Source organism: Halarchaeum nitratireducens (genome assembly GCF_017874695.1).
Lineage (GTDB): Archaea > Halobacteriota > Halobacteria > Halobacteriales > Halobacteriaceae > Halarchaeum > Halarchaeum nitratireducens.
This window is the reverse complement of sequence record NZ_JAGIKY010000001.1, coordinates 171100-227869: the sequence shown is the minus strand read 5'-3', so window position 1 is coordinate 227869 and position 56770 is coordinate 171100. Positions and strand designations below refer to the sequence as shown.

The following is a 56770-nucleotide window of genomic DNA, read 5'->3' as shown; positions in this document are numbered from 1 at the left end:
TCGCCGGCCTCGTGAACGGGGTGGCGCTCACAGGACGAACTGGAGCAGGACGAAGACGGCAGCGAGCGAGGTGACGGTGGTGACGAAGACGTTCGCGGACGCGAGGCGGGTGTCGCCGCCGAGTTGCGTCGCGTAGATGAACGTCGAGATGGCGGTCGGCATGGCGAGCATGACGACGCCGGTGCGGACGGTGAGGGGATCGCTCGTGAGGAGCGTGAAGACGCCGAAGGCGAGGAGCGGCATACAGACGATCTTGAGGGCGACGACGGCACCGACCGTCGGAACGTCGACGCCATCGGCGTCGAAGGTGAGCGAGGCCGCGACGGAGAGGAGCGCGGCGGGGAGCGCGAGGTCCGCGAGCCACCCGAGCGCCGTCGCAGCGACGTCGGGAACGGGGAGGCCGAACGCGGCGAAGCCGAGGCCGACGACGAGCGTGACGATCACGGGGTTGCGTACGATGCCGAGGAGTTCGTCGCGGAGGTCGGCCTCGGCGTCGTTGATCGTCATGAGGACGAGGACGGTGAGCGGGATCTGGACGAGCGCGCCGACGCCGAGGAGGACGCTCGCCTTCCCGGCCGCGACCGATCCGAGCGTGATCGTGACGATCGGGAGCCCGAGGAAGCCGAAGTTGCTGTGGTACGATTGGACGATGGCGACGCTGCGTTTCGCGGGGTCGTCGAGGCGGCGGTGGACGAGCCACGCGATCGCGGCGACGGCGAGCTCGACGAGGACGAACGCGGCGATCATGCGCGGTGAGAAGACCGCGACGAGGTCCGTCGTCGCGGTCGAGGCGAAGACGAGCGCGGGGAGCGCGACGTAGAACGCAAAGCGCGTCAGGTAGTCCGCGCGCGTGGCCGTGAGGAGGCCGAGGCGGCGGGCGACGAGCCCGGCGCCGAGGAGGCCGAACATGTAGAGGAGGTTGGAGGCCAGCGACACACCGAAGGGGTCGTGTCGGGGATGCTTTCGCGTTTCGGATGCGGGCGAGATGGAAGAGTACGTACGTCGGGTACCGTGCCCGACCCGCGACCGATCGAAGCCGACCGATCGAGCCGGTCGTAATCGGTTTGGTCGCGGCCCCGCGTAGCCCGACGTGTGGGTCCCGACAGCGAGAGGTGGGCTGCGTGCCCCGGGCGGCGCTCTCCGATAGCGTCGGATCGCATCGGCTTCGAGCGGGATTGCTCCTCGGGCCCGTGCTCGTCCTCGTCTCCGTCTCCGTCTTCGGGCCCGTGCTCGTCGATCCGATCAGCGTGTGAGCAGACGATGACGACGCGTACACGTACGAAGCTACGGTCACCGCGATGCTCGTCGGTCTCTGGTCACTCAGGCGCGGGTGGAGACAGTACGACCGGGGGCGGGAGGAGCGGTGAGACGACGGGCGCGTCGGCGACGGCGGGAGGAGCGGTGTCGGTCAGTTCCCGGTGACGATGTCGGCGACGCGCTGTCGGTCGAAGAGCCGTTCGCCCTCGGGGATCGCTGGATAGGGCTCGCCGTCGGTGTAGCCCGGCCACTCGCCGAAGACGTCGGGGTAGAGCTGTTTCGCCGTCATCTCGATCTGGAAGAGGTTCATCAGCGGGCCCTGATAGCGCATCCCCTGCGCGTAGACACGATCGTTCTGCACGGCGGAGAGCTCCTTGCCGACCGGGTGGTCGCGGAGCTGCTCGCGGACGGTCGCCATGTCGTAGCGCGAGGTCATCCCCCAGAGGTGGAGGATGACGTCGGGGTCGGCGTCCGCCATCGTCTCGTAGCCGACGGAGCCCCAGAGGCCGTCCCACTCCGCGTCGCCGAAGGCATCGGTCGCGGCGAGCGGGCGGGTGTCCGCGAGCCAGAACCCGGGCCGATTGAGGTGGTACGTCCAGAACTGGCCGTCGCCGAGGGTGACGCGGACCGCCGTGGGGCGCTCTTCTCTCGGCGGGAGGTTCTCCTCGATGTGGGTGATGAGGTCGGCGTGAACGGCGTTCAGCCGCTCGAAGCGCCGGCGCTCTCGGAAGACCGAGGCGACGCGGCCGAAGATCTCCCAGAGCGTGTAGTACTCGTAGGCGTCGGCGTAGGCCTCGGGCGGCGCGCTGCGCGTGCCGCTGTAGAAGTTCCCGAAGAAGGGACCGACGTTCTCTACGACGTCGTCGACGTCGCTGCGACTCCAGTTCTTCTGCGTGCTCGCCCACGCGGGTCCGAGGAGGTGGACGTCGCTGTCGAGGTTGTAGAAGAACTCCTTCGTGAAGTTGTCGAACGGGTTCGGGAGGCCCTCCCAGTCGAAGGCGACGCCGTCGAGGTGCTCGTAGTAGTAGTTCATCGTCGTCCCGGACATCTCGGGGACGAACAGCGAGTTGACGGCGTCGCCGTGGCCGAGCGCGACGAGCATGTCCGCGTACTGCGGGTACATCGTGAAGGCGCTCTCCGGCACCTCGTCGAACGTCACCTCGCCGACGGGCGCGATGCTCGCGGTGTACGAGTCGGCCGCGCTCGTCCCCCCGGCCGTCGTGGAGCTCGACGTCTCGTCGGCGTCGTCGCTACTCCCGCCCGTACAGCCGGCGACGAGCGCGCTCCCGACGGCTCCCGCGCCAGCGAGATACGCGCGCCGCGTCGTGCGTGGCGTCCGGTCTACCATGATTTAGGCAACCCTAAACTGACGGTTAACGCTTGCGGGTTCGAGCTCGGGCGTCAGGCCGGCCCGAAGCTCTCGATCGCGGCCTCGGCGGGATCGCGATCCGCGGCCTCGAGGAGCGCCTTCGCCTCGGCGACGAAGTCGTCGAAGCCGAAGACGTAGACGGCGGGCGTGGGAACGGACGGGTGATCGGCGTCGAAGTCGGCGAGGTCGTCGAGGCTGTCGACGACGGCGACCGTCGCGCCGGCCTCGGCGAGCGCGTCGAGGCGCGCGCGGTGCGGTGGCGCGTCGCCCCGATAGACGACCGTCGCGTCGTGGCCGCTCTCGATCGCGCGTTCGGCGACGCCGACTGCGGGACCGATCCCGGGTCCGGCCGCGTAGACGGCGACGTCGCCCTCGCCGCGGTACTCGATGGTCCCGAGCGGGCCCTCGATCTCGATTTCGTCGCCCACCTCGCGTCGCGCGAGCCACGTGCCGAGCGACTCGTCCGGGGATTCGTCGACGGGGTAGCCGACGGTGATCTCGAACGTCTCGGCGACCGCCGGCGAGGAGATCGTGTAGTAGCCGGCGTCGTCACCGCCGGGGCGGCGCACGAGGACGAACTGACCGGGAGCGGCGTCGAACGACGCCGGAGCGTCGAGTTCGATGGCGACCGTCTGCGGGCCGACGTCGGCGACGGCCGCGACCGTGAGCGTTGGCATGGGCCGCGATACGTTCGAGCGCGGCATAAACGGCGCGTCTCGGGCGAGGGGGACCGATTCGGCGATGGCTAGTCGATCCAGACGTGCGTTTCGCGATCGGCGTTCGACGCGGTCGGCGTCGCCGGCACCCCGCCGCCGTACAGCAGGTAGACGACCCGCGTCCTCCCCGGACCGTCCGCGACGGCCGACGACCGGCGTCGCGTCGCGCCCGCCGGGACCGTGAGCGTCTCGCGGCGGACCTCGTCTCGCGCGAGCACGCGCGTCGCGTTCTCGGCGGCGACGCGTTGGCGCTGTACGACGAGCGTGTACGTCGCCGCCCCCGTCCCGTGGTTCGTGACGCCGACGCTCAGCGTCTCGTTCTCGCCCGGATAGCCGCCGGCGACCGCGTCGCCGTCCCCGGTCGTGAGCGAGAGCGACGCGCCGGCGGTCGCGGGCGTGAGCGCCGCGTGGGCGACGCTCGCGGCGGCGAGCAGTATCAGGACGACGAGCGCGGCGTCGAGCGCGCGCCGCGAGCGGTCGTCGGTCGCATCGGGCGACGCGACGGCGGTCCCCGGGGGGACACCGCTCTCGGACGGCGCCGAATCCGCGGAGCGACGGCGAGCGGCGGCGACGACCGCGAGGCACGTCACGGCGGTGAGCGCACCGGCGAGCGGGACGGGACCGAGGGCGAACGGGGAGAGCGAGACGCCGACGGCGCAGAGCGGCGTGACGACAGCGCTCGCGGCGACGGCGAGCGCGAGGCGGGTCGCCCCCGGGCGTTCGTCGTCAGCGAAGAGCGCGGCGACGATCGCGTACCCCGGCGCGAGGAGGGCGAGCGCGAGGCCGAGCGGGAGGCGAAGCGCGCCGCCGAGCGGCGAGAGGAGGACGCACGCGTCGGCGAGGAGCGTCAGCCCGATCGCGGCGGAGAGATCGCGGGGCGCGCGCGGCGCGGCGCGAGGCGGCATGCGTGTCCGTAGATCCGCCGCGCGCGCAAGTGCGTTGTGCTCCGCTTCAGTCGCCCTCGATCGTCCCGTCGCGGAGGACGTACCGGTCGTCGAAGCGCTCGACGAGGCGGGGGTCGTGGCTCACCACGAGCAGCGCGGTGTCGAAGTCGTCGCGCACTGCGTCGAGCGTCGACAGCACGGCGTCCGTCGTCTCGGGGTCGAGCTGGCCGGTCGGCTCGTCGGCGAGGACGGCGCTGGGTCGGTTGGCGAGCGCGCGGGCGATGGCGACGCGCTGGCGTTCGCCGCCGGAGAGCGCGGGCGGGTAGCGCGTCGCGAGGTCGGCGATGTCGAGGCGCGCGAAGAGGGTGTCGAGCCACGCCTCGTCGATCGCGCCCGCGTGCTCCTGGGGGACGCGCGCGTTCTCGTAGGCGGTGAGGTCGTCGATGAGCCGGAAGGACTGGAAGACGAAGCCGAGGTGGTCGCGCCTGAGGGCCGCGCGCTCGCGCTCGGAGAGGGCCGTCGCGTCCCGTCCGCGCACGCGGAGCGTCCCGGCGTCCGGCGTCGTCAGGAGGCCGAGCACCTCGAACAGCGTCGATTTGCCCGCGCCGCTCGCCCCGCGGACGAGCGTCCGCGCGTCCGCCGGGACGCGCAGCGAGAGCCCGTCGAGGACGGCGCGCTCGCCGCGCGTCAGCGTCAGATCGCGCGCGTCGAGCACGGGCGGCGCGTCACTCACGGCGCCACCCCGGCGCGACACGTCCCCGGTGCCCAGCGGACGACGACGCGATTCGGTCCCCCGTCGTAGACGACGCTTCCGTTCATCACCCACGACTCGTAGGTCGAGCGGGGTAGTCGGACCGGTCCGGTCGCCGTCGGCGCGCCGACGGTCGTCCACGAATCGCGAGCGACCGTCGGGCAGTCGGGCGGCGGGCCGTCGCCCCGGAGCCACGCCGTCACGGGCGCGCGGGCGACGTCCGCCGAGCGGTAGTTGTCGGCGACGAGCGCGACGTGGTCGTCGGCGGCCCACGTCCCGTCGAGGTGCGTCGTGGCGAACGTCGCGGCGTCGAACGTCTCGGGGTGAGTGATCGGCTCGAAGGGGTAGGCCTGCAGGCCGAGGAAGGGGAGGGGCGCGGAGGCGAGGAGCGCGACGACCGCGCAACAGGCGGCGACCCGGCCGAGGCGTGGGCGGCGATGGACGAGCGCGGCCAGCCCCGCGGCCGCGGCGACGAGCGCGCCGAGGTGGACGAACCCCGTCGCGCGGACGGCGAGGTCGAGATAGCGGGGCGTGCTCCCCGCGGTGAGGGCGAACCCGATCGCCGCGAGCGGCCCGAGGACGGTGGCGAGCGCGGCGATGCCGCGGTCACTGGCGAGCCGCGGCACGCCGATCGCGGCGGCGGCGAGGGGGGCGAAAAGCGGGAGCGTGAGACACAGGAGCAGCGGGGTGGTCGTCGCGCGAGCGGGATAGAGCGCGACAACGGCGTTCGCGGCGAGGACGGCGAGACCGCCCGCGAACACGGCGAGCGGGACGGCGCGCTGGACGCGCGCGGAGCTCGCGTCGAGCCAGCGGGCGAGGACGACGACGAGCGCGAGCCACGCGGCGAACAGCCCGAGCGAGGCGACGGCGGTGTCGGCCTTCGGGAGGTCGATCGCCTCGTAGTAGCCGACGGTGAGCGCCCAGAACCCGAGCGTGCCGATCGCCCCGCCGACGAGGCGGCAGCGAGTGGGCGAGCGCGCGACGGCGAGCGCGATCAGCGTCGTACAGACGAGGCCGGCGACGAGGGCGCTGAGGTTGTGCGCGACGGGCATCGTCGCGCCCGCGGCGACGGCGAGCGCGAGCCAGCGGCGACTCCCGGTGACGTGTGCGCGGCCGAGCGCGAGGACGAGAACGGCGAGAACCGCGAGCCCGTACACCTCGCCGCTGACCGACATCGTGCGAAAGAGGAAGGGGCCCTCGACGGCGAGCGCGAGGCCGGCGAACGCGGCCGCGGCGCGTCCGTGCGAGGCGGGGAGGTCGGCGGTGACGTCGCGGACGAAGACGACGGCGACGAGGGACGGGACGACGGCGAGACAGGCGACGACGGTTTGGGCGACGAACAGGGGCGCGACGCCGGTGAGCGCGCTCGCGGCGGCGAGCAGCGTCACGAAGAGGTACTGATCGGCCGCGGGGGCGGCGGCCGCCGTCGGATCGAGCGGGACGCCGCCGGCCGCGAGGAGACGTTCGGCGCTACTGGCGAAGACGAACGCGTCCGTGTTGTACGGCAGCGGCGAGACGTGGAGGCTGGCGAGGCGCGCGGCGATCCCGACGGCGACCACGGCGACGAGGAGCAGCGGATCGACGCGAGGGGGCCCGGCGCCCGCGTCGTCGCCGCTCATCGGCCACCTCCGAGGAGTCGAGACGGATCGAGGCGAGCGTCGCGCACGGCGAGCGCACCGGCGCCGACGAGCGCGAGCGCGAACGTCCCGAGAGCGACGGGGGCGACGGTCCAGAGGGGAACGCTCGGCGCGACGCGGACGCCGAAGGCGGTCAGCGCGCCGGCCCACGAGAGCGCGCGGAGCGTCAGCCACGCGAGGGCGAGACCGGCGACGGTCGCGGGGAGCGCGATCCGTGCGGCGTCGGCCAGCACCGTCCCGACGACCCAGCGCGGGTCGGCACCGATCGCGCGGTGGACGCCGAGGTCGCGCCGACGCGCCTGTACGGCGTCGGCGAACGTGGCGACGATGCTCCCGACGGTCATCAGGACGCCGAGTCCGAGGAGCGTCGCCAGCACGAGTCCGAGGTTCCCGAAGGCCCGTGAGAGGATCCCCGCGGTCCCGACACCGCCGGCGCTGCGACCGCTCGCTGCGAGCGCGCTAGCCAACCGCGCGTCGCCCGTCACGCGGTAGCTGGTGCTCGCCGTGGCGTTCCCGACGCGCGCCGCGACGTCGTAGGATCCGGGTGGCCGGCGCGCGATCGCCGCCGTCACGGTCCGTTCGGCGCCCGGGTCGAGCGCGACGGTCGTCGTCCGATCGACGCCCGGTCCCGTGATCGATGCCGAGCGTTCGAGCGGCGCCGGCCACGGGTTCGTGACCCGTAGGGCCGCACGCGGCGCGCCGAAGACGCTCACGCGCTCCGGGACGTGCAGTCGAACGCCGGGGCCGCGCACCGCCCCGTCGGCGACCCGGACCGTCCGCGTCGCTCGCCGATCGCCGGCCGACGCCCGCATCTCGTAGCGGCCGGGCGTCGCCGGGAGGCGGACGCGGGTCGCGCCGTCCGCGGTCGTCGCGTTCGCGTTCGACCCGATCGCCACGCGCGCGCCTTCGACGCGCTCGCCCGCGACCGTCCCGACGGCGACGTCGAGCGACGCGTTCGGCGGTCCGCGGGCCGGGAGCGGGGCGAGCGTGAGCGTCCCCGGCGCGACGACACGCACCCGTCTGGTGGCGCCCGCGACCCGCGCGGTGTGCGTCCCGGCTGCGTTCGCGGCGAAGTCGAACGAGGCGGTTCGGCGCTCGCCGGCGTCGAGCGCGACCGACCGGGTCTCGCGGGCGCCGTCGAAGGCCGCGCGGACCGTCCGCGTCGCCGCGTCGTCACCGACGTTGCGGAGCCGGACCCGGAGCGTGACCGTCTCGCCGCGCGCGACGCGATCGGGGGCGCTAACGCCGAGGACGGCGACCGTGCCGTTCGCGGCCCGCGCGCCGCCGAATCGGACGACGTTGGCCGCGCCGGCGGGAACCCCCTCCAAGTGCCGGGCGAGCGGGAGGGAGACGAGGAGGTGGTCGTCGGCCGCGCCGGGCGCGTCGTAGGTGCCGACGACATCGACGGTGCCGACGGCGGCCACCGTGCTCCCGCCAAGGGCGAGCGAATCGCCCGGGTCGACGCCGAGCGTCCGCGCGAGGTCGTCCCCGACGACCGCCTCGTCGCTCGCGGTCGGCGCGCGGCCGGCGACGAGGGTGGCGTCCGAGACCGCTCGATAGGCGTCGAAGTCGACGCCGCGGGCGGGAAACGCCCGTCCGTCGTGGGCGAGGAAGAGCAGGATCTCGGGGCTCGCGGCGACGCCCGAGTGCCGGAGTTCGTCCGCGTACGCGACCGGGACGTGGCTGTCAACGGGGTGGACGGACCCGGGTTCGGTGACGACGCCGCCCGCGCCCTCGCCGGTCGCGCCGAGGCTGCCGAGAACGCCGCCGAGCGCGGCGACGACGAGGACGAACGCGACGAAGACGGTGAGCGTCGCCGTCGTCGGCACGACGGCGCGCGCGGGCAGGAGCCGCGGCCCGCCGGGCCACCCCCGCGAGCCGGTGTCGGACTCGTCGAGCGGCGCCCCGCCGACGACGGGTCGAGCGGCGAGCGCGCCGGCGAGGCCGCCGACGCAGACGAGCGCGAGGAGGATCGCACCGACGAGGGCGGCGGCGCGCGTGTCGAGGGAGAGCGGGAGGCCGACCGGGAGGCCGAAGCGGACGGCGGCCGTCGCGGCCGCGTTCGGTGCGATCACGCCGATCCCGTAGCCGAGCGTCGCCCCCGCGAGCGTCAGCAGGGCGGCCCGGACCGCCACGAGTCGGCGGACGCGGCGCGCGGAGGCCCCCGTGGCGCGGAGCGCGACGAGCGTCGAGCGGCGCTCGCGGACGGTCATCCGCGTGACGCTGAACACGACGACACCCACGAGGACGGCGACGCCGGCGCAGACGACGCCGAGCGTTTCGAGGACGCCCGCCGTCCCCGCGAGGAAGAACGACAGCGCGCCGACGAGCGGCGCGCCGGGCTCCGGGACCGCCGATTCGGCGTCGCGGACGACGAGCGCGCGCTCGGCACCGAGCTCTCGCACCGTCGCGGCGTCGGTGACGAGCCAGCCGTCCGGGAAGGGGGCGTCGGCCGTGCGATCGACGCTCGCGCGCGACACCGTGGCGTCCGGGCCGGCGAGTTCGACCGTCGTCCCGACGGGCGATCCGGCGACGCCGTCCGGGGGATCGAGGCCGAGCGGGTTCGGCCGCGGAACGCCGACGACGGTGTGGGCGTCGCCGGCGACGCGCGCCGTGGTGAGGGGGAAGACCGCCGCGCCCGGGGGCGCGCCGTCGGGAACGTCGCTCGTGAGGACGACCGCGGCGTCGGCGCCGTGGTCGGCCGCCATCGCCGTCGCTTGCCCCGAGACGGCCAGGAGGACGAGGACCGCGCCGACGAGGAACGCCGCGGTCACGGCGACGACGAGGACGGCGAGGCGGTCGCGGAGCGACCACCGCGTCAGGAGCGCGCGCCGGTAGCTCACGGCGCCCGCGCACCTCGTCGCTCCGCGTCGTCGGTCATCACGCGGAGGTGGGCGATGGGACGGCGTAAGTGCCCGGGTTCGGGACGGACGCGAAGGGCTTTCGGTGCCGCTCGTCGTTGAGCGCGACGACGCCGGTCCGCGAGCCGGGCCGGTCTCGACTCACCATGGCCGCCGACAACGATCACCCGCGCGTCCTCCACGTGTGCAAGCACTACCACCCCGCGACGGGCGGCATCGAGAACGTCGTGCGGAGCCTCGTGACCGGGGTCGACGACGCCACCTTCCGCGTGCTCACGGCCCGCGATGGGCGGGGTCGGAGCCGGGTCGACACCGTCGACGGGACGCGCGTCGTCCGCGCGGGGAGCCTCGGGAGCGCGCTGTCGACGCCGCTCGCGCCGGCGTTCCCGCGCCACCTCCGCCGCGAGCGCCGGTGGGCCGACGTCGTCCACTACCACCTGCCGTTCCCCCTCGGACCCGTCAGCGCCCTGCTCGACCCGGGGGGGGAGACGCCGAGCGTCGTGACCTTCCACGACGACATCGTCGGGAAGGGCCCCGCCGTCTACCCGTACGCGCCGGTGTTGGGCCGCTTCCTCGACGCCGCGGACCGCTTGCTCGTCACCTCGCCCAACATGCGCGACGAGTGCGCGCGCGTCGCGCCGTACCGGGGCAAGACCGACGTGATCCCGCTCGGTATCGAGACGGGCGACGTCCCGCGCGAGGGCCGGCGTCCCGACGGACGGGAGCTCCTCTTCGTCGGCCGGCTCGTCCCGTTCAAGGGCGTCCGCCATCTCGTCGCGGCGATGACGCACCTCGACGACGCGACGCTCACCGTGGTCGGCGCGGGCCCGGAGCGGGAGGGGCTGGAAGCGCGGGCGGCGGCGTGCGGCGTCGCGGACCGGGTGACGTTCGCGGGCTACGTCTCCGAGGAGCGCCTCGAACGGCAGTACCGCGAGGCGGACGTCTTCGTCCTGCCGTCCGTCGGGGCGAACGAGTCGTTCGGCATCGTCCAACTCGAAGCGATGGCGCACGGCCTCCCCGTCGTCAACACGGCGCTCCCGACCGGCGTCCCGTACGTCAGCGTCGACGGCGAGACGGGGTACACCGTCGATCCCGGTGATCCGGCGGCCATCGCGGACGCCGCGGCCCGCCTGCTCGCCGACCCCGAGCGCTACGAGAGGTTCTCCGCGAACGCCCGCGAGCGCGTCCACGGAACGTTCGCGCGACGCGGGATGCTCGACGCCACGGCCGCGGTCTATCGGTCGCTGGCGGACGGCCGGGACGGCGAATGACGGAACGGAGGACGAGCGAGAGCCGGCCCGGGATCGGGAGACGCGGACGGACGAGGGCACGGGAGACGGGGGAGGGGCGGATCGGCGCTCAGCGCGGCGAGGCGAAGTCCCCGGCGACGGCCCGGTAGACGGCGTAGCACGCGAGCACGGCGAGTCCGAGAACGACGAGCGTGCCGCGGACGTCGACGGAGAGCCACGCGCGCTCGCCGACGAACGTGCCCGCGAGTCCCAATCCGGCGGTCCCGAGGAGGACGAGACCGCCGCCGAGCCACATGGCGATCCGGTCGGCGGAGCGTGTGTGTCCCGTCATGGTTCAGCCGAGGAGGGCGCGGAGTCGGGGGTGATTCTCGACGAGGGCGGTCCGTTCGAGGACGGCGTCGACGCCCCAGACGCGGCCGGCGCCGAAGGCGATCAGCTGGGCGAAGAGGACGATCCGCAGGAGCTCGCCGGTGACGTAGGTGCCGGCGTAGCCGACGGTCGAGAGGTAGAAGACGGCGGCGAGGAAGGCCCCGAAGAAGGCCGCGAGCCGGGTGAACGCCCCGATGAGGACGCCGAGGCCGATGAGCACTTCACCGACGGGGATGGCGACGTTCGTGGCCGCGAGCAGGAACGGGGTGTTGGCGGCCCACGCGAGGAAGCCGTGCAGCCACCCGGGCGCGGCGGTGGTGCCGGCGACCAGCCACTGGCTGGCCGCGAACGGCTTCGCGCCGGCGTCCCAGAGGAACGCGAACTTCGCCAGTCCGGCGTGGAGCATCCACCACCCGAGCAGCAGGCGCGTGAGGAGGATCACGTACCCCGTCCACGAGCCGGCGGAGACGGGGGGCGTCTTCGCTTCGGCCGTCGCTACCATCGTTCGCCCTCCGTCGCGGACGGAGCCGATCGTCGGTCTCGCTCTCGTCGCGTCTCTCCCCGACGGCGGTCGTTCGCACACGGATCACCTCCGTGCCCGTCGCGTCCGGTGACCATGCTTTTAGGCTAGCCTAAACACTAATAGTCGTTTGGATCTCGACGAACGAGAGAGAATTGCCGCGGGAGGGGCGATGCCGATCGCCGGTCAGGCCGAGCCGTTGGCGTCGGTGCCGTTCGCGCCCGAATCGGACGACTCGGTCACGAGGATGTCCCCGACCATCCCCATGTTGACGTGCGGTTCGCAGACGACGTGATAGCTCCCGGGGACCGTGAACTCGTGTTCGTACGTGTGGCCCTGCCCGTAGATCTCCGTGACGCCGTCCCAGTCGGACTCGGCGGGCTTCTCCTCGACGACGATGTTGTGGTTGCCCGTCTGCCAGACGAAGCGGACGGTCGTCCCCGTGTCGATCGTCAGCGTCTCGTCCGTCCCCGGCCGGAAGGCGTAGTCCACGAGATCGCACTGGACGGTGTCCGGCGGCAGCGACGTCGTCGACTCCGCGGTTCCACCGCCGCCGCTCCCCCCGCAGCCGGCGAGCGCCGACGTGACTACCGTGCCCGCGCTCGCGAGGTACGCGCGTCGGTCCATACGTGAACGGGAGGACGGCGCGTCGAAAAGCGTGCCGGTACGGCCGCCTCCCGACCCGCTTAACCGCCGCGGTCCGTCGACGTCGGCTCCGAACCGCAGCTATATACTCGGGTCGCGCATATGCCGACCAACTGGCGATGCTGGTCGTGATCGTCTCCGTCGGCCTCCTCTACGCCGTCCTCGCGCGCCAGCGATCGCGCCGCTATCGACGCGCCGGCGCCGTCGCGCTCGCCGGCCACGTCTTCGTCGCCGTCGTCGTCCTCCCCGCCGTCCCCTACGACTGGGACGTCCCGCTCTTTCACGTCAACGCCCTGCGTATCCTCGCGGGCGGCGCGACCGACCCGTTCTCCGCCGTCGACGCCTTCGCGACCGTGCAGGCGCTCGTCTACGCCGTGTTCGGGACCGATACGACGGCGCTCGCGGTCGTCAACGGCCTGTTCGCCGTCCTCACGCCGCTCCCGCTGTGCGCGCTCGCCGACCGGCTCTATCCCGACCGGGAGGGCACCGACGGCCTCCGACTGCTCGCCCTCTTCTGTCCGCTCCCGTTCCTCTTCGCCAGCCTCCCGATGCGGGACGCGCTCTCCACCCTCCTCGCGGTCGCGCTCCTCGCCGTCGTCGTCCGCGCGGCGACGGAGCGCGCGCCGTTCGTCGCGCTCCTCGCCCCGCCGCTCTGGGGCGCGCTCTTCCTCCTCCGCGAGGAGCTCGCGCTTCTCGCGCTTCTCGCGGCGTGCGCCGCGGGGCTCGTCGTCGCCGCCGAACGGACCGCGGGCGTCCGCTCCCTCCGCGCGCTCCTCCCGCTGACGGTGCCCGTCGGCCTCGTCGGCGTCGCGCTGTTCGCGCTCGTCTTCCCCGTCGACGCGCTCGACGCGCGACTGCAGTACCGCGCGACCGGGAGCGCCGCCTACCTCGGCCACGTGACGTACGACACGTGGCTGGACGTCCTCCTCGCCGCACCGGTCCGCGCGCTCTACTTCCAGTTCGCCCCGTTCCCGCTCCACGTCGGCTCGGCGTTCGACCTGCTCGCGGCCGCGTCGCTCCCGCTCGTCGTCGCGCTCGCCGTCGCGGCGTACTGGTGTCTCACCCGCTACGAGACCGACCCCGCGGCGGCGCTCGCGCTGCTCGTCTTCTACGGCGGCGGCGTCGTCGGCTACGGGCTGATCGACGCGAACTACGGGACGACGGTGAGACACCGCGCGGTCTTCGTCTTCCTCCTCGGCGTCTTCGCCGCGCCGGCCCTCCAGCGGTGGCACGGCTCACTCCGGCGGCGGGTCGAGGTGGCGCTGAACGACGAGCGCGACGAGCGCGGCGACGAGGAGAAAGCTGAGGAACTTGATCGCCGCGCCGAGCGACGACGCGAGCACGGAGACGACGCTGGCGAGCGCGAACGACGCGAGTGCGCCGAGTAGGACGCGTTCGTCCGTGCACAGCGCGTAGACCGCGCTCTCTGCGGTCCAGCGCCGGAGCGTCCGCAGGGCGCGGTAGGTGGCCGACTCCCGGATCGCCGCCAGCAGGCGCACACCGGCGTCTCGCACGTCGGGGGCAAAACCGTCCACGGTTCTCACCCGACGCAAACCCGTTCGAGCAACGCCTCAACCCGGTCGGTGACGCGCGCCCACGTGTAGCCGGCGTCGAGGGCGTGTGCGCGACACGCCGCGCTCGCCCTCGCTCGCGCGCCGTCGTCCGTCCGGTGCCACGCCGCGAGCGCCTCCGCGAGCGCCGCCGAATCGCCCGGCGGGACGAGACAGCGCGCGGGGATCGCGGGCTCCGATTCGAGCGGCCCGAGTATCTCGGGCGTCGCGCCCGCCGTCGTCCCGACCACCGGCGTTCCCGCCGCGAGCGCCTCAACCGTGGCGAGACCGAACCCCTCGTGAGCGAGCGTCGGGAGGACGAACGCGTCGGCGCGCGCGTACGTCGCGGGGAGGCGTTCCTCGGGGACGTAGCCCGCGAACGTCACCCGGTCCGCCACCCCCCGCGCCGCCGCCCGCGCTTCCAGCCCCTCCCGCTCCGGGCCGTCGCCGCCGATCGTCAGCCCGACGTCCGCGCCCGACGCGACGACCGTCGCGAACGCGTCGACGAGCGTGTGGAGTCCCATCCGCGGCGTGAGGCGGCGGACCGTGAGGAACTCCGTGCGGTGCCGGTCGGCGACCCGGTTTTTCTCCGCCGTCGAGGGCTCGCTGCCGGCCGCGTGCGGCGCGAACCGCTCGGCGTCCGCGCCGCCCGGGAGCACCGTGATCGGCGGGGCGTCAGGGTGGGCGGCCGCGACGCGCTCGCGCATGAACTCGCTCAGGACGACCGTCGCGTCGCTCCGCGCGAGCGTCCGGCCCTCGATCCGGGCACGCAGAGTCCGGTTCGCCCACTGCCACGGGCGTTCGAGCCCCGACGCGTCGGGCGCGCGCTCGTCGTACTCGGTCGCCCAGAGGCCGTGGACCGTGTAGGTCCGCGGGACGGCGTCGGGGAGCGCCAGATCGACGCCGAGCGAACTCAGCGCGCCGTGGAAGCAGGCGACGTCGATCGACGCGTCGCGTTCGATCCCGCGCACCCGCCGTTCGACTGCGCGCAGCGTCCACGGGAGTCGCGGGACCGACGCCCGATAGCGGCGGACGTCCATTCCGGCGACCGTCTCGCGCGCCGGGGCGTCGCCGCGCCGCCGCGTGAGCACGGACACCCGGTGGCCGCGCGCGGCGAGCCGGCGGCCGACCTCGTAGTTGTACCGGCCGGACCCGGTGGCCTCGGGCTCCGGGAAGAGGTTGTTCGTCGCGGCGAGCACGTGCATACCCGACGGCACACCGGGCGCGCGGGTGAGCCTTTCGCTCGGATCGGGCCGCGGCGGACGTCGCGCGTCGCGCGACGAAAGACTGATTCGCGCGTCCGCCCGAACCCGGGGTATGGACGCCCGTTCGCGCCTGTCGCGTGCGCTCGGTACCCCGCGGCTCTTCTTGCGTCACGCGAACCGGCTCTACCACCGCCGCTGTGGCCTGCGGAGCCACGACACCGACGGCGACGACCCCTTCGACGCGGAGTGGGACACGCTCGTGCTCCTCGACGGCTGTCGCTACGACACGTTCGCGCGACGCGCCGACCTCCCGGGGACGCTCGAACGCCGACGCTCGCCCGCGGCCTCGACGGTCGAGTTCCTCCGCGCGACCGTCGACGGCCGGGACCTCCGCGATACGGTGTACGTCACCGCGAACCCCCAGCTCCGCCAGCACGACGACGTCGACGCGAGCTTCCACGCCGTCGTCGACGTCTGGCGCGAGGACGGCTGGGACGACGAGACCGGCACGGTGCTCCCGGAGACGATGACGGCCTCCGCCCGAGAGGCCGCCCGCGACTACCCCGAAAAGCGCCTCGTCGTCCACTACATGCAACCCCACTACCCCTTCGTCGAGGCCGACACGACGGTCGATAAGGGCCACCTCGACGGTTCGATCGACGGCGAGAACGTCTGGAATCGCCTCCTCGCGGGCGATGCGGACGTCGACCCCGAGGTGGTCAGGGACCTCTACGCGGAGAACCTCGATCGCGCGCTCCCGCACGTCGCCGCGCTCCTCGACGACCTCGGCGGCCGGACGGTCGTCACCGCCGATCACGGCAACATGCTCGGCGAGCGCGCGTTCCCCATCCCGTACCGCGAGTGGGGCCACCCGCGCGGGCTCTACACGGACGAACTCGTCACCGTCCCGTGGCTCGTCGTCGAGCGCGGCGAGCGACGGACGATCACGCGGGGCGAGTCGGACCGGGCCGGGCGCGGCGACGACGCCGTCGTGCGAGAGCGCCTGCGCGATCTCGGCTACGCCGAATGACTCTCGACCTCGGGTTCCTCCATCCGACGTATCCGGCGAGCGAGGGCACGGGCGCGTCGCACAGCGCCACCCGGATCGTCGCCGAGGTGGCGGCGCGCGGCCACGACGTGACCGTCTACTGTCGCGAGACGCCCGGGGACGACGCGACCGCGCCCGCCGGCGCGACGCTGCGCTCGCTCGATCGCTCGGGCTACCCCTACCACACCGGGCAGCAGTTCGACCGCGCGCTCCGCGACGCCCGCGCCGACCTCGCCGCCCACGACGTGGTCCACAGCTACGTCATGAACGCCCTCCCGGCGCTCGGCGGCCTCGCGCACGAGACGGACACCGCGACCGTCCTGACGCTGAACGCCTACGGCGCCGTCTGTCCGAAGAACGACCTCCGGTACATGGACCGCGAGCCCTGCGCGTCGAACGGCCTGGCGAAGTGCGCGGCGTGCGCGCTCGCCACGAGCCCCGGCCACGACGAGTACGGCGCGCCGTACCGCGCCGCGAGCCGCCTCGGCTATCTCGACCTCGTCCGCCGAGGCGAGCGCGTCGCCGACGCGGTCGACGCCTACCACGCACTCTCGGGGCACATCGAGGCGACGTACGGCGAGTTCGGCTTCCCCACCGAGCGCTTCGCGATCGTCCCGAACCTCCTCGACGAGCGCTTCGACCGCCCCCACGAGAGCGGCTTCGAGCCGCCCTACGACCTCCTCTACGTCGGCTCGCTCGACGAGCACAAGGGCGTCGACCGCCTCGTCCCCGCGCTCGCCCGACTGAACGCCGACTCGGATGACGACTACCGGCTGACCGTGGTCGGGGACGGGGGCCTGCGATCCGACGTCGAGGCGCGGGCGGCCGACGCGGGACTCGCCGACGCCGTGACGTGCACCGGCTGGATGGCGAACGACGACCTCCCCGGGGTCTTCGCGCGCCACGACTGCTTTCTCTACCCCGGTCGGTGGGACGAGCCGTTCGGCCGGGTGTTCCTCGAAGCCCTCGGGACCGGAACGCCGGTGGTGGCCACGGACGTCGGGAGCGTCGCGGACATCGTCGGCGCGGGGGGACGCGTCGTCGAGGGCGGCGTCGACGCGCTCGCCGCGGGGGTGCGGGACCTCGCCGACGACGGGTTCGAGCGCGCGTCGCGGGCGGCGCGCGAGCGCGTCGACGACTACCGACCCGCGACGGTCGTCCCGCAGTTCATCGCGCTCTACGAGCGGGCGCGCGAACGCGCTCGACGGTGAGCAGACGTGCGCACGCGATGAGCGACGCTATCCGCGGCGTTGTGCGCCGTAGAGGTCGGCGTAGACGCCGCCTGCCTCGACGAGCTCCGCGTGTCGGCCGGATTCGACGACGCGGCCGTCCGCGAGCGCGTAGATGCGATCGGCGGTGCGGACGGTCGAGAGGCGGTGGGCGACGGTGAAGACGACGTAGTCGCGCTCCATCGACTCGATGGCGCGCTGGACGTCGCGTTCGAGCCGGGAGTCGAGATCGCTCGTCGCCTCGTCGAGCACGAGCACGTCCGCGTCGGCGAGGAGCGCGCGCGCGAGCGCGACGCGCTGTTTCTGCCCGCCAGAGAGGCGAACGCCGTCGTCACCGAGGCGCGTCCCGTAGCCGTTCGGGAGGTCGTCGAGGAACTCGTCGACGCGCGCGAGTTCGCAGACGCGTTCGAGCTCGGCGTCCGTGGCGTCCCGATCGGCGAGCGTGAGGTTGTAGCGGAGCGTGTCGTCGAAGACGTAGGGGTCCTGTCGGACGACGGCGACGCGCTCGCGCCACGCGTCTACCGGCATCTCGGTGATCGGCGTCCCGTTCGCGCGGATCTCGCCGCCGTCGGGGTCGTAGAGGCGGGCGAGGAGCGAGACGATCGTCGACTTTCCCGCGCCCGACGAGCCGACGAACGCGACGAACTCGCCGGCCTCGGCGGTGAAGCTCACGCCGTCGAGGACCGTCGTTTCGTCGTCGTAGGCGAACGTCACGTCGTCGAACGCCACGGACGTCACGCGCTCGGGGACGGGCGCCGTCCCGCCCTCGGGTTCGGCGTGGCTGGCGAGCTCCGCCGTGAACGCCCGCGTGCGCACGAGGTGCGGGAGGTCGTTCTCGACCTGGTAGAGGAGCTCGTGGGCGCGGCTCGCCTTCGGACCGAGGCGGAAGGCCGCGAAGAGGAAGAGGCCGAGCGATCCGAGGCCCAGATCGGCGTACGTGAGCGCGGCGTAGACGAGACCGAAGACGGAGACGGCGACGGCGAACTGATAGCAGTTCGTGATCGCCGCCTCGTTGCGCCGGAGGGTGATCCGGGCGTCGGTGTAGCGCTCGACCGCGGCCCGGAAGGTGTCGTACACCTCCTCGCGGAGGCCGAACAGCCGGACGTCTCGGATGCCCTGCGTTCCGGCCTGCGCGGCCGACTGGCGCCGCTCGTTCGCGTCGGCGACGGCCGCGCCGACGTCGTATCCGGAGTCGACGACGCGGTGGACGACGACCGTCACGCCGCCGAGGACGACGGCGGTGGCGACGGTGAGCGTCGGGGAGACGAGGAGCGCGATGAGGCCGTAGGCGAGCGCGAGCATCGACTGTTCAACGAAGAGGACGACGCGCTTGATGACGCGGCCGGCGTAGAACGTCTGCGTGACGAGCGCGTTCAGGACGTCGTCGGAGCCCGCCTCGTCGTAGTAGGCGATGCGGGCGTTGAGGGCGCGCTCGAACGCGCGCAGTTGGAGGTCGCGGACGTAGTACGTCCGCAGCGCCTCGCGGAGCCACGCGACGAGGAAACTCGACGCGAAGCGGACGGCCATCACGACGGCGACGCCGGCGACGGCCGTGCCGAGCGTGAGCGGGACGCCGACGGTGCGGTACGCCCGGACGAACAGGCCGGCGATCCCGTCCGTCGCGGGCTGTCCCGCGGTCCCGACGAGCTCGATGATCGGGAGGATGAAGCTCAGCCCGACTCCCTCCAGGACGGCCGCGAGGAGACCGAGCAGGACGATGCCGGCGGTGAGCCGCGGGCTGTACGCGGCGACGCCAGCGAGCGCGTCGAGTTTCTCCCGCCGGGTGACGGTCGGGACGTCGTCGTCCGTCATGCGCCCGCCGCTCGGTTCCCGGGGCGGGGCGCGCGTGCCCGCGTAGACGAAACGCCTTTGTCGCCTCCGGCGAAGGGTCCGGTATTCGACTTCCCACACATGAACGCGTTCACAGTCTGGGTGGGTTTCGGCCGGGGGAACCATGAGGCTTGTCGATGAGGACGGGCGGCTGTTCGGCCGCGTCAACGTCGTCGACGCCGCCGTCGTCCTCGTCGTCCTCGCCGCGGTCGTCGCGGGCGTCGTCGCGTTCGTCCCGCTCGGCGGCGGGGGCGAGCAGGCGACGCGCTACGCGACCGTCGACCTCGGAACGCAACCGCCCGCGGCGGCCGAGCGCATCGAGACGGGTGACCGCTCCGCGGACGGAGAGACCGTCGTCACCGACACGTACGTCGGGCCCGCCGCGGACGGCGCGAACGCGTCCGTCGTCGTCCGCGTCCGCGTGAACGGGACGCTGGCCGGCGACGGGGACGACCGCGTCTTCGAGCGCGACGGCGAACCGCTCCGTCGCGGCGACGCGCTCTCCTTCGAGACGCCGAGCTACGCCGTCTCGGGCGACGTGCTCCGGGTCGATGCGGACGGCGAGACGCTGCCCGTCGGCTCGCTCCCCGTCCTCCTCGACGCGACGCTCTCGCCGGCCACCGCCGACGCCGTCGCGGTCGGCGATACGTCCCGACTCGACGACCGACGGATCGCGCGCGTCACGGGCGTCACGACCGCTCCGGTGGCGAACGGGAGCGCGCGGCGGGCGCTGCTCGGCGTGCGGGTACACACGCTGAATCGCTCCGGGAGCACGTACTTCGGCGCGACGCCCGTGAAGGTCGGCGAGTCCCTCCGCTTCGACACGGACCAGTACGCGCTGACGGGGACGGTGGCGCGGTGGGGGAACGCCTCGCCGTCGGGGTCGCCGACGACGACGACGGTCGTCGTCTCGCTCACCGACGTCGCCCCGACCGTCGCGGACGGCCTCCGGGCGGGGTTGGTCGAGCGCCGCGACGGCCGGACGACGGCGCGGATCACCGACGTCCGCACGGAGAACGCGACGGTGGTGCTCACGAGCGACGACGGCCACATCTACGAGCGAGAGCACCCCGAGAACGTGGACGTCGAACTCACCGTCGACCTCCGGACGCGCGCGACGGCGGACGGTCTGCGCTTCCACACGCGCGCGCTCCGTGAGGGAACGCGCGTGACGCTCGACTTCCGGACGGTCGCGGTCGATGGCACCGTCACGCGCATCCGTGGGTAGGCGTCCCGACGATCGGACGTAGTCGGTCGCACGGCCCGAGCGCAACCCTTTTCAGGTGAGCCTAAAAAATACTATCGAGAACCGTGAACGGAGGATCGACACCGACCCGTCACACCGGCGGGCGGCGGGTGAGCGAACGTGTCCGCGGTGACGCGATATGACCTGTCCGCGCGAGGCCGTCGGGTCGACGTACAGCTATCGGACGGTCGCCGAGTCCGGTGCCGAACTCGGCTTCCGGGAGGTGTCGCTCGACCGGGACCTCGGTCGACTGCACGCGTGGTTGAACAGCGACCACGTGCTCCCCTACTGGCAGCAGGACGACCCGCTGCCGGTGGTCCGGGACACGATCAGCGAGCGCGCCGCCGACGAGCACCAGACGCTCTACGTCGGCTACCGCGACCACGTCCCGATGAGCTACTGGGAGTCCTACTGGGCGGCCCACGACCGCCTCGCGGACCACTACGACGCCGAGCCGGCCGATCAGGGCATCCACCTCCTCATCGGCCCGACGGAGTACCTCGGTCGCGGCTACGCCGCGCCGCTCATCCGCGCGATGGTCGACTTCCAGTTTCAACACCCCCAGACGGATCGGATCGTCACGGAGCCCGACGCCCGCAACGAGCGCGCGATCCGCGCCTTCGCGGCCGCGGGGTTCGAGCGCCGCGGCGAGATCGAGTTCCCCGACAAGACCGCCCAGCTCATGATCCGAGAACGCGAGACGACCGCGCCCGATGAGTGAGGACGTGTACGACCTCGTCGGCGTCGGCGTCGGTCCGTTCAACCTCGGGCTCGCCGCCCTCCTCGACGACGTCGAAGCCGACTTCGACGCCGCCTTCCTCGAACAGCGCGCCGCGTTCGACTGGCACGAGGACATGCTCATCGAGGGGACGACGCTCGAAGTGCCGTTCCTCGCGGACCTCGTCACGATGGTCGACCCGACGAACCCGTACAGTTACCTCAACTATCTCCGCGCGGAGAACCGCCTCTACGAGTTCTACTTCTACGAGGAGTTCTTCCTCCCGCGTCGCGAGTACAACGCCTACTGCCGATGGGTGGCCGAACAGCTCCCGTCGCTCCGGTTCCGCCGGCGCGTCACGTCCATCGACGTCAACGACGACGGGGACGCCTATCGCCTCACCGCGGTCGACCCCGAGACGGGCGAACGCGAGACGTACCTGACGGAGAACGTCGTCGTCGGCATCGGCACGCGCCCGCACGTCCCGGACCGATTCGCGGACGTCCGCGGCGACGACGTCTTCCACACGGCGAGCTACCTCGGGAACCGCGAGCGGTGTCTCGACGCCGAGCGGATCACCGTCGTCGGCTCCGGGCAGAGCGCCGCGGAAGTCGTCCGCGACCTCCTCGAACGCCAGCCCGAGCACGGCTACGCGCTCGACTGGCTCACCCGCTCGCGCGGGTTCTTCCAGATGGCCGACGCCAAGCTCGGCCACATGATCTACACGCCCGACTACACCGACTACTTCTACGACCTCGATCAGGCGACGAAGGACGAGCTCCGCGAGGGACAGGCCCTCCTCTACAAGGGGATCGACGAGCGGACGAGCGCGGCGATCTACGACCTGCTCTACGAGGGGTCGATCGGCGCCGCAGAGCCCGACGTCGGGATGCTCGCCGCGACCGAGGTACGGGAGATCGGGCCCGCGCCCGACGGCGACGGCTACGCCCTCCTCTGCGAGCAGTGGCAGGAGGGCGAGCGCTTCGTGCAGGAGAGCGACGTCGTCGTGCTCGGCACGGGGTACGAACGCGTCGAGCCGCCGTTCGCCGCGGGGCTCGCCGACCGCCTCGAACGCGACGACGCGGGGCGACTCGACGTCACCCGCGACTTCCGACTCACCGGCGGCGACCTCCCGGGTGAGATATACGTCCAGAACGCCGAGATCCACACGCACGGGATCAACGCGCCCGATCTCGGCCTCGGTCCGTATCGGAACGCGGTCATCCTCGACGGCCTGCTGGCGGCGTCGCCCTACGGCACCGAGCTCGCCGACGTCTTCCAGAGCTTCTCGGTCGACGACTACCTCGCGCGCCGCGAGAGCGCCCGCCGCGTCGCGACCCCCCCGAACCCCGACGACTAGCATGGTCGGGCTCTCCGGCGTCGTCGGCGCGGGCGCCACCGAGACCGAGATCGACACCGTCCCCGCCACCGTCGACGACGAGGTCCGCGGGACGCACCGAGCCGACGGCGTCGCGGTCCGTACCGCGTTCCACCGGGGCGCGAGCGTCGAGCAGCCAGTCACCGCGCCCGACGGCGCGCTGATCTGGGTCTGGGGCGAGGTGTACGGCGTCGGGGACGGCGACGAGCGCGAGCGCGTCGATCCGCGCGAGACGGCGCGCGTCTGCGCCGCGCAGTCCGCCGCGCACGGCCGGTCGTTCCCCGACCGTCTCGACGGCGAGTTCGCCGGCGTCCGTTACGATCCCGAGACGGGGCGCGCCACGCTCTTCACGGACCGACTGGGCGCGCGCCCGCTCTACTACGCCGTCGGCGACGATGCGCTCGCCTTCTCGACGAGCGTCCAGAGCGTCCCCGAAGTCGACGGCGCGGCGTTCGCTTTCGACCCCGACTACCTCGCCGAGTACCTCTACGCGCGCCGAACGTTCGGCACGCGGACGCCGATCGCGGGGATCGACCAGCTCGCGCCAGCGACGACCGTCGCGTACGACCCGGCCGGTGGCGGGCTCAACGAGCGGCGCTACTGGGCGCCACGATACCGCCCGGTGGACCGGCCGCTCTCGCACTACGTGGACGAGCTCGCCGAACGCTTCGCGGCCGCCGTCGCCGACCGCACGGCGGACGACCGGGCCGCGGGCCTGCTACTGAGCGGCGGGAGCGACTCGCGGGCGGTGCTCGCGGCCGCGGGGGAGGAGGCCGGCGCGAGCGCGGTCGAGGGCAGACGCGAGCGGGCGGACGGAGGCGGGAACGGGGAGCCGATCCGCGCCTATCACATGAACGACGGCTGGAACCGCGAGGCGCGGATCGCGCGGCGGATCGCGGACACCGGAGACGCGCCGTTCACGCTCCTCGACCGCAGGCCGTCGTACCACGAGACGCTCTCGGAGCGCGCCGCGCCGATCCAGGAGTTCATCGGCCCGTTCAACACCGGCCACGCGCTCGGGTTCGCGTCGGAGCTCGCCGCCGACGTCGACGTCCTGCTCACCGGTCTCTACAGCGACTCGCTCTTCGGGCCGTGGAGCGTCCCCTCGCCGGAGGTCCCGCTGCCGTACGGTGCGAGCCTCCCGCTCCCGATCACCGACCTCCCCGAGACCGTCGAGGAGTACGCCGCCGCCCACGCGGCCTCGCAGCCGGCGCGCGATCCCGACTACCTCGACGCGCCGCCGCTCGATCAGCTCGTCCGCGAGAACGTCCGCGAGGGCGTCGCGTCGATCGATCACCACGGCGTCGACCACCCGGACGTGGAGCGCCTCGCGCTGAGCGAGTTCTACTACCCGATCACGAACGGCATCGGCTTCGACCTCTACAGCGCGCTCCAGATCGCGCCGACGCGCAACCCCTTCCTCGACCGGCGGCTCGTCGACCTCCACCTCGAGATCCCCCTGCGATACCGCCTCCGGCACGACCTCGTCGCGCTCGCGCTCGAACGCCTCGACGAGGAGCTGGCGGCGATCCCACACCCGAGCACGCGGCTCCCGCTCACCGCGCCGCACCTCGCGCACGTCGTCGCCGCGCCCGCGTCGAGCCTCCTCGACAAGCTCCGCGGCGGGCGTGACTCGTACCGGACGTGGGGGCCGTGGCAGGACAAGGACGCGCTGCTCCGCGAGCGCGACTTCGTCGGCGACGCGCTCCGCGAGGCGGACGACGTCGTCCGCGCGCTCCCGGGCGTCGATCGGGACGCCGCGTGGGAGACGTACCGGCGCCACCGCGCGGGCGAGATCGACGCCGGCGAGGAGCTCTACCGACTCCTGACGGTCGCCGCGACGCCGCTGGCGGCGCGACTCGTCGGAGACGACGGCGAATAGCGGAGCAGACGATCCGCGAGAGCGCGTCGGAGGGAGAGGCGAAGCGCGACCGGCGTGGCGTCGCGTGCGTCAGCGCTCGAACCACTGGAGCGGGTGGTCCGCGACGACGTCGACGGTGACGGGCCGTCCGACGTCGAAGAGCTCCGTGTGGTTGTGCATGCAGTGGATGCTGTCTCCCTCGGTCGTCTCGACGCGGTAGACGAACGAGGGGCCCTGGTACTGGCGCTGCGTGAGCCGGCCGTCGGCGGTCGCCTCGTCCGCGGCGGGGCGGGCCTGGAGGTCGTCCGGGCGGACGAGCACGTCGATCGTCGTGCCGTCGGGGAGATCGAGACCCGGGAAGTGCGCGGCGTCGAGGCGGCCGATGTCGGTCTCGACGGCGTCGCCGTCGACGCGGCCCGTGAGGAAGCCGGCCTGTCCGAGGAAGGAGGCGACGAAGCGCGACGTCGGGCGCTCGAAGATGCGCTCGGGGCGACCGATCTGCTGGAGGCGCCCGTCGTTCATCACGCCGACGCGGTCGGCGATGGAGAGCGCCTCCTCCTGGTCGTGCGTCACCCAGATGGCAGTGACGCCGGTCTCGTCGATGATGCGACGCATCTCCTCGCGCATCGAGACGCGGAGCGCCACGTCGAGGTTCGAGAGGGGTTCGTCAAGCAGGAGGACGTCCGGTTCGGGGGCGAGCGATCGCGCGAGCGCGATCCGCTGTTTCTGCCCCCCGGAGAGCTCTTCCGGGTAGTGCTCGGCGTGATCGCCGAGGCCGACGAGTTCGAGCAGTTGCGCGACGCGCGCCTCGCGCTCCTCGGCCGGCCGATCGTCGATCCCGAACGCGACGTTCTCGGCGGCGTTCAGGTGCGGGAACAGCGCGAAGTCCTGGAACACCAGCCCGATGTCGTGCTCCTCGGGCGGGACGAACGCGCCGGCGTCGGCGTCCGCGAGCGTCCGGCCCCCGAGTTCGATCGTCCCGTCGTCGGCGCGTTCGAGACCCGCGATCATCCGGAGCGTCGTGGTCTTCCCACAGCCGGAGGGGCCGAGGAGCGCGAGGATCTCCCCGTCGACGACGGACATGGAGAGGTCGTCGACGGCGGTCTCGGGGCCGTACGTCTTGGTGATCCCGGACAGCGCGAGCACCGTCTCGGCGTCGGCGTCGGCGTCGGCGCCGTCCGCTGCGGGCGATGCGTCGGAGCGTCGGTGAGTCGTGTGTGACATGGATTACTTCTCCTGTGAGAGGATGACGACCATCGAGAGCGCGGAGACGACGATGAGGACGAACGCGGGGATCGCGGCCGCGCCGTAGCTCCCGGACTCGCGGACCGCCCAGATGTAGGTGACGAGGGTGTCGAACCCCGTCGGCTGGAGGAGCAGCGTCGCCGGGAGCTCCTTCATCGTCGTGAGGAAGACGAGCGCCGCGCCCGCGAGGACGCCGGGTGCGATGAGGGGGAGCGCCACCCGACGGAACGCCCCCAGCGAGGACTGCCCGAGGAGGCGCGCGGCCTCCGTGAGTTCGCGATCGACGCGCATCACGGACGAGCGGGTGGCGCCGACCGACTGGGGGAGGAAGCGAACGACGTACGCGAAGATCAACAGCGGGAGCGTCTGATAGAGCGCCGGGAGGTACGAGGCGATCCCGACGACCGACGAGAGGTCGTCGACCGCGGCGCCGTAGGAGACGCCGAAGAACACGAGCGCGAGGCCGAGGACGATCCCGGGCATCGCGTAGCCGATGTAGGTGGCCCGATCGATCACCTCCGCGATCGTCGAGCGGTGCCGGGCGGCGAGGTAGGCGACGGGGATCGCGGCCAGCGCGCACACGACCGCCGCGGCCACCGAGACGAGCACGGAGTTGGTCGCGTACGACCACTCGAAGACGAGGCGCGTCCGGCCGACGTCGGAGGCGCCGCGGCGGAACCAGACGAACAGCACGGCGAGGGGGACGACGAGGCACATCGTGACGACGCTCGCGCAGAAGGCGAGCGCGGGGGCCTTCCAGCGGCCGAGCGCGACGGTCGTGTCGCTGCTCGTGCTCGCGCGCGTACCGACGTACGCTCCCTGCGTGGAGTCGCCGACCCGGGACTGGACGGCGAGGATGACAGCGGTGATGGTGAGGAGCTGAAGCGACAGCATCGCGGCCGTCTCGCGGCCGAATCCGTTGAAGTCCACCCAGATAGCCTGCGTGAGGACTTCGAGACGGAGGAGGTTCGGCGTCCCGAAGTCCGAGAGCGCGTAGAGCGCGACGAGCAACGCCCCGGAGGCGATCCCGGGGACGAGCTGCGGGAGGGTGACGCGTCGGAAGGCCTCCAAGCGCGAGACGCCGAGGGTACGCGCGGCCTCGACGAGCGACTCGTCGAAGGAGAGCAGCGACGCCCGCGTGGTGATGAACACGTAGGGGAACGTGTAGAGTGTGAGGACGAGGGCGACGCCGCCGAAGCCGTAGACGGAGGGGACGGAGTCGATTCCGAGGGGCGCGAGCACGCCGGCGATGTAGCCGCTGGGGCCGAACGCGGAGATGTACGTGAACGCCCCGAGGTAGCTGGGGATGACGAGCGGGAGCGCGACCGCGATGGTCCAGAAGCGCCGGAACGGCAGGTCCGTCCGGACGGTGAGGAACGCGAGCGGGACGCCGATCACGACGGACGCCCCGGTGACGACCGCGACGAGCGCGATGCTCGTGGCGAACGTCGAGGGTTGAGTCACCAGCGAAACGTCGCCCTCGGCCTCGAAGACGCGGAGGAGGATCCACGCGATCGGCGACAGTACGGCCGCCGCGATCGCGCCGCTCAGGAGGACGAGCCCGGTGGGGAGGTCGGAGTCCCCAGAACGGGCGCGGGCGAACGGTGCCGCGAGCCGATCGAGGGCCGACATCCTACAGCGCGCCCACCTCTCGGAGCAGGTCGAGGGTCGGCTCGACGTTCGCCAGTTTGCTCAAGTCGAGTTCGGGCGGGTTGAGCTGGTCGATCGTCGGGAGGTTGCCGACCGGCGGTACGCTGGAGAGCAGCGGGTAACCGAAGCCGCGGGTTCCGAGGAACTCCTGAAGCTCGATGGAGAGCAGGTGGTGGATGAAGTTCGCGGCCGTCTCGGGGTCGGCGCTGTTCTTGATCACCTGCGCGCCCGAGCAGTTGACGAGCGCCCCGGCGTCGCTGTTCGTGAAGGCGAGTTCGAGCGGCGCGTCGGGGCGCTCCTCGTAGACGAGCCGCGAGTAGTAGTGATTCGAAAAGCCCGCGGAGAGCTCGCCCGAGGCGACGGCGTTCGCCACCTGGAACTCGTTTCCGTACTTCCTGACGCCGTGGTCCTGCATGGCTTCGAGCCACTGCTTGGTCGCCTCGCGGCCGTTGAGTTCGCGCATCGCGGTGATGAACGCCTGGAAGGCGCCGTAGGTCGGGGCCCACCCCATCTCGTCCTCGAAGCGCGGATCGTCGGGGAACGCCGCGACCTTGTCCGGGATCTCGTCGGCGTCGAACTCGTTCGTGTTGAACGGGATCGAGCGCGCCCGACCCATGATCCCGACCCACTCGTCAGTCGGGTGGTAGGTGTCCGCGACGGACTGCGTGACGTGATCGGGGAGGGTGACCGTCGCGCCGTTCTCGGCGACGACCCCGACCGAGCCGGCGTCGATGGCCCAGAAGACGTCCGCGGGGCTCTGACCGGCGTTCGCCTCCTCAATAATGGTGTTCGCGAGCTGCGAGGAGGACGCGGTCCGGATGTAGACGGTGAAGTCCCGATAGAGGTTCTGAATGCGCTGCATCGCGTCCTCGTAGAGACCGCCCTCGCCGCCGCCGAGGTAGACCGTGATCTCCCCGCGGAGGTTGGGGAGGTCGAGCACCGACAGCCCGGTGTACTCGGTGGGGCGCTCGCCGACCTGCGGGCCGTCACCGCGCCACTCGTCCATGTGGAAGAGCTCGTCCTCCGTGTACGTCTTGGGCTCGGGGACGGTCGACGTCGACGAGCCGCCGTCGGTGGTCGTCTCGCTCGTCGTCTCGCCGTCGGTACCACCGCCGCTACAGCCAGCGAGGCCGAGGATGCCCGCGCTCGCCCCGACGGCCTGCAGGAACGAGCGCCGGTCGCCGACGGCGTCGCGGGCCCGCGAGAGGCCGGTCCGATCGTCGTCGATACCGTCTCGCGTGGAGTGATCCATGTCGTAATGTGTTTTGGGTCGCCTAAAATAGCTTTCCAGTTGGAGGCACGAGGACCGGGCGCCCCGACTCACGGCGCCGCGGCGACCGCGGACTGACCGGCGGACCGCCCCACGTCGCGGGGGGCGCGGGCGCGTCGGTGACGCCGACCCGGAAGGCGAAACAGCACGCTTTTAATTTAGGTTTGCCTAAACGGAGCGAACACGAAACGCCGATGCACGACGCGACACACACACGCCGGGCGCTCCGGATCGTCGGGACGACGCTTCTCACGGCGCTCGCGGTTCTCATCGCCAACGCCGCCCCGACCCAGACCGCCCTCGCCCGACTCCCCGGATCGCGCTTCGTCGCGCTCTCGTTCGGCGGCGTCGGTCTCCTCGCGCGACTCGGCGCGGCACTCGTCGTCACGGTGCTCGTCGTCCACGCGCTGCGGGACCCGAGCGCGCGGCGCCCTCACGAGACCGTCGCCGCGACGCTGCGGGCGCTCGGCGCCGTCGCCCTCGCGCTCGCGGCGCTCGGCTACTTCGACGTCCCGTACCGACTCCCCCGGACCACGCTCGTCGGCGCGGTCGCCGTCCTCGCCGTCCTCCTCCCCGCGTGGTTCGTCGCCCTCGACCGGGGGCGGAATCGAGCGGAGGGAACGCTGGTCGTCGGCGCCGACCCGCGACAGATCTCGGCCGCGCTGGAGGCGACCGCACGCCCGGTCGTCGGCTACGCGTCCGCCGTCTCGTGGCCGAGCGGGCCGGCCGCCGACGGACAGGTCGACACGGACGGGGGCGACGACTCCGTGGCGACGACGCTCGCCGAACACGAGCGCCTCGGCGGCCTCTCCCGACTCGACGACCTGCTCGCGAACGCGGACGTCGACACCGTCGTTCCCGCCCTCCCGCACGCCGACCGCGCGGAGTTCTTCGGGATCCTCGACGTCTGCCGGCGGCACGGCGTCGACGTCTCCGTTCCCGACGAGCACGGCGGCGTCCTCCTCGCGGAGGAGGAAGGCGACGCCGATCGCCGGGGCGGATTCGACCGCATCGACCTCGAACCGTGGGGCGTCGGTGCCCGGGTCGGCAAACGCGCGTTCGACGTCTGTTTCGCCGCGCTCGTCCTCTGCGCGACGCTCCCCGTCTTCGCCCTCGCCGCGCTGGCGATCACGATCGAGGACGACGGCTCGGTCTTCTACGCGCAAGAGCGGACGACGCTGTTCGGCGACACCTTCGACGTCTACAAGTTCCGAACGATGCGCCCCGAGAGCGAGTCCGCGACCCCCGGCGCCGGCGACGACCGCGTCACCCGCGTCGGGCGGCTGTTGCGGCGGACGCACGTCGACGAGCTCCCGCAGTTCTGGGCCGTCCTGCGCGGGCGGATGAGCGTCGTCGGCCCGCGCGCGGCGTGGACGGCCGAGGAGGAACTCCTGCTCGCGGAGACCGGTGCGTGGCGCAAGCGCTGGTTCGTCAAGCCGGGCCTGACCGGCCTCGCGCAGCTCCACGAGGTGTCGAGCGAGACGCCGGCGGAGAAGGTGCGCTACGACGTCGAGTACATCCGCCGACGCTCGCTCGCGCTCGACGCGTCCATCGTCGCGCGACAGCTGTGGCGGGTCGCAACCGAGGTCGGCTCCCTCGTGAGGGGCGTCTGAGACGGGCACGAAAAGAGAGTCGGTGGCGGTCGTTTCCCCGAGAGCGAGAGCGCGACGCCTCAGTTCCCGCCGGCGACCGACGAGAGCGCGGATTCGAGGTCGCTCACCGTCCCGGAGAGCTCGTCGGCGGTCGACACCGTGTCGACGTTCGTCCGGAGCGTCTCGACCGCGGTACCGGCGGCGTCCCGCGTCTCGGCGTCGAGGTCGGACTCGATGGCCGCGTAGTGGGTCTCGACGCGGCGGAGGAACCCGCGGGCGTCCCAGTACTCGCCGTAGAGATCGACGGCCTCTCCCTCGGGAACGGCCGCGCTGTACTCCTCCTCGATGCGGCCGGCGAGCGCGACGATGATCGACGCGGTGAACGGCGTCGTCCCGCGGAATTCCTCGGAGACCGCGGTTTCCATCGCGTCGTCGAGCAGGTCGAACGTCTCGCCGGTCGCGTAGTCGTCGAACGCGTCGGCGCCGAGCGAGTGGCCCCGCTCCAGCGCGGACGTCATGTGCGTGAGGACGTCACCAGCGAGGCCGGGGTCGGACGCGTAGAGCGGCGGAAGCACCGTCATGGCGTAGTCGGGGGCGTGTCGGGCGTGGAACGCCGTACCGGAGCTGTCGCCGAGCTGCTTGAGTTCGCTCGCGGCGAGCAGGTGCCCCTTGACCTCCTCGACGTTTCGCGCGTAATCGAGGGCGTCCTCGCGTCCCTCGACGCTCGCGCTCGGGAGACCGAGCGCGCCTTCCGCGGACGCGCGGAGCTGGAGCGTCGTCTCACGGACGGCCATGTTCGAGACGGTGTCCTCGACCTGTCCGCGGATCGCGGAGACGGCGTCGCTCGTCGCGCTGAGGAACGCCGACTCGTTGCCGTCGTAGAGCGTCTGAATGCGGACGGCGAAGCCCCACGCGTCCCAGTACTCGCCGGCGTTCGTGATCGTCTCGCCGTCGGTGGCGACGCCGACCGAGTACTCCTCGTTGAGACGGCGCGCGAGCGCGTTCATCACGCGGCCGGTGAACGACGTCGTCCCGCGGAGGTCCTCCGAGATCACCGCCGCGGACGCCCGATCGAGCAGGGAGAAGACGTCGTCGTGGACGTAGTCGTCGTACGCACCGGAGTCCATCGAGCGACAGTGCTCCAGGACGTCCGCGAGCGTGGCGCGCAGCTGGAGGGCGAGCTGCGAGTCGGCGTCGCGGAGCCGCGGGATGATGTCCTTGTAGTAGTCGCCGGCGTGCTTCGCGTGGAACGCGGCGGTCGCGCCGTCCGCGGCGTCCCCGGCGCCATCGTTCTCCGAGAGGAGATGCGCGGACGCCTCGAGGTGGCCCTTGACCTCCTCGACGTTCCGCTGATAGGGCACCGCCTGCTCGACGCTGGTGAGCGGCGCGTCCCCGCTCGACTCCTGCGCGCTCGCGTCGCCGACGGCGTTCGATTCACTCGCTCCGTACCCGGCGAGAGCCGTCCCCGCTGCCAACCCGACGGTCTTCAGGAACGTTCGTCGCTGTGTCATACGTGTTTAGGCTAGCCTAAAGATAACTAAAGCGTTACGATCGCGTGGTGCGTGGTTCCGCAGACCCCGATCTGGGATCCGATGGTCGTGGCCACCGTATATGACTTACGACACCGTCTAGTCGAGCCGGTGTACGGAGCGATCGGGTCGTCGCGTTCGTCGAAATGCTCTCGGGCCGACTCGACGAGCGCTGTGACGCTGACTGAGAGGGAGTGTGGAAGCGCGATCGGACGGCGAACGACCGTCCGATCGGTCGCGCCGTCGTGCCTCCGCCATTCGAGATCCGCCGTCTCCGATGGCGTTCCGAGCGGTCCTCGATCGAGTATAGACACAACAGCCGACGAACCGCCCACCGCTCGAACTCGCTTCACTAGATGGTCCCCGCGTTCGAGTCCAATCACCTGAGAACAATATTATATCTGAAATAGGTCGCCCCCGGATCTATCACTGATGCCAGAAGTGACCTTTCACGGATTGGACATCGGACGCGTCGACCCGAATGACGACCTCGTCGAACGAATCGTCTCGACGACCGGCGAGGAGTACGCCCTGTCGGACGGCGACGTGATCGTCATCACCGCGAAAGTCGTTTCGTTCGCCGAGGGGCGACTCATCGAAGCCGATGACGTCGATGTCACCGAGCGCGACCGACGGGTCGCCGAGATCACCGGGATCGATCCGCGTGAGGTGGCGGTCATCTACGAGGAAAGCGACGTTCTCGGTGCAATCCCGATCGCAGAGGTCGGTGAGGACCTGCTCTTGGAACACGCCGTGGATCCCGACGTCGCTCAAGAAGCGCTTGACGACGTCCCCTCGATGCTCGTGACCGAACGTAACGGTCGACTCTGCACGAACGCGGGTGTCGACTGGTCGAACAGCCCGGAGGGAAAGATGACCCTCCTTCCAAAGGATCCCGACGAAAGCGCGCGACGGCTCCGCGGGGAGATCGAGGCACGAACGGGAGCCGACGTCGCCGTCGTGCTGTCTGACTCGGAAATCGCCGGTCCGGGATCGATGGATCTCGCCATCGGGTGCTCCGGAATCGAAGCGATCGACACCAACTTCGGGCGAGCGGACCTCTACGACCAGCCGAAGATAGGCGGTGTCGATCTCGTCGCCGACGAGCTCACAGCAGGGGCAGCGCTGCTATTCGGACAGGCTGACGAACGGGTTCCCGTCGTGATCGTGCGCGGGCTCGAATACGAGGACGGCGAGGGCGTCCCGAACTCGAGCGGCATCGTTCGGCGGGGTCTCCGGAAGAGCATCGAGTTGACTGCTCGGTTGAAGGCCCGGGAATGGTTCTGACATCGGGTCGGGCTCGTTCTCGCCCGCAGTGACCGGAATTGCCGCGACGGTCGGGAAGTTCATAGAGCGCACGCGATAGGATTCCACGTGAAATCGACCCGTGCGCCGTGCGAAAGGAGCGCGTGCGACAGGCTGTGGCCGTTTCGGACGTCGATCTCGTCACTCACCAGACCACGAACACCGACGAGCGACCGCGAACCAGCCGCGAAGGCCGAGAGGGAGCGACGACCGACCAGCGTACCGCGACGAAGTCAGCGAACGCGCTCGGACGTCGGCGTCTCGATCGGCGTGACAGTGAGCTAGACGCTTTCCCGGCGAAAAAACAGTCTGTTGCGTGAACGCCCTAGGGCTTGAGGAGGACCTTGAGGACGTCCGCGTCGCGGTCGTCGAAGCGCTGGTAGAGATCGGGAGCCTCGTCGAGGCCGGCCTCGTGGGTGACGACGAAGCTCGGGTCGGCGACGTCCTCGGCGATGAGGTCGCGGAGGTACCGGTTGTACTTCTTGACGTCGCACTGCCCGGTGCCGAGCTGCTGGCCCTTCTCGAAGAGCTTCCCGAAGTCGATGCCGAGGCGGCCCTGCGCGGCCATCGCGTCGGGCGCACCCGGATCGGACGGCACGTAGAGGCCGATGATGCCCAGTTGGCCCTTGGGCTTCACGACGTCGATGAGCTGATTCAGGACGACCGCGGGGTTCTCACGGGCCGGGTCGTAGGCGTCGCTCCCGACGTCCGTGTCCGGGTCGAGTGCCTGGTAGCCGACGGCGTCGACGCCCTTGTCGACCTCGTCACCGAAGTCCGAGAGGATCTGTTCGACCGGATCGCCCTCCTCGAAGTTGATCGGGACGGCGCCGGTGTGTTCGGCCGCGAGATCGAGGCGGGCCTCGACGCGGTCGACGATGTAGATCTTCGAGGCGCCCTTGATCTTCGCGCTGTAGGCGGCCATCTGGCCGACGGGGCCGGCGCCGAAGATGACGACGGACTCGCCGGGCTGGAGGTCGGCGAGTTCGGTGCCGTGCCAGCCGGTCGGGAAGATGTCGGCGAGGAGCGCGAAGCTCTGCTCGTACTCGTCCTCGGGTTCGCCGGGGAGCTTGAGCGCGTTGAAGTCCGCGTACGGGATGCGGATCTTCTCGGCCTGTCCGCCCTGATACGGTCCCATTCCGACGTAGCCGTACGCGCCGCCGGCCGGCACGTCACCGTCGGGGTTGACGTTGAGACAGAAGCCGGTCTTCCCCTCCTCGCAGTTCTTACAGTGTCCGCAGGCGACGTTGAACGGGGCGACGACGCGGTCCCCTACTTCGAGGTCGTCGACGCCGTCGCCGACCTTCTCGACGACGCCCATGTTCTCGTGCCCGAAGACGATCCCGGGTTCGGCGTCCGTCCGTCCCTCGTACATGTGCAGGTCGGACCCGCAGATGCACGTGGTCGTGATGTCGATGATCGCGTCGTTCGGTCCCTGTAGCGTCGGTTCGTCCACCTCGTCGACTTCGACGTGGTGCTCTCCGTGGTAAACAACTCCTTTCATGATACGCGTTCTAATGATAGACGATCACGATACAAATAGATGCGCCCTGGCGGCGACCAGCACCCCTTTCGGGCGGGCTCCGGGGCGCTCGGTGGCCACCGTCGTTTTAGCGGAGGACGGACCGGACGTATGGACGGGGCCGGACGCGATCGGTACCGGCGCGGCAAAGCTCGGCGAGCGCCGCCACGACGCCGTCGTCCGCTGAGACGTCGGCTCCGTTCGGCCCGACGGGGGGCCGGTCTACGGGACGTCGCGATAGACGATCTCCATGGGGACGCCGCGCTCGGGGTCCCGCAGCGGGTCGTCGGGGAGCGTACGCAGCGTCCCGCGGTCCGTCCGGCCGGCGACGGCGAGACATATCGCGTCGAGGAGGTCGTCGCGGCTGTCCGCGCGAAAGCGCCGGCCGTGCGCGGGCGGCTCGTCGATGCGCGCGGCGACGAGTCGCTCGTAGGCGACGCGCGCGTCGTCGTATCGATCGAGGACGTCGAGACGCGCTTCGACGCCCGCGTCGTCGGTCTTCGCGGGAGCGATCGGGCCGTCGCCGAGGCCGGCGAAACAGACCTCGGGGTGGGCCTCGCGGACGACGCCGCGGGCGCCGGGGTGTTCGGCGAGGAGGACGTCGGCGTCGCGGACCTGCGGGAGGACGTTCCACGTCTGCGTGGTGAGCGAGCCCGCGGTCCGCGCTTCGACGCGGCGTTTCGCCTCGGCGTACGTGGGCGCGTCGAGGGCGGCGCGCGGCGGGGCGAGGAAGACGCGGCGGCGCTGTGCGCCGAGGGCGTCGCGGGCGCGTTCGTCACAGGCGCGCCGCCCCCGCTCGGGGAGGCCGATCGGGACGTCGACGAGGACGGACGCGGCGTCGCGGTGGGCGTGCCAGACGGAGAGGAGCGAGGGGTGGTGACGCGCGTCCCAGCCGTCGGCGTCGCGGACGGCGGCGACCCAGCCGTTCGAGCCCCAGTCGACGCCGACGACCGTCTCGGGTGCGGGCATACAGACAGTCGTGGCGCGGCGCTCTTACGTCTGCGCGTTCGACGGTCGACCGTCGAGATGGCACCCCGACACGGGACGGACGACGGTCCGCGGCTCCCGGACGACGTGAAGGAGCGCGCGATGGACGAGGCACCGGTGGGGATCACAATGACCGATCCGACTCGATCTGACAACCCGCTCGTCTACGTGAACGACGCCTTCGAGCGCATCACCGGCTACGCGCGCGAGGACGTGCTCGGGCAGAACTGCCGGTTCCTCCAGGGGCCCGAGACGGCCGACGAGCGCGTGGACGAGATGCGGCGGGCGATCGAGGCGGGCGAGTCGACGGTCGTCGAGCTACGGAACTACCGGGCGGACGGCGAGCCGTTCTGGAACGAGGTGAAGATCGCGCCGATCCGCGACGACGACGGCGACGTCCGCTACTTCGTCGGGTTCCAACGCGACGTCACCGAGCGCACGCGCTCGGAGCTCGCGGTCAGACGCGAGCGGTCGAACCTCGAACACGTACTCGATCGCGTCGACGGGCTGTTGAGCGACGTCACGGAGGCGGTCGTCAACGCGGAGAGCCGGGAGGCCATCGAGCGGCAGGTCTGCGAGCGCCTCGCGGCCGTCGAGACGTACGTGCTCGCGTGGATCGGGGACGTCGACCTCGCGGACGACATCGTCCGACCGAGGGCGTGGGCGGGCGACGCCGGCGACGTGCGGACGGCCGACCTCGCCGTGGCGCGCGACGACGCCGAGAGCCCGGTGGTACGCGCGCTCGACGAGGGGCGCGTCGCGCTCGGCGACGGGGAGACCGGCGTCCCCGGGAGCCTCGCGTCGGTCGGCGGCGTCGCCGCGGTGCCGCTACGCTATCGCGGGACGACGTACGGGGTGTTGGTGGTGTACGCGAGGGAGGCGGACGCGCTGAACGAGCGCGAGACGGCGGTGCTGGAGTCGCTCGGTCGCACGGTGGCCACGGCGTTGAACGCCCACGAGTCGCGCCGGCTCGCCGCCGCGGACCAGGTGGTCTCGGTCGCCTTCGACGTGCGGGACCGCGAGCTGTTCGTCGTCGACCTCGCGGCGCGCTTCCCGGGGACGCTGACGTACCGCGGGGAGGTGTATCGGGAGGAGGCCCCGGTGCTCTTCTTCACCGCGGACGCGGACGCGGATCGCGTCCTCGCGGCCGCCGAGGCGTCGCCCGAAGTCGAGGCCGCGACCGTCGTGGGCGGGGGGGACGACACGCCGCTCTTCGAGTTCAGACTCCCGGCGTCGTCGTTCCCGGACGACCTCGTAGCTCGCGGCGTCCGGATCGAGGGGATCAGCGCCGCGGACGGCGGGGCGCGCGTCGAACTCGAACTCCCGATGGGCGTCGACACCAGGTCGGTGGTCGAACGCTTCCGCGAGCGCTACGACGACGTCGAACTCGTCCGCTATCGAGAGACGGAACGCCCGCCGACGACGGAGCGCGACTTCGTCGCCGCCGTCGAGGACCGCCTGACCGAGCGCCAGCACGCGGCGCTCAAGCGCGCGTACCTCTCGGGCTACTACGACGCGACGCGGACGGCGACGGGCGACGAGCTCGCGGCGGCGATGGACATCTCGCGGGCGACCTTCCACCAGCACCTCCGCGCCGCCGAGCGGAAGGTGTTCGCCGCGATCTTCGATCGGGATACCTGACCAGTCAGGTACGGCGGTTTTGTCGGCGGGCGGCGTATCGAACGACGAGAGCCACCGACCGGTCCGCCGTGACCGGACGCCCGTGGGTCGACTGTCACCATGATTTCCCCCGACGACGTCGCCACGAGCAAGGCGATACAGCAGCGGACCGGCAAGACCTTCGCCGCCGCGACCCGCGTCCTCCCCGAACGAGCCCGGCGCGCCACCTACGTCCTCTACGCGTTCTTCCGCGTCGCCGACGAGGTGGTCGACGACCCGCGGGGCGCCACGCCCGCCGAACAGCGCCGCGAGCTTGCGCGCCTCCGCGCGGCTGCCCTCGGCGAGACCGACACGGACGATCCCGTCCTCGGGGCCTTCCGCGACCTCGTCGAGACCTACGACGTCGCCGACGAGGAGATCGAGACGTTCCTCGACGCCATGGAGATGGACGTCGACACCCGCCGCTACGAGACGCACGACGAACTGGAGACCTACCTCCGGGGGTCGGCCGTCGCCGTCGGCAACATGATGCTGACCGTGATGGCGGACATCGAGGGCATGGACGACGAGACGGTCGATCGCGCCCGCCCGCACGCGAAGGCGCTCGGCGAGGCCTTCCAGCTCACGAACTTCCTGCGCGACGTCCGCGAGGACGTCCGAGAGTACGGTCGCATCTACATCCCGCGCGCGACGCTCGACCGGTACGACGTCCCCGAGTCGGAGGTCCGCGCCTGTACGTTCTCGGAGCGCTTCGCGGCGGCGATGCGCGCCGAGCTACAGCGCACCGAACGCCTCTACCGCGAGGGCGTCGCCGGCATCCGGTACCTCCCCGAGTCGTGTCGCTTCGGCGTGCTGTGCGCGGCGGTGCTCTACGCCGATCACCACCGCCTCATCCGCCGGCGGGGCTACGACACGCTGAGCGCGCGCCCGACGCTCTCGACGCCCCGACGCCTCGCGCTCGTCGCCCGGACGTGGTATCACTGGAAACGCACCGGCGACCCCGAAGCGGCGTTCTACGCCGCGAGCGTCGTCGACACGACTGACGGACCGAACTCGACGACGCGCTCGCGGCCCGGCAACGAGTCGGTGCGGACGCGCGCCCGCTCGGCGGCCGCGTCGCTCTCCTCGCTCCTGGGGGTGCGCGAGTGAGTCGGACGGTCACGGTCGTCGGCGGCGGTTTCGGCGGTCTGTCCGCGGCCTGCTATCTCGCCGACGCGGGGTGTGACGTGACGGTCGTCGAGAAGAACGACCAGCTCGGCGGCCGCGCGAGCGTCCTCGAACGCGACGGGTTCCGCTTCGACATGGGGCCCTCGTGGTACCTGATGCCCGACGTCTTCGAGCGCTTCTTCGGCTACTTCGGGCGGGCGCCCGAGGACTACTACGACCTCACGCATCTCGACCCGCACTACCGGGTGTACTTCAAGGACGGCACCGGGACGCGCGATCCGTTCGCCGACGACGGCGACGCGAACGCGGTACCGGACGGCGCGGGCGCGACGCGCCGCGGGACGGACGCGGCGGGAGCGAACGCCGAGCGCGTCGACATTGATGGAGACATCGAGCGGACGAAGGCGCTCTTCGAGTCCTACGAGGACGGCGCGGGCGCGGCCTTCGAGCGCTATCTCGCGAAGTCCGAGGAGACCTACGAGGTCGGCATGGAGCACTTCGTCTACACCGACCGCCCGAACTTCCGGGATTACGTCGACTGGGACGTGATCCGCAACGCCCGCGGGCTCGGACTGCTCGGCACGATGCAAGAGCACGTCGAGGACTACTTCGAGCACCCCCGGCTCCAGCAGCTCGTCCAGTACACGCTCGTCTTCCTCGGCGGGTCGCCGTCGAATACGCCCGCGCTCTACAACCTCATGAGCCACGTCGACTTCAACCTCGGCGTCTACTACCCCGAGGGCGGCCTCGTCTCTGTCGTCGACGCGCTCGCCTCGCTCGGCGACGACCTGGGGGTCACGTACCGCACGGGCACGCCGGTCGCGGCGATCCGCGGGGCGCGCGGCGACGTGCGCGCCGAGCTGGCGAACGGCGAGATCGTCCGCGCCGACGCGCTCGTCTCCGACGCCGACTACGCGCACACCGAGCAGGAACTCCTCGACCCGGAGAACCGGCAGTACGACGCCGACTACTGGGAGTCGCGGACCTACGCGCCGTCGGCGTACCTCCTCTACCTCGGCGTCGAGGGCGACCTCGGGCCGCTCGCTCACCACACGCTCGTCCTCCCGGACGCGTGGGACGACCACTTCGACGCCATCTTCGACGAGCCGGCGTGGCCCGACGACCCCGCGTACTACCTCTGTGCGCCCTCCGAGACGGACGACGCCGTCGCGCCCGACGGCCACAGCGCGCTGTTCGCGCTCGTCCCGATCGCGCCCGGCCTCGACGACGAGGCGGCGGTCCGGGAGACGTACCGCGACCGTCTCCTCGACGACGTCGCGACCCACACCGGCCTCGACCTCCGCGAGCGCATCGTCGTCGAGGAGGACTTCTGCGTCGCCGACTTCGCCGAGCGGTACAACGCGACGGAAGGGAGCGCGCTCGGCCTCGCGCACACGCTCCGTCAGACCGGCCCGCTGCGCCCCGATCACCGCTCCTCGGCGCTCGACGGCCTCTACTTCACCGGCGGCTTCACGCGGCCCGGAATCGGCGTCCCGATGTGTCTCATCAGCGGCGAGCACGCCGCGAGCGCGGTTCTCAGCGACTTCGCGTGACGGGACTCGACCTCCGGCGCACGCTCGCGCGCTCGCGGCCGCGCTTCTGGCTCTACCTCGCCGGCCCGGCGCTCGTCGGGCTCGCGTACGCCGCCGACGGGACCGGCGACCTGCTCTCCGCGCCCGCCCTCGCGCTCGTCGCGTACTTCCTCGTGCCCGCGAACGTCTACCTCTACGGCGTCAACGACGTCTACGACGCCGACGTCGACGCGGAGAACCCGAAGAAGGAGGACAAGGAGGTGCGGTATCGCGGCGAGCGCGGCGTCGTCGCGCTCGTCGGACTCACGGGTGCGCTCGGCCTCGCGCTCGCCGCGTGGCTCCCGCGCGCCGCGCCGTGGATCGTGGGGTTCCTCGCCCTCGGGTGGGCGTACAGCGCGCCCCCGCGGCTGAAGACGCGCCCGCCGCTCGACTCGCTCTCGAACGGCCTCTACGTTCTCCCGGGTATCGCCGCCTACGCCGCGCTCGCGGGATCGATCCCGCCGCTCCTCGCGGTGCTCGGGGGGTGGCTGTGGACGATGGCGATGCACACGTTCTCCGCGATCCCCGACATCGATCCCGACCGGCGCGCCGGCATCGACACCACCGCGACCGTCCTCGGCGCGCGCCGCGCGCTGGCCTACTGTGGGGCGTGCTGGCTCCTCGCCGCCGTCGCCTTCGCGCTGCTCGATCCGCGCGCGGGCCTCCTCTTCGGGGTCTACCCGGTGCTCGCGCTCGCGCTCAACCTCGCGGACGTCGATCTCTCGCGGGCGTACTGGTGGTTCCCCGCGCTCAACACGGCCGTCGGCGCGCTCTTCGCGTGCGCCGGCCTGTGGGGTGTCCTGCGTGGATAGCGCGACGCTCTCGGCGCTCTCGACGCGACTCGACCGCCTCGTCGCCGCGAACCGCCCCGGAATCGCCGTCCTCGCGCCGCTGATCGGTGCGGCGTCGCTCATCGGGGGCGCGCTCGGCTACGTGCCGCGGTGGCTGGCGTTCAACGCCGTGCTCCTCCTGCTCGGGACGGCGATGTTGCGCCTCCCGCTCGTCGCCGCCGTCCTCCCCGAGATCGATCGGCGGGCGCTCGCGGCGCTCGGCGCTCTCTGTGGCTACACCTACCTGATCGAGTACGTCGGCGTGACGAGCGGGTGGCCGTACGGCGCGTTCAGCTACGGCGTCGAGCTCGGGCCGATGGTCGCGGGGGTGCCGCTCGCGCTCCCGCTGTTCTTCCTGCCACTCGTCTGTAACGCCTACTTCCTCGCCGTGCTGTTGCTCGGCGAGCGCGCCGGGACCGCGCGCTACAGACTGCCGGCGACGGTCGCCATCGTCCTCCTCGTCGACTGCGTGCTCGACCCGGGCGCGGTGGCGCTCGGCTTCTGGTCGTACGCCGACGGGGGCGTCTACTACGGCGTCCCGCTCTCGAACTACGCGGGCTGGGTGCTCTCCGGGAGCGTCGCCGTCCTCGCCCTCGACGTCGCCTTCGATCACCGCGCGCTCCGCGCGCGCCTCGACGACTGCCCGTTCGCCCTCGACGACCTCGTGAGCTTCGTCGTCCTCTGGGGGCTCGTCAACCTCGTCTACGCGAACTGGCTGCCCGTGCTGTGCACCGCCGCGCTCGTCTGTGGCCTCCTCGCCACCGATCGGTTCGATCTCGCGTTCGCGCGCGGGAGCGGCGGCGTCGACGGCTGACGGGACTCCGCTACGCCCCGGCCTCCGCCTCGGCTTCGGTCTTCACGACGATGGCCGGACGAGTCGCCAGCCGGAGCACGCGATCCGTGACGCTCCCGAGGAGCGCGCGATACTCTTCGGGCCGCTGTCGCGTCCCGAGCACGAGGAGGTCCGCGTCCACTTCGTCCGCGTGGGCGACGACCGTCTCAGCGGGGTCGCCGTGGCGGAGTTCGCCCGTGACGTCGACGCCCGCAGCCTCGGCCTCGCGGCGGACCGCGTCGATGGCCGCCTCGCCCGTCTCTTCGAGGCCGTGCTCGGGCCCCTCGGCTCCATCGACGTACTCGTCGCCGCTGTACGCCGTGTAGACGGACTCGTCGACGACGTAGACGACGCGCAGATCCGCGCCGTGCGCTTGCGCGAGCTCGATCGCGTGCGAGGCGGCGTTCTCGGACGCGACCGTGCCGTCGGTCGCCAACAGGATGGTGTCGTACATGCGGTCGATGACTTCGACCGGGGAGTACGTAACGTTCGGGGTCGCGCGGGAACAACAGAGTTACCTGCCGCGTGGCGTTCTCTCCAGTATGGAGAAGCTTCTCGTGCGAGCGGTCCGGGGGGAGGACGTCGAGCGCCCGCCCGTGTGGCTGATGCGTCAGGCGGGGCGGCACATCCCGGAGTACCGCGAGATCCGCGAGGAGTACAGCTTCTTGGAGGCGATCAAGACCCCCGAGGTCGCCGAGCGGATCACCCTCCTCCCGTGGGAGCGCTATCGGCCCGACGGCGTCGTGATGTTCTCGGACATCCTCACCGTCCTCGAACCGCTGGGCTTCGACTACCGCATCGAGAGCGGCGTCGGCCCCGTGATCGAGGACCCCTTCGAGGGCCCCGGGGACGTGCCCGAGGAGTACGCACCGATCGGCGACGAACTCGACTACGTCGGCGCGCTCCTCGACCGCCTCGATCGGTCGGTCGGGGACGAGACGTCGCTCATCGGCTTCGCCGGCGGGCCGTTCACCCTCGCCTCCTACATCGTCGCCGGCGGGTCGTCGCGCCACGACGAGATCCGCCAGCTTCGCGCGCGCCACCCCGAGGCCTTCGCGGCACTCCTCGACGTCATCGCGGACGCCGTCCTCGACTCGCTGCGGTACCAGGTCGATCACGGCGCGGACGTCGTTCAGCTCTTCGACACGTACGCGGGCGAGCTCGCACCCGCCGACTACCGCGAGTTCCTCCAGCCGCTCCACCGCCGGATCTGCGCGGGCGTCGACGCGCCCGTTATCCTGTTCGTGCGCAACATGGCGGGCCGACTCGACGCGCTCGCCGACGCGGACCCCAACGCCGTGAGCCTCGACTGGACGGTCGACATCGCGGACGCGCGCGACGAACTCGGGGACGTCGCCGTGCAGGGGAACATGGACCCGCAGTACCTCTTCGGCGACGAGTCGTTCGTCCGCGCGGAGGCGGAGCGGGTCATCGAGGCCGCGGGCCCGCGCGGCCACGTCCTCAACCTCGGCCACGGCGTCCACGCGGACACGCCGGTGGAGAGCGTACGGGCCTTCGTCGAGACGGCGAAGAACTGGGAGTACGAGAGCTAGACTAGGCGAGGCGGTCGGCGACGCGCTCGGCCTCCCGGACGCGCCCGGGGACGCCGACGCGCGCCGTGTAGTTCGTGGCGAGCGTGACGCCGTCGGGGAGATCGAGACGGTCGAGCGCCGCCCACGACTCGTCGTAGGCTGGGAGGGCGTCTTGGCCGACCCAGACGTCCCGGACGTGCGCGGCGGTATCCATCACGGCCTCGAACTCGTCGGCGGCGATCGTCCCGATGTCCGCGGGATCATCCTCGACGATCCGCCCGTCGTCCATCCCGCCGAGGAACGCCGTGTACTGTCCGGTTCGCCCGAAGAGGCTGTGGTGCCACGAGACGCCGAGCGTCCGCAGCGACTCGGTGCGACGCACCTGATAGCCGAAGCCCTCGCGGCGCGCGTCCGAGTACATCGCCACGACCGCGAGCGGGTTGTACCGGAGCTCGGCGAGCGCGGCCGCGGAGTCGGGCGCGGCGCGTTCGAGGAGGTCGGCGGCGGCCGGCGCGGGGACGGTGAGCACGACGTCGTCGGCCGTGATCGTCCCGTCGGGCGTCGAGACGGCGTAACGCTCGCCGTCGCGCTCGATCGCGGTGGCGGGCGTGTCGCGGCGCACGCGATCGGCGTAGCGCTCGGCGAGCGCGCTCGGGAGCCGCTGGAGTCCGCCCTCGATCGACACCGGAGGCGGGGTCTCCCGATCGCCCGTCGCGCGCGCCAGCAGGGGACGGAGGAGGGAGCCGTGCTCCTCCTGCATCCGGAGGAGCGCGGGGAGCGCGCGTCGCACGGGCATCCGATCGGGGTCGGACCCGTACGTCCCGCCGTAGATCGGCTCGACGAGGTTGCGGTACGCGGTCCGGCCGAAGGACCGCCGGACGGCGCTCCCGACGGACTCGTCCGGGCGGACGTCGCCCGTCAGCGGCTCGGCGAGGACGCGGAGCTTCGCGTACCACGGGAGGAGGTCGGTGCGGACGAACGTCGAGAGGTCGAAGGGGACCTCGCGGAGCGCGCCGTCCGCGTAGACGTAGAGCGGGAGGCCGTCGTCCGCGACGATGAGGTCGTCGCGGAGCCCCGCGGCGTCCACGAGCGCGGCGATCCCGTCGGTCAGTCTGAGCCGGTTCGGGCCGTGCTCGGCGACGAGACCGTCGTCGAGCGGCTGGGAGTCGATGACGCCGCCGGCCTCGCCGGTGGCCTCGAGCGTGACGCACGAGACGCCGCGCTCGGCGAGGGCGTGGGTGAGCGCGAGACCCGTGATCCCCGCGCCGACCACGGCGACGTCGACGTCCGCATCGCTCGCGTCGGCGGCGGCGACCACGGTCACTCGGCGCGCGGCGCGTTCAGGCACATCGCGCCCTCCTCGGCCGCGCACTGACACTCACGGAGCTGGTAGTACTCGGGATCGACGTCGGCCGCGAACGGCTCGACGAGGTCGGCGAGCAGGTCGGCGAAGCGCGGGTCGTCGTGTGGGACCGGGACCCGAAAGAGCTCCTTGCCGGCTTCCTCGACCTCCTCGCGGAGCTCGATGTCGAGTTCGGAGAGCGTCTCGGACTGCTCGTGCATGAAGCTCACCGGCTCGACGACGACGCGCTCGGCGTCGTTCTCGACGGCGACGTCCTCAGTTTCGGGCTCGGTCCACGGGATGTCGCGGTTCTCGTGGTTCTGGTAGCCCACGGTGTACTCGTCGACGCCGACGAGGTGGGCGAGCGCCGTCGTGAACTCCTCGACGTAGACGTCGTAGCGCGACCCCTCGTCGAGGTAGTGGGTCGGCGTCCCGTGCGCGGAGAAGAGGACCATGGTGTCCTCGGAGCCGAGGTCGAGGCCCTCGCGATCGGCGTACTCGCGCATGTTGTCGGCGCGCAGGCGCGTGTACGTGGGGTGGCGGTGCCAACCGGAGACCCGATCGACCGGGACGTCCCAGTCAGCGGCCTCGACGGCGTCGTTGAGGTCGCCGAGGGCGTCGACGGTCGTCGAGGGACCACAGAGCGGGTAGATCGGGAGGCCGACGAGGCGATCGACGCCGTCGGCCTTCGCGGCCTCGACGGCGTCGGCGATGGTCGGCTCGGAGAACTGCGTGCCGAGGTAGCCGGTGACGTCGAAGCCGCGTTCGGTGAGGACGTCGACGACGGCGTCGACCTGCGCCTTCGCCTGCGGGTTCAGCGGGGAGCCGCCGATGTCCTCGTACTCCTCGATGAGGCTGGGGGCGCGCTTCTCCGCGAGCTCGCGCGAGCGTTCGCGGGCCTGCTCTTCGGGCATGTCGCCTTCGAGGAAGCGGTTGTTGTAGAAGATACGCTCGAGATAGGGGACAACCTCCTCGCGCGTTGGCTCGGACGGTTCGCCGAAGTTCAGGAGGATGACTCCTGTCGTCATACGCGTTCGTTGGGCGTCGGCCGGCCAAAAGGTATCGGTTGCCGAACCCGCGGTACGGCCGTCGAACCGGTCGGTATATGACGTCCGAGGGCGTTCACGGGTGGTCGTTAAACGACCGAGCGAGCAGAGACAACCATTATGTTACACGATCGAAGTCGTGTAAACGGATGCCCCGCAGAACGAAACGATGTGCCCTCACCATCGGGCTCGTCGGTGCCCTCCTCCTCGCCGGTTGCTCGACGCTGCCGTCGGGTGGGCTGAACGCCGACGCGGTCGGAGAGCAGGTCCAACATCGCTACGACGCGATCGAGGGATACAGCGCGACCGTCACGAAGACGGTCGAAGCGAACGACGAGACCTCGACGGTCCGCGCCCACGTCTCCGCGGACGTCGACGGCGCGACGACGGTCACGTACCGAAGCGGCCCCGACGCGGGGACGACGGTACGCTACGAAACGCCGACGCGCGCGCCCGTCCTCTCGGCCGGACGGCGCGACGCGGCGACCCGTGACGCGACGTACGGCGCGCTCGCGGCGTCGCTCGTTCGGACGAGCAACGTCTCGGTCGACGGGACGACGGTCCTCGACGGCCACCGGACCGCGATCGTCTCGCTCAGCCCCGCGAACGCGAACGCGAACGCGAGTGCGAACGACACCGAGCGGCGCGTCTGGGTCGACACCGACCGCCGGATCCCCCTCCGCGTCGAGACGACGTGGACGACGGCGAGCGGGACGACCGTCACCGAGACGGTCCGGTACGAGAACGTGACCCTCCGCGAGACGGACAGCGCGAACGAGACGGGGAGGCGGAATACGGTGAGCGCGACGTGAGCGGCGGCGAACGCTCGAAAGTCAGGCGAGTCGTCCTCGTCGGCGCGGTGATCGGCTTGCTCGTCGGCGCGGCGGTCGCCCCGACGGTCTGGGACCGGACGACCGGCCCCGACGGGAGCGTCGCCGTCGTCGAGCTCCACTCGACGATCACGAGCGACACCGCGAGCACGGTCATCGACAACCTCCGCGAGGCCAGACAGAACGACTCGATCGAGGCCGTCGTCCTGGACATCGACAGTCCGGGCGGCGCCGCGGCGGCGAGCGAACAGCTCTACCTCGCCGTCAAGCGGACGAGGCAGGTGATGCCGGTCGTGACGAGTGTGACCGGGATGGCCGCCTCGGGCGGCTACTACACCGCGGTCGCCTCCGACGAGATCTACGTGACGCCCGCGAGTAGCGTCGGGAGCGTCGGCGTGCGGGCCACGATCCCGACTGGCGGCGTGCCAGCCGGCGAGATCGTCACCGGGCCCGACAAGGGCTCGACGGCGACGCAGACCGAAGTCCGCCAGCGCGTCGAATCGCTCCGGCGGGCGTTCGTCGGCAGCGTGATGGCCGAGCGGAACGCATCGCTGACGCTGAGCGCGAACGAACTCTCGTACGCGAAGCTCTACTCGGGCGCGCGCGGCGTCCGATTGGGGCTCGCGGACTCCATCGGCGGGGTCGACACGGCGATCAGCGCGGCGGCGAGCGAAGCCGGCCTCTCCGACTACCGGGTGGTGCGGATGGAATCGCCGACCCCGAACGTCCTCAGCCAGCTCGGCCTCAGCGCCGACGCGGACGGGACGGCGAGCGCGAGCGCGACGTTCGGTAATCAGGGAGTCGAGACCGTCCACTACCTGACGCTCCACGGTTCGGTCGCGGGCCCGAAGACGGAGGTGGTCGCCAATGCGAGCGCCTGACCTGCGACGCGGCGTCGGCGCGTTCGTCGCCGTCCTCCTCGCCGCCGTCGTCGTGACGGCCGGTGTGGGCGTCGTGAGCGACGCGGTCGGATCGAACGGAGCGACGCAGCCCGACGCCCCAGCGTACGACACGGGCGACCTCCTGCCGACGCCGGTGGACGACGGCGGGTCCGTTCCGGCTCCTGACGCGGGGACCCAGAAGACCGTCGTCGTCGACGCCGCCCACGGGAATACCGTCGGGCGCGCGGACATGCAGCCGCTCGTGAACGCCCTGGTCGAAAGCGGTCACGAGGTACGCTTCTACACGGGCGGTGGGTCCTCGTCGCTCATCTCGGGTTCGGGGACGTCGGCACTGAACGAGACGCTCAACGATGCCGACGCCTTCGTCATCGCGGATCCCGCCGCAGCCTACAGCGGGGCGGAGGCGGACGCCGTCTCGGCGTTCGCCGACAACGGCGGACGCGTCCTCCTGCTGGGCGACACGCCGACGACGGCGACGAGCGCGTCGTCGCTCCTCGGGCTCACGGGCGAGACGACGGCCGGGAGCGGCCAGCCGAACGCCGTCGCCGCCCGGCACGGGCTGGCGTTCAACGCCGACTACCTCTACGACATGACGGAGAACGCGAACAACTTCCAGTACGTCTACGGCTCGCCGAGCGCCGACGGCGGACTCGCCGCGGGCGTCGATCGAACCGTGTTCGACGCCGCGGTAGCCGTCGCGCACGGCGACGCGGCGACCGCGGCGATCAGCGCCGAGAACGTCAGCCGCGAGAGCACGCGGACCACCGGGACGTACGCCGTCGCGGTGCGAAGCGGGAACGTCGCCGCGATCGGTGACACGTGGTTCCTCTCGCCGGACGGCGCGACCGTCGCCGACAACGAGGCGCTCGTCGGGAACGTCGCCGACTTCCTCGTGAGCGGGACGAAGACCGGCACGATCGGCGGATCGTCCGGCTCGACGGTGCGGCCGGGCGGGATTTCGCTCGACGGCGCGAACGCCGCCGGTGGATCGACGAACGCATCGAACGCGACGAACGCGACGAGCGCGACGGCCTGAGAGACGGCGCGTCGACGAGCGCGGGAGGCGAAACGCTTGTGTCGCCCTCCCCCGAAAGTCGATCGATGACGAGTGACGACGAGCAGCCGACCGCCCCGGTCGTCTGTACGGCCTGTGGGACCACGAACCGCGTGCCGCTCTCGGAGGTCGCCGAGACCGTCGAGCGGCACAACGAGCGCGTCCACGACGGGGCCGCGAAGGCCGAAGTCGACCCGGACGTCGCCGACCAGCTCGCCGACCTCGTCGCGCGCGATCTCGGGTTCCTCGACGAGTGAGGTGACGACTCGAACGCGCGCCGCGGCACCGACAGTCAGACTATTCAATAGTACTGCCCAGTAATACTTTTTGACGGGCGCATCCGTGAGCGTGTCCCGAGCGGGCTGATAGGCCGTCGTGGACGCGATCCCTCACCGCGGCGCGAACGCCCGCCGGCGCTACCAGTCGGAGAACTTATCCCGGCGGAAGAGATCGAGCTCTTGGACGACGTTCGGGTCCTCTTGGGCCGCCGCGAAGGCGATGGCGCGCGCGACGTCCGCGGGCTCGGCGGCGTCGCCGGGATCGAGGGCGTCGGCGAAGCTCTCGCCGTCCTCGCTCCCGAACTCCGTTCGGACCTCAGTCGGGTTGATCGCCGTCACGCCGACGCCCGCCTCGCCGGCGCTCCCCTGCAGGCTCAGCGCGAACCCGCGCGTCCACCACTTCGTCGCGGCGTACACCGGCGCGCCGGGGCGCGGATACTGGCCGGCCATACTTCCGAGGAAGATCAGGTTCCCCCGGCGTTCCTTCAGGTGCGGCATGGCGGCGCGCGCGACGTGGAACATCCCGTCGCAGTTCACGTCCATCATCTGCCGATAGGCGTCGAGGTCGAGGTCCTCGATGGCCGTCTCGGTGCGACCGAGGCCGGCGTTGTTCACCACGACGTCGAGGCCGCCGAAGCGCTCGACCGCCGCGTCGACGAGCGCCTCGACGGCGTCGGCGTCGGTCACGTCCGTCGGATGGGCGACGGCGTCGACGTCGTGGTCGCGGGTGACCTCGGCCGCGAGCGTTTCGAGGCGCTCCTCGCGGCGGGCGCTCAGGACGACGTTCGCGCCGCGGGAGGCGAGTTCGCGGGCGGTCGCCGCACCGATCCCCGAACTCGCGCCCGTGACGAGCGCCGTCGCGTCGGTCAGCGTATCCGTCATACACGGGATCGGTGCGGCGAACGGCTTAACCGTTCGGGGACCCGGCGGGGAGACTGCCCGACTCCGGACCGAACGACGTCAGTCGTCCGGCGCGAGTTCCGGCGGGAGGCCGTCGGATTCGATGGCGTACGTCAGCCACTGCCTGACGAGCGAGTCGACCGTAACGACGAGAACGACGCAGGCGACGACCAAGAACCCGACGATACCGAGGATGGCCGCGACGCCACCGGCGCTGAACAGGGCGAGCGCGAACAGTGCGGCGAAGCCGATGCCGGTGACGACCGTCGCGACGTAGCCGCCGAGGGAGGGCTTGGAGGCCATGGGGAACGGGTCGAACGCGCGCGTCCTAAGCCTTCGGTTGCCACACCATCACTCGCCTACGGCGTCGACGAGCGTCAGCGCGCGTTCGACGGCGTCGCGGGCGTCCGCGCCGAAGACGTAGCAGATCGGCTCCATCCCGTACGCGCCGTCGTGGTAGGCGACGGTGGGCACGCCGTCGGCGAACGCCTCACGGAGTTCGGCCGCACGGTCGTCGTAGCCCGCGTCGAACTCGACGGGGTCGTACCCACGCGAACGCGAGGCGTCGAGGAGCGCGTCGCTCGTCGCCACGTTCAGCGCCCCGCCGACGGTGTCGTCCCGCTCGGCCGCGACGAGCAGCGCGCTCGCCACGTGTTGTGACGCCCCGAACGCCGGCTCCGAGGGGACCTCGACTCGCCCGCGGATCGCGTGCAGTCTCCCGGGGACGGCGGCGACGTCGGCCGGTTCGTCGGCGTCGGGAAGCGCGCTCGCCACGTTCGTCCCGACGTTCGGGACGTGAGCCGACGTCGCGTCCGCGGCGGCGAAGCGCCGGACGGCCGTGCGGACGTCGCGGAGCGTCTCGCGTTCGCGCGCCGCCGCGCCGTCGCGCCCGCGGACGCAGAGGTCGCACCCCCGGCCGTCGAGTGCGGGCATCGCGTCCTCGTGGAGGGCACAGATCGGCCCGCGATCGACGAAGGAATCGAGCAGTCGGCGGAACTCGACCAGCGCATCGTATCCCGTGTAGTCGCCCGCGGTCCACCCGTCGGCGACGCGCTCGACCGTCTCCGTGAAGCGTTCGTCGTTCGCGAGTCGATCGGTGGTGCGGGCCTCGCCGGCGAGGTAGTTGCTCACCGCGGCCTGCGTGACGCCGAGGAAGCCCGCGATCTCTCGCTGGGAGCGACCGCGCTCGGAGAGCGCACGGGCGAGCGCGACGCGCATCGTCGGGATGAACTCGTCCGCGATCACCTCGGCGGGGAGCACGAGACCGTCGTCGCGTGTCGTCTCCATGGGCGATAATCCAGTTATACCACTAAATTATATAGGTGGCGATGACGAGGGGCCGATATGGGATACACCGAGACGCTGGCCGAGGTCGCCGATCCGATCTGGGACGCGATCGAGACGCACCCGATGGTGACGGGACTCGGCGACGGCACGCTCGACGTCGAGCCCTTCCGGTACTGGGTGCGCCAGGACTACGTCTACCTCGTCGAGTACTGTCGGGTGTTCGCCTACGGGGCGGCGCGCGCGCCCGACCTCGCTACGCTCCGGCGGTTCGCCGAGCTACTCCACGAGACCGCGGAGACGGAGATGGCGCTCCACCGCGAGTACGCCGCCGAGTTCGGGATCGACGCGGCGGAGTTGGAAGCGACGACGGCGTCGCCGACCACGCGGGCGTACGCGGACTTCCTCGTCCGCACCGCCGCGACCGGCACCTTCGGGGACCTCGTCGCCGCGCTCCTCCCCTGCATGTGGGGGTTCAACGAGACCGGGAAGCGCCTCGAAGCCGACGGCCTCCCGGACGACGAGCGCTACGCGGAGTGGATCCGCACGTACGCGGGCGACGACTTCACCGAGCTCACCGCGTGGTGTAAGGACCTCATGGACGACGTCGCGGCCCGATCGAACGACCCCGAGCGCGAGCGCTACCGCGAGGTCTTCGAGACCTCGGCGCGCTACGAGTATCGCTTCTGGGACGCCGCGTGGCGCGAGGAGGGGTGGGAGGCGTGAGCCACACCGACGACTTACGCGCCGCGAGCGCGTGGGACGACGCCGTCGAGCACGCGTTCGTCACCGAACTGGCGGCGGAGACACTCGACGACGCGGTCTTCCGCGACTACCTCGAACGCGACTACGCCTTCGTCGAGACGCTCGCCGGCCACCTCGGGCACGCCGTCGCGGACGCCCCCGACATGGCGCGAAAGCGGCGGTTCGCGGACTTCCTCGCCACCGTCGTCGGCCCCGAGGACGACTACTTCGCCCGGTCGTTCGACGCGCTCCCCGGTCCGGCGCTCGCCGACGCGAGGGTCGAGGGCGGCGACGTCGGCGACGCCTTCGCGGACCTGTTCGCGCACGCCGCGAGCGTCGGCGGTTACGCGGAGACGCTCGCCGTCCTCGTCCCGGTCGAGTGGGTGTACCTCGAGTGGGCGAGCGGGATCGAGAGCGACCCCAAGGCCTTCTACCACCGCGAGTGGATCGAATTGCACGACAACGAGGCGTTCCGCGCGCTCGTCGCGTGGCTCCGCGAGGAACTCGACCGCGAGCTCGACGACGCGAGCGACCGCGAGCGGGAGCGCGTCGAGCGCTTCTTCGCGCGAGCGGTCGATCTCGAAGTCGCGTTCTTCGACGCCGCGATGGCCGGGGGGAAGCGATGATCGACGCGACGCTCACGCTCGGCGTCGTCGTCGTCGCCCTCGCCGTCACGAGCCTCATCGGGCTCACCTACGTTCGTCGGCGCGAGCTGTCGCTCGACGCGTTGCTCACCGCCCGGGGGAGCGCGAGCGAGGGGACCACGGTCGCCTCCGTCGTCGGATCCGTGATGGGCGCGTGGATCCTCCTCAGCCCCGCGGAGGCCGGCGCGGCCTACGGCGGCGTCACGGCCGTCCTCGGCTACGCGATCGGGAGCGCGGCACCGCTTCTCCTCTTCGTCCCCGTCGCCGCGCGCGTCCGCGACGTGATGCCCGAGGGGCACTCGCTCACCGAGTACGTCCGCGCGCGCTTCGGCACGGCCTTCTACGCGTTCGTCCTCCTCGTCTCCGTCTTCTACATGTTCGTCTTCCTCGCGGCGGAGATGACGGGCGTCACCGCGGCGCTCGCGCTCGTCGCCGGCGTCCCCGCGTGGGCCACCGCCGCCGTCATCGGCGGGTTCGTCTTGGCGTACACCGCGTACGGCGGCCTCGTCGCCAGCCTCGTCACCGACACCGTCCAGACCGCCGTGGCGCTCCCCCTCCTCGTCGTCGCCGCCGTCGGCGCGCTCTGGCAGCTCGGCGGTACCGACGCCGTCCACGCGACCGTGGCGAGCGAGACCCCGAGTCTCCTCACGCTCACGAACCCGACCGCGCTCGCCTTCGGCTTCTACGTCGTCTTCGCCGTCCTCGGCGCGAACGTCCTCCACCAAGGGGTCTGGCAGCGGATCTGGGCCGCCGAGCGGACGGACTCGGTGAAACGCGCGTTCGGCGTCAGCGCCGTCGCCGTCGTCCCGATGATCGTCTTAGCGGGGGTGTTCGGCGTCATCGCCGCCGCGCGCGGCCTCGTGGACGGAAACGCCGGCGTCTCCTTCTTCCTCGTCGTGAACGACGTCTTCTCGACGCCGCTCGCGCTCGGCGTCGTCGTCCTCGCCGTCCTGCTCGTCGCCAGCACCGCCGACACCGTGCTGAACGGCGTCGCCAGCGTCGTCACCGTCGACCTCGCGGCGTTCACCGACGCCGGGTCCGACGCGCTCACGCGGACCGCGCGGGCCGTGACCGTCGTCGTCGCCCTCGCCGCCATCGTCGTCGGCGCGCGCGGCTACGACGTCCTCACGCTGTTCTTCCTCGCGGACCTCCTCGGCGCGGCCACGTTCGCGCCGTTCGTCCTCGGTCTCTACCTCCCGACGCTCGGCGAACGCGGCGCGCTCCTCGCCGCGGTCTCCGGGTTGCTCGTCGGCCTCGCGTACTTCCCCGGTCTCGGGATCGGGAGCGCGCTCGCCGCGATCGGCGTCCCCGTCACACCCGCGTTCTTCTGGGTGTTCGTCGGCTCGACCGGCGTCTCAGTCGGCTTCACGCTCGCCGCGGCCGCGCTCGGGCGGCGCGAGTACGACATCCGCGCGCTCCGCCGCGTCGGCGAGCGCCTCACGGAGGTGACCGAGCGGTGATGTCGACGGTCGGGTTCGCCGTCCTCGTCTGGGGGTCGGTGGTCCTCACGGCCGGCGTCTTCGCGTACATCCTCCTGACGCTCCGCCGTTGACCTCCGGGCGCCGGGGCGACCACTGACCCCGGATGAATATACATGTGATAAATAGAATTTGCGTACATATTCGATGCGCGGATCGAGCGTTCCGGTCTAAAGCCCTCGGTTTCGTACTCACGGGCTCCGTATTGGTATCTCTAGTGATTTGTTGTAAATGTACTCGTGTATGAATTTCGTTCTTTGTGTCGTTATCTGATGACTTCGTGAGTCGCGTGCGGGTACTCTCGAACGCGGCGACGACCGCTCGGCCGCGGTGTGAGCGCCTCGCAGCGATGGTCGAGAACTCTCGCGTGTCGGCGCGTGTTCCCGAACGATCGTCCGTGAAGAGGGAAGTATTCGTTCGTTCTAGCGAACAGTAGGTATTTTACCGTGGACGGTAGTACGATGCGTATGGTCGACGACGCCGCGCCGCGATCGCCGGTGAAGACGGCGCAGACGACGCTCCGGATCGTCGAGGCGCTGAAAGAGCACGACGGCGCGACCGTCACGGAGATCGCGGACGCGCTCGACCTCTCGAAGAGCAGCGCCCACAACTACCTCCGGACGCTCGAACACGAGGGGTACGTCGTGAAGGACGACCGGCAGTACCGGGTGGGACTCAGGTTCCTCGATCTCGGCGCACACGCCCGGACGCGAGAGGAGCTGTACACCGTCGCGAAACCCGAACTCGAATCGATCGCGGAGCGGACGGGCGAGCACGCGAACCTCTTAGTCGAGGAGCACGGGCTCGGCGTCTTCCTCCTGCGCGCGCAGGGGGAGAACGCCGTCAGCGTCAACTCCCACGTGGGCCAGTGCGTGCCGCTGCACACGACGGCGCTCGGGAAGTCGATCCTCGCCCACCTCCCGGCCGAGCGTCGGGACGACATCTTCGAGCGCCACGAGCTCGACGCGAAGACGGCGGCGACGATCACGGACCGCGAGACGCTCGAAGCCGAGCTCGCGGAAGTGAGAGAGAGCGGCGTCGCGTACGACCGCGAGGAGGGGGTGCGCGGTCTGAAGTGCGTCGCGGTGCCCGTGCTCTCCGACGACGGCGTCCTCGGGGCGGTGAGCGTCTCCGGGCCGACGAGCCGGATGGGCGACGAGCGGATCGAGACGGAGTTGCTCCCGCAGCTCCGCGACGCCGTCAACGTGATCGAGTTGAACCGCGCGTACTCGTAGCCGCGACTGTACACCGTCGCTCTCGAAAGGGGGTCGTCCGAGAGACGCGAACGCCGTACCACCGCGACGGCCGCCGCGTCCCGGAGTGATGGCGCCACGCGCCACGGAGTCGTTTACACAGATATATTTGTAAACCCTCGTGCGAGAGATCGATCTGACACCCACGCGACGGTGTACGGGTGCAGTCGTTCGTCTATTTCGATTGTTAGTTCGTGTAGAGAGGATATCGGTGTACATTTGAAGAACGAACGGACTCAATCGACCGTCGATCGACGCCAGGGTCGTGAGGGCGAAACGGTAGTTCGTCAGTGGCGAACTCAGACGACGCGGTTCCACGGGTCGCGGCCGGCCGTGAGACGAGCGGCGTTCGTCTCGACGAGTCGGGCGAGTTTCTCACCGTGGTTATCCGACTGCGCGGCGGCGTGGGGCGTGACGACGACGTCGTCGCGATCCCAGAGCGGCGACGACGCGGGGAGGGGTTCCTCGTCGAAGACGTCGAGGGCCGCGCCCGCGATCTCGCCGGCGTCGAGCGCAGCGAGGAGCGCGTCCTGATCGACTACGGCGCCGCGGCTGACGTTCACGAGATAGGCGTCGTCGCGCATCGCCGCGAAGACGTCCGCGTCGACGAGCCCGCGGGTGTCGGGCGTCAGCGGCGTCGTGAGTACGACGAATCGACTCTCGGCGACCGCGCGTTCGAGTTGCACCACGTCGTGGACCGCCTCCAAGCCGAGTTGGGAGACCGGGCGCACGTCGACGCCGGTGACGGACATCCCGAGCGCGTTCACCCGCGACGCGACGCCGCCACCGAGTTGGCCGAGGCCCACGACGCAGGCGGACGAGCGGCCGAGCTCGAACGGCCGCTCGACCGGCAGGCGCGACCACTCGCGCTCGGCCTGCTGGTCCCGGTACAGGTGGAGGCCTTTGGCCAGCGACAACACGAGCGCGATCGCGGACTCGCCGACGAGGTCGCCGGCGACGCCGGTACTGTTCGTCACCAAGACGCCCGCGTCCTCGTACGCGTCGAGGGGGAAGTCGTCGTACCCCGAGCGGACGCAGTGGACCCACTCGACGGCGTCGGGGAACGCATCGTGGTGATAGAGCGTGACGACGGCGTCGCAGTCGTCGAGGTCCGCGGCGTCGCGGACGACGTACGCGCGGTCGTCGTCGGCCGCGGCCAACCGATCGCGGAGGTCGCTCGGGTAGCACGGGTGCGTGCCCCAGTCGTGGATCGCTATGCGGTCGAGGTCGAGCGGGTTCGACATACCCTCTCCTCGTACCCCTGATCGATAAGACCTCGGTCGCCTACTCGTTCAGCGTGTGGATCGCCTCGCCGAGCGCGTTCTCGGCGGCCTCCATCACCGCCTCCGAGAGCGTCGGGTGCGTGTGGATCGTGCCCGCGAGGTCTTCGAGGCGCGCGCCCATCTCGACCGCGAGCGCGACCTCGGCGATCAGCTCGCTGGCCTCGGGCGCGACGATCTGCGCGCCCAGCACGAACCCCGCGTCCGCTTCCGCGACGATCCGCACGAACCCGTCCGTCTCGTCCATCGTGAGGGCGCGCCCGCTCGCGCGCAGCGGCATCTCGCCCACGAGCGGGTCGAAGCCGGCGTCTGCGGCCTCGGCCTCGGTCAGCCCGACGGTCGCAATCTCGGGGTCGGTGAAGACCGCGGCGGGGATCGCGCGGGCGTCGAACGCCGCGTTCTCGCCGGCGGCGACTTCCGCGGCGACGATCCCCTCGGCGCTGGCCTTGTGCGCGAGCATCGGCTCGCCCGCGACGTCGCCGACGGCGAAGACGTGTTCGAGGTCCGTCCGGGCTCGATCGTCCGTCCGGAGGAACCCGTTCTCGTCCGGCGCGAGATCGATCGCGTCGAGTTCGAGCGTGTCCGTCACGGGTTCGCGCCCGACCGCGACGAGCACGCGGTCGGCCTCGTAGGTCGACTCGTCGCCGTCGGCCGTCTCCGTGCGGACGGTGAGCCGGCCGTCGGCCGTCTCCTCCCATCCGCTCGCGCCCTCGCCGAAGGCGAAATCGACGCCGAGGTCGCTCGCCCGGCGTCGGACGACAC

At 71.5% G+C, this 56770-nt stretch carries 51 protein-coding genes and 2 pseudogenes (2 of these 53 running past the window's edge); 27 read left to right on the top strand and 26 right to left on the bottom strand.

Annotation, left to right across the window (positions count from 1 at the left end; translation table 11 throughout):
• Nucleotides 1-15, top strand: the 3' end of a protein-coding gene (locus tag J2754_RS01060) for a bacteriophage T4 gp5 trimerisation domain-containing protein (protein WP_211086438.1). 975 nt of this gene lie to the left of the window's left edge; 15 of the gene's 990 nt are visible here — the last part of the coding sequence; the start codon falls outside the window, past its left edge; the stop codon is at nt 13-15.
• Nucleotides 16-27: 12 nt separating this feature from the next.
• On the opposite strand, the gene J2754_RS01055 is transcribed toward J2754_RS01060, so the two are convergent.
• Nucleotides 28-936: an AEC family transporter gene (locus tag J2754_RS01055; RefSeq protein ID WP_211086437.1), complete on the bottom strand. Its 909-nt coding sequence runs from the start codon at nt 934-936 to the stop codon at nt 28-30.
• 176 nt (nt 937-1112) lie between these two features.
• On the opposite strand from J2754_RS01055, the gene J2754_RS01050 reads away from it, so the two are divergent.
• On the top strand, nt 1113-1253 hold the full coding sequence (locus J2754_RS01050; protein ID WP_188877114.1) for a hypothetical protein: 141 nt from the start codon (nt 1113-1115) through the stop codon (nt 1251-1253).
• A 155-nt stretch (nt 1254-1408) separates the two neighbouring features.
• Here J2754_RS01050 and J2754_RS01045 read toward each other — a convergent pair whose 3' ends face one another.
• From J2754_RS01045 to J2754_RS16530, 6 genes are all read right to left on the bottom strand, one after another.
• A complete protein-coding gene (locus J2754_RS01045) occupies nt 1409-2605 on the bottom strand; it encodes an ABC transporter substrate-binding protein (protein ID WP_188877115.1) in 1197 nt (398 codons plus the stop codon).
• Nucleotides 2606-2658: 53 nt separating this feature from the next.
• The gene (locus J2754_RS01040; protein WP_211086436.1) at nt 2659-3303 is read right to left on the bottom strand and encodes a ferredoxin reductase domain-containing protein; all 645 of its coding nucleotides are present in this window, start codon (nt 3301-3303) and stop codon (nt 2659-2661) included.
• A 68-nt stretch (nt 3304-3371) separates the two neighbouring features.
• Nucleotides 3372-4247, bottom strand: a complete 876-nt coding sequence (locus J2754_RS01035; protein WP_211086435.1) for a DUF1616 domain-containing protein — start codon at nt 4245-4247, stop codon at nt 3372-3374.
• 46 nt (nt 4248-4293) lie between these two features.
• A complete protein-coding gene (locus J2754_RS01030) occupies nt 4294-4959 on the bottom strand; it encodes an ABC transporter ATP-binding protein (protein WP_211086434.1) in 666 nt (221 codons plus the stop codon).
• Nucleotides 4956-6596, bottom strand: coding sequence for a hypothetical protein (locus J2754_RS01025; RefSeq protein ID WP_211086433.1), 1641 nt, complete (start codon nt 6594-6596; stop codon nt 4956-4958). Before J2754_RS01025 ends, J2754_RS01030 begins: the two co-directional genes overlap by 4 nt.
• Complete coding sequence (locus tag J2754_RS16530; RefSeq protein WP_211086432.1) at nt 6593-9457, bottom strand: FtsX-like permease family protein; 2865 nt, start codon at nt 9455-9457, stop codon at nt 6593-6595. Before J2754_RS16530 ends, J2754_RS01025 begins: the two co-directional genes overlap by 4 nt.
• Nucleotides 9458-9621: 164 nt before the next feature.
• Here J2754_RS16530 and J2754_RS01015 point away from each other — a divergent pair, with 164 nt between their 5' ends.
• Nucleotides 9622-10746, top strand: a complete 1125-nt coding sequence (locus J2754_RS01015; protein WP_211086431.1) for a glycosyltransferase — start codon at nt 9622-9624, stop codon at nt 10744-10746.
• An 88-nt stretch (nt 10747-10834) separates the two neighbouring features.
• On the opposite strand, the gene J2754_RS01010 is transcribed toward J2754_RS01015, so the two are convergent.
• From J2754_RS01010 to J2754_RS01000, 3 genes are all read right to left on the bottom strand, one after another.
• A complete protein-coding gene (locus J2754_RS01010; protein ID WP_211086430.1) occupies nt 10835-11056 on the bottom strand; it encodes a hypothetical protein in 222 nt (73 codons plus the stop codon).
• Between the two features lie 3 nt (nt 11057-11059).
• The gene (locus tag J2754_RS01005; RefSeq protein ID WP_188877124.1) at nt 11060-11596 is read right to left on the bottom strand and encodes a TQO small subunit DoxD; all 537 of its coding nucleotides are present in this window, start codon (nt 11594-11596) and stop codon (nt 11060-11062) included.
• 204 nt (nt 11597-11800) lie between these two features.
• Complete coding sequence (locus tag J2754_RS01000) at nt 11801-12241, bottom strand: plastocyanin/azurin family copper-binding protein (RefSeq protein ID WP_188877125.1); 441 nt, start codon at nt 12239-12241, stop codon at nt 11801-11803.
• 137 nt (nt 12242-12378) lie between these two features.
• Here J2754_RS01000 and J2754_RS00995 point away from each other — a divergent pair, with 137 nt between their 5' ends.
• Entirely contained in the window at nt 12379-13647 is a 1269-nt protein-coding gene (locus tag J2754_RS00995; protein WP_188877126.1) for a coiled-coil domain-containing protein, read from the top strand.
• A gap of 152 nt (nt 13648-13799) precedes the next feature.
• Here the strand turns inward: J2754_RS00995 and J2754_RS00990 are convergent, their stop codons facing one another.
• Nucleotides 13800-15014 (bottom strand): glycosyltransferase family 4 protein, encoded by a 1215-nt coding sequence (locus J2754_RS00990; protein WP_211086429.1) that lies wholly within the window; start codon nt 15012-15014, stop codon nt 13800-13802.
• Between the two features lie 112 nt (nt 15015-15126).
• On the opposite strand from J2754_RS00990, the gene J2754_RS00985 reads away from it, so the two are divergent.
• Entirely contained in the window at nt 15127-16044 is a 918-nt protein-coding gene (locus tag J2754_RS00985; RefSeq protein ID WP_245332827.1) for an alkaline phosphatase family protein, read from the top strand.
• Nucleotides 16041-17273 (top strand): glycosyltransferase family 4 protein, encoded by a 1233-nt coding sequence (locus tag J2754_RS00980; protein ID WP_211086428.1) that lies wholly within the window; start codon nt 16041-16043, stop codon nt 17271-17273. Before J2754_RS00985 ends, J2754_RS00980 begins: the two co-directional genes overlap by 4 nt.
• Nucleotides 17274-17300: 27 nt before the next feature.
• Here J2754_RS00980 and J2754_RS00975 read toward each other — a convergent pair whose 3' ends face one another.
• Entirely contained in the window at nt 17301-19103 is a 1803-nt protein-coding gene (locus tag J2754_RS00975; protein ID WP_211086427.1) for an ABC transporter ATP-binding protein, read from the bottom strand.
• 142 nt (nt 19104-19245) lie between these two features.
• On the opposite strand from J2754_RS00975, the gene J2754_RS00970 reads away from it, so the two are divergent.
• The 4 genes from J2754_RS00970 to J2754_RS00955 all read left to right on the top strand — a co-directional run bounded on the left by J2754_RS00970 (nt 19246) and on the right by J2754_RS00955 (nt 24345).
• Nucleotides 19246-20349 (top strand): DUF4330 domain-containing protein, encoded by a 1104-nt coding sequence (locus tag J2754_RS00970; protein WP_211086426.1) that lies wholly within the window; start codon nt 19246-19248, stop codon nt 20347-20349.
• A 157-nt stretch (nt 20350-20506) separates the two neighbouring features.
• On the top strand, nt 20507-21088 hold the full coding sequence (locus tag J2754_RS00965) for a GNAT family N-acetyltransferase (protein WP_211086425.1): 582 nt from the start codon (nt 20507-20509) through the stop codon (nt 21086-21088).
• Nucleotides 21081-22445 carry a lysine N(6)-hydroxylase/L-ornithine N(5)-oxygenase family protein gene (locus J2754_RS00960; protein ID WP_211086424.1) on the top strand — a complete coding sequence of 455 codons (1365 nt, stop codon included), beginning with the start codon at nt 21081-21083 and terminating at the stop codon, nt 22443-22445. The genes J2754_RS00965 and J2754_RS00960 overlap by 8 nt, the downstream gene beginning before the upstream one ends.
• Before the next feature lies 1 nt (nt 22446).
• Entirely contained in the window at nt 22447-24345 is a 1899-nt protein-coding gene (locus tag J2754_RS00955; RefSeq protein WP_211086423.1) for an asparagine synthase-related protein, read from the top strand.
• A gap of 69 nt (nt 24346-24414) precedes the next feature.
• Here J2754_RS00955 and J2754_RS00950 read toward each other — a convergent pair whose 3' ends face one another.
• Genes J2754_RS00950 through J2754_RS00940 form a run of 3 tightly spaced genes read right to left on the bottom strand, consistent with a single transcriptional unit; the run spans nt 24415 to nt 28471 of the window.
• The gene (locus J2754_RS00950; protein WP_211086422.1) at nt 24415-25548 is read right to left on the bottom strand and encodes an ABC transporter ATP-binding protein; all 1134 of its coding nucleotides are present in this window, start codon (nt 25546-25548) and stop codon (nt 24415-24417) included.
• Nucleotides 25549-25551: 3 nt separating this feature from the next.
• On the bottom strand, nt 25552-27201 hold the full coding sequence (locus J2754_RS00945; RefSeq protein WP_211086421.1) for an ABC transporter permease: 1650 nt from the start codon (nt 27199-27201) through the stop codon (nt 25552-25554).
• A gap of 1 nt (nt 27202) precedes the next feature.
• Nucleotides 27203-28471: an extracellular solute-binding protein gene (locus J2754_RS00940; protein WP_211086420.1), complete on the bottom strand. Its 1269-nt coding sequence runs from the start codon at nt 28469-28471 to the stop codon at nt 27203-27205.
• Between the two features lie 212 nt (nt 28472-28683).
• Here J2754_RS00940 and J2754_RS00935 point away from each other — a divergent pair, with 212 nt between their 5' ends.
• The gene (locus J2754_RS00935) at nt 28684-30102 is read left to right on the top strand and encodes a sugar transferase (protein WP_211086419.1); all 1419 of its coding nucleotides are present in this window, start codon (nt 28684-28686) and stop codon (nt 30100-30102) included.
• Nucleotides 30103-30161: 59 nt separating this feature from the next.
• On the opposite strand, the gene J2754_RS00930 is transcribed toward J2754_RS00935, so the two are convergent.
• Nucleotides 30162-31592, bottom strand: coding sequence for a twin-arginine translocation signal domain-containing protein (locus tag J2754_RS00930; RefSeq protein WP_211086418.1), 1431 nt, complete (start codon nt 31590-31592; stop codon nt 30162-30164).
• Nucleotides 31593-32042: 450 nt separating this feature from the next.
• On the opposite strand from J2754_RS00930, the gene J2754_RS00925 reads away from it, so the two are divergent.
• Nucleotides 32043-32897, top strand: coding sequence for a coenzyme F420-0:L-glutamate ligase (locus tag J2754_RS00925; protein ID WP_229772775.1), 855 nt, complete (start codon nt 32043-32045; stop codon nt 32895-32897).
• Between the two features lie 343 nt (nt 32898-33240).
• On the opposite strand, the gene J2754_RS00920 is transcribed toward J2754_RS00925, so the two are convergent.
• Entirely contained in the window at nt 33241-34416 is a 1176-nt protein-coding gene (locus J2754_RS00920) for a glutathione-independent formaldehyde dehydrogenase (protein WP_188877141.1), read from the bottom strand.
• A gap of 240 nt (nt 34417-34656) precedes the next feature.
• On the bottom strand, nt 34657-35403 hold the full coding sequence (locus J2754_RS00915) for a DUF429 domain-containing protein (RefSeq protein WP_211086417.1): 747 nt from the start codon (nt 35401-35403) through the stop codon (nt 34657-34659).
• 57 nt (nt 35404-35460) lie between these two features.
• Here J2754_RS00915 and J2754_RS00910 point away from each other — a divergent pair, with 57 nt between their 5' ends.
• The 6 genes and pseudogenes from J2754_RS00910 to cruF all read left to right on the top strand — a co-directional run bounded on the left by J2754_RS00910 (nt 35461) and on the right by cruF (nt 41423).
• Nucleotides 35461-37062 (top strand): bacterio-opsin activator domain-containing protein, encoded by a 1602-nt coding sequence (locus tag J2754_RS00910; RefSeq protein WP_211086416.1) that lies wholly within the window; start codon nt 35461-35463, stop codon nt 37060-37062.
• A 99-nt stretch (nt 37063-37161) separates the two neighbouring features.
• Nucleotides 37162-38190: a phytoene/squalene synthase family protein gene (locus tag J2754_RS00905; protein WP_188877144.1), complete on the top strand. Its 1029-nt coding sequence runs from the start codon at nt 37162-37164 to the stop codon at nt 38188-38190.
• Nucleotides 38187-38258, top strand: a pseudogene (locus J2754_RS16680) (hypothetical protein); the annotation flags it as partial. The gene J2754_RS00905 and the pseudogene J2754_RS16680, both read left to right, overlap by 4 nt.
• Nucleotides 38259-38264: 6 nt before the next feature.
• Nucleotides 38265-39761 (top strand): annotated as a pseudogene (locus tag J2754_RS00900) (phytoene desaturase family protein); the annotation flags it as partial.
• Nucleotides 39758-40591: a prenyltransferase gene (locus J2754_RS00895; protein WP_188877146.1), complete on the top strand. Its 834-nt coding sequence runs from the start codon at nt 39758-39760 to the stop codon at nt 40589-40591. The pseudogene J2754_RS00900 and the gene J2754_RS00895, both read left to right, overlap by 4 nt.
• Complete coding sequence (gene cruF, locus J2754_RS00890) at nt 40584-41423, top strand: bisanhydrobacterioruberin hydratase (RefSeq protein ID WP_211086415.1); 840 nt, start codon at nt 40584-40586, stop codon at nt 41421-41423. Before J2754_RS00895 ends, cruF begins: the two co-directional genes overlap by 8 nt.
• Before the next feature lie 10 nt (nt 41424-41433).
• Here the strand turns inward: cruF and J2754_RS00885 are convergent, their stop codons facing one another.
• Nucleotides 41434-41895, bottom strand: coding sequence for a universal stress protein (locus J2754_RS00885; protein ID WP_211086414.1), 462 nt, complete (start codon nt 41893-41895; stop codon nt 41434-41436).
• An 88-nt stretch (nt 41896-41983) separates the two neighbouring features.
• Here J2754_RS00885 and hemE point away from each other — a divergent pair, with 88 nt between their 5' ends.
• Nucleotides 41984-42994, top strand: a complete 1011-nt coding sequence (hemE, locus tag J2754_RS00880) for a uroporphyrinogen decarboxylase (RefSeq protein WP_211086413.1) — start codon at nt 41984-41986, stop codon at nt 42992-42994.
• A gap of 1 nt (nt 42995) precedes the next feature.
• On the opposite strand, the gene hemG is transcribed toward hemE, so the two are convergent.
• Both hemG and hemH read right to left on the bottom strand, forming a co-directional pair.
• Nucleotides 42996-44321, bottom strand: coding sequence for a protoporphyrinogen oxidase (gene hemG / locus J2754_RS00875; RefSeq protein ID WP_342590094.1), 1326 nt, complete (start codon nt 44319-44321; stop codon nt 42996-42998).
• Nucleotides 44294-45343, bottom strand: a complete 1050-nt coding sequence (gene hemH / locus J2754_RS00870) for a ferrochelatase (RefSeq protein ID WP_211086412.1) — start codon at nt 45341-45343, stop codon at nt 44294-44296. Before hemH ends, hemG begins: the two co-directional genes overlap by 28 nt.
• A gap of 167 nt (nt 45344-45510) precedes the next feature.
• Here hemH and J2754_RS00865 point away from each other — a divergent pair, with 167 nt between their 5' ends.
• The 4 genes from J2754_RS00865 to J2754_RS00850 all read left to right on the top strand — a co-directional run bounded on the left by J2754_RS00865 (nt 45511) and on the right by J2754_RS00850 (nt 48404).
• On the top strand, nt 45511-46173 hold the full coding sequence (locus tag J2754_RS00865; protein ID WP_211086411.1) for a LolA-like protein: 663 nt from the start codon (nt 45511-45513) through the stop codon (nt 46171-46173).
• The gene (locus J2754_RS00860; RefSeq protein WP_211086410.1) at nt 46170-47072 is read left to right on the top strand and encodes a S49 family peptidase; all 903 of its coding nucleotides are present in this window, start codon (nt 46170-46172) and stop codon (nt 47070-47072) included. The genes J2754_RS00865 and J2754_RS00860 overlap by 4 nt, the downstream gene beginning before the upstream one ends.
• Nucleotides 47059-48129, top strand: a complete 1071-nt coding sequence (locus tag J2754_RS00855) for a motility-associated ABC transporter substrate-binding family protein (RefSeq protein WP_188877153.1) — start codon at nt 47059-47061, stop codon at nt 48127-48129. Before J2754_RS00860 ends, J2754_RS00855 begins: the two co-directional genes overlap by 14 nt.
• A 65-nt stretch (nt 48130-48194) precedes the next feature.
• On the top strand, nt 48195-48404 hold the full coding sequence (locus J2754_RS00850; protein ID WP_188877154.1) for a DUF8149 family protein: 210 nt from the start codon (nt 48195-48197) through the stop codon (nt 48402-48404).
• 159 nt (nt 48405-48563) lie between these two features.
• Here J2754_RS00850 and J2754_RS00845 read toward each other — a convergent pair whose 3' ends face one another.
• The 3 genes from J2754_RS00845 to J2754_RS00835 form a co-directional block, all read right to left on the bottom strand.
• A complete protein-coding gene (locus J2754_RS00845; protein ID WP_211086409.1) occupies nt 48564-49307 on the bottom strand; it encodes an SDR family oxidoreductase in 744 nt (247 codons plus the stop codon).
• A gap of 78 nt (nt 49308-49385) precedes the next feature.
• Nucleotides 49386-49628: a hypothetical protein gene (locus J2754_RS00840; RefSeq protein ID WP_188877156.1), complete on the bottom strand. Its 243-nt coding sequence runs from the start codon at nt 49626-49628 to the stop codon at nt 49386-49388.
• A 48-nt stretch (nt 49629-49676) separates the two neighbouring features.
• Nucleotides 49677-50612, bottom strand: a complete 936-nt coding sequence (locus J2754_RS00835; RefSeq protein WP_188877157.1) for a thiamine-phosphate synthase family protein — start codon at nt 50610-50612, stop codon at nt 49677-49679.
• Nucleotides 50613-50669: 57 nt separating this feature from the next.
• Here J2754_RS00835 and tenA point away from each other — a divergent pair, with 57 nt between their 5' ends.
• From tenA to J2754_RS00815, 4 genes are all read left to right on the top strand, one after another.
• Nucleotides 50670-51335, top strand: coding sequence for a thiaminase II (gene tenA / locus J2754_RS00830; protein WP_188877158.1), 666 nt, complete (start codon nt 50670-50672; stop codon nt 51333-51335).
• A complete protein-coding gene (locus tag J2754_RS00825) occupies nt 51332-51979 on the top strand; it encodes a TenA family protein (protein ID WP_229772777.1) in 648 nt (215 codons plus the stop codon). The genes tenA and J2754_RS00825 overlap by 4 nt, the downstream gene beginning before the upstream one ends.
• Nucleotides 51976-53457 (top strand): sodium:solute symporter family transporter, encoded by a 1482-nt coding sequence (locus J2754_RS00820; RefSeq protein WP_188877160.1) that lies wholly within the window; start codon nt 51976-51978, stop codon nt 53455-53457. The genes J2754_RS00825 and J2754_RS00820 overlap by 4 nt, the downstream gene beginning before the upstream one ends.
• Before the next feature lie 485 nt (nt 53458-53942).
• Nucleotides 53943-54710 (top strand): IclR family transcriptional regulator, encoded by a 768-nt coding sequence (locus J2754_RS00815; RefSeq protein ID WP_211086408.1) that lies wholly within the window; start codon nt 53943-53945, stop codon nt 54708-54710.
• A gap of 317 nt (nt 54711-55027) precedes the next feature.
• Here J2754_RS00815 and J2754_RS00810 read toward each other — a convergent pair whose 3' ends face one another.
• A complete protein-coding gene (locus J2754_RS00810) occupies nt 55028-55972 on the bottom strand; it encodes a D-2-hydroxyacid dehydrogenase (protein WP_188877162.1) in 945 nt (314 codons plus the stop codon).
• A gap of 40 nt (nt 55973-56012) precedes the next feature.
• On the bottom strand, nt 56013-56770 hold the 3' portion of the coding sequence (gene lpdA / locus J2754_RS00805; RefSeq protein WP_211086407.1) for a dihydrolipoyl dehydrogenase. It continues 670 nt past the right edge of the window; only the last 758 of its 1428 coding nucleotides appear in the window; the start codon falls outside the window, past its right edge — the gene reads right to left on this strand; it ends in the stop codon at nt 56013-56015.

Excerpts from the sequence above, each read along its gene's own strand:
- J2754_RS00915 (WP_211086417.1), bottom strand. The coding sequence starts at position 35,403 with ATGCCCGCACCCGAGACGGTCGTCGGCGTCGACTGGGGCTCGAACGGC.
- J2754_RS01005 (WP_188877124.1), bottom strand. The coding sequence starts at position 11,596 with ATGGTAGCGACGGCCGAAGCGAAGACGCCCCCCGTCTCCGCCGGCTCG.
- J2754_RS00995 (WP_188877126.1), top strand. The coding sequence starts at position 12,379 with ATGCTGGTCGTGATCGTCTCCGTCGGCCTCCTCTACGCCGTCCTCGCG.
- J2754_RS00955 (WP_211086423.1), top strand. The coding sequence starts at position 22,447 with ATGGTCGGGCTCTCCGGCGTCGTCGGCGCGGGCGCCACCGAGACCGAG.
- J2754_RS00960 (WP_211086424.1), top strand. The coding sequence starts at position 21,081 with ATGAGTGAGGACGTGTACGACCTCGTCGGCGTCGGCGTCGGTCCGTTC.
- J2754_RS00855 (WP_188877153.1), top strand. The coding sequence starts at position 47,059 with ATGCGAGCGCCTGACCTGCGACGCGGCGTCGGCGCGTTCGTCGCCGTC.
- hemH (WP_211086412.1), bottom strand. The coding sequence starts at position 45,343 with ATGACGACAGGAGTCATCCTCCTGAACTTCGGCGAACCGTCCGAGCCA.
- J2754_RS00885 (WP_211086414.1), bottom strand. The coding sequence starts at position 41,895 with ATGTACGACACCATCCTGTTGGCGACCGACGGCACGGTCGCGTCCGAG.
- J2754_RS00950 (WP_211086422.1), bottom strand. The coding sequence starts at position 25,548 with ATGTCACACACGACTCACCGACGCTCCGACGCATCGCCCGCAGCGGAC.
- J2754_RS00925 (WP_229772775.1), top strand. The coding sequence starts at position 32,043 with ATGCCAGAAGTGACCTTTCACGGATTGGACATCGGACGCGTCGACCCG.
- J2754_RS01015 (WP_211086431.1), top strand. The coding sequence starts at position 9,622 with ATGGCCGCCGACAACGATCACCCGCGCGTCCTCCACGTGTGCAAGCAC.
- J2754_RS00835 (WP_188877157.1), bottom strand. The coding sequence starts at position 50,612 with ATGGAGACGACACGCGACGACGGTCTCGTGCTCCCCGCCGAGGTGATC.
- hemE (WP_211086413.1), top strand. The coding sequence starts at position 41,984 with ATGGAGAAGCTTCTCGTGCGAGCGGTCCGGGGGGAGGACGTCGAGCGC.
- J2754_RS01025 (WP_211086433.1), bottom strand. The coding sequence starts at position 6,596 with ATGAGCGGCGACGACGCGGGCGCCGGGCCCCCTCGCGTCGATCCGCTG.
- J2754_RS00810 (WP_188877162.1), bottom strand. The coding sequence starts at position 55,972 with ATGTCGAACCCGCTCGACCTCGACCGCATAGCGATCCACGACTGGGGC.
- J2754_RS00905 (WP_188877144.1), top strand. The coding sequence starts at position 37,162 with ATGATTTCCCCCGACGACGTCGCCACGAGCAAGGCGATACAGCAGCGG.
- J2754_RS00970 (WP_211086426.1), top strand. The coding sequence starts at position 19,246 with ATGAGGCTTGTCGATGAGGACGGGCGGCTGTTCGGCCGCGTCAACGTC.
- J2754_RS01040 (WP_211086436.1), bottom strand. The coding sequence starts at position 3,303 with ATGCCAACGCTCACGGTCGCGGCCGTCGCCGACGTCGGCCCGCAGACG.
- J2754_RS00815 (WP_211086408.1), top strand. The coding sequence starts at position 53,943 with ATGGTCGACGACGCCGCGCCGCGATCGCCGGTGAAGACGGCGCAGACG.
- J2754_RS00940 (WP_211086420.1), bottom strand. The coding sequence starts at position 28,471 with ATGGATCACTCCACGCGAGACGGTATCGACGACGATCGGACCGGCCTC.
- J2754_RS00975 (WP_211086427.1), bottom strand. The coding sequence starts at position 19,103 with ATGACGGACGACGACGTCCCGACCGTCACCCGGCGGGAGAAACTCGAC.
- J2754_RS00845 (WP_211086409.1), bottom strand. The coding sequence starts at position 49,307 with ATGACGGATACGCTGACCGACGCGACGGCGCTCGTCACGGGCGCGAGT.
- J2754_RS00865 (WP_211086411.1), top strand. The coding sequence starts at position 45,511 with ATGCCCCGCAGAACGAAACGATGTGCCCTCACCATCGGGCTCGTCGGT.
- J2754_RS00985 (WP_245332827.1), top strand. The coding sequence starts at position 15,127 with ATGGACGCCCGTTCGCGCCTGTCGCGTGCGCTCGGTACCCCGCGGCTC.
- J2754_RS00910 (WP_211086416.1), top strand. The coding sequence starts at position 35,461 with ATGGCACCCCGACACGGGACGGACGACGGTCCGCGGCTCCCGGACGAC.
- J2754_RS00820 (WP_188877160.1), top strand. The coding sequence starts at position 51,976 with ATGATCGACGCGACGCTCACGCTCGGCGTCGTCGTCGTCGCCCTCGCC.
- J2754_RS01000 (WP_188877125.1), bottom strand. The coding sequence starts at position 12,241 with ATGGACCGACGCGCGTACCTCGCGAGCGCGGGCACGGTAGTCACGTCG.
- J2754_RS01035 (WP_211086435.1), bottom strand. The coding sequence starts at position 4,247 with ATGCCGCCTCGCGCCGCGCCGCGCGCGCCCCGCGATCTCTCCGCCGCG.
- J2754_RS00920 (WP_188877141.1), bottom strand. The coding sequence starts at position 34,416 with ATGAAAGGAGTTGTTTACCACGGAGAGCACCACGTCGAAGTCGACGAG.
- J2754_RS00935 (WP_211086419.1), top strand. The coding sequence starts at position 28,684 with ATGCACGACGCGACACACACACGCCGGGCGCTCCGGATCGTCGGGACG.
- J2754_RS00990 (WP_211086429.1), bottom strand. The coding sequence starts at position 15,014 with ATGCACGTGCTCGCCGCGACGAACAACCTCTTCCCGGAGCCCGAGGCC.
- J2754_RS00840 (WP_188877156.1), bottom strand. The coding sequence starts at position 49,628 with ATGGCCTCCAAGCCCTCCCTCGGCGGCTACGTCGCGACGGTCGTCACC.
- J2754_RS00930 (WP_211086418.1), bottom strand. The coding sequence starts at position 31,592 with ATGACACAGCGACGAACGTTCCTGAAGACCGTCGGGTTGGCAGCGGGG.
- J2754_RS01010 (WP_211086430.1), bottom strand. The coding sequence starts at position 11,056 with ATGACGGGACACACACGCTCCGCCGACCGGATCGCCATGTGGCTCGGC.
- J2754_RS00965 (WP_211086425.1), top strand. The coding sequence starts at position 20,507 with ATGACCTGTCCGCGCGAGGCCGTCGGGTCGACGTACAGCTATCGGACG.
- tenA (WP_188877158.1), top strand. The coding sequence starts at position 50,670 with ATGGGATACACCGAGACGCTGGCCGAGGTCGCCGATCCGATCTGGGAC.
- J2754_RS00945 (WP_211086421.1), bottom strand. The coding sequence starts at position 27,201 with ATGTCGGCCCTCGATCGGCTCGCGGCACCGTTCGCCCGCGCCCGTTCT.
- J2754_RS00850 (WP_188877154.1), top strand. The coding sequence starts at position 48,195 with ATGACGAGTGACGACGAGCAGCCGACCGCCCCGGTCGTCTGTACGGCC.
- J2754_RS01045 (WP_188877115.1), bottom strand. The coding sequence starts at position 2,605 with ATGGTAGACCGGACGCCACGCACGACGCGGCGCGCGTATCTCGCTGGC.
- J2754_RS00980 (WP_211086428.1), top strand. The coding sequence starts at position 16,041 with ATGACTCTCGACCTCGGGTTCCTCCATCCGACGTATCCGGCGAGCGAG.